A 56357-nucleotide genomic window follows, 5' to 3' on the forward strand; every position below is an offset into this window, starting at 1 on the left:
CCAGTCCCTCAGACTCCCCCCCCCCGCCTAGGGAAAAGAGGCACAACACTGTCCCCACAAAACGCGCTTTTGGGTGGGACCACCCCCCCCCCCCCCCCCGCCCCCCCCCCCCCCCCGGTCCCTCATCTGGGAGGCAAGCCTCAGGAGAGGTAGGGCCCGGCGGTGCCGACCTGGCCGGGCGCGTCGGTCAGGGCGGTGTCGAGGACCCAGACGGCCATGTCGCCCTGGCCGGAGACGTTCGCGGTCAGGGTGCCGCCGGTGACAGTAGCGGTGGCCCCGGTGATCGCGTCGGTGTAGGTGCCGTTCGGGATACCGGTGAACGTGGCGGTGCCGGTGATGGCGACGAGCGCGAAGCTGTCGGTCGTGTCGTCGGTGTACCGGCGCTTGAACGCGATGCCGCCGCTGATGCCGTCGGTGGAGTACTGGCCCATGGACAGGGCCGGGACGGCGCGGCGGATCTCGTTGAGGCGCTGGAGGTGCTGCACGAGCGGCTGGTCCAGTGTGGTCGCGACGGCGCCGGTGGCCGATTCGACCTGGCCGAAGTCGCTCACTTCGAGGGTGCCTTCGAGGTGGTCGCCGAAGTAGGCGCGGCCGGTCGTCGAGAGCGGGCAGGTCGGGCCGCAGTCGATCTTCGCTCCGGCCTGGAACTCGATCTCCGATCCGTAGTAGAGGGTCGGCACGCCGCGGAACGTCCACATGAGGTTCATGTTCTCGGCCCAGGCGGCGGTGCCGCCGGAGTAGCGGTTGCCGGACTTGTTGGGGCCGTAGTCGTGCGAGTCGACGTACACGGCGTTGAACGTGGCGTCGTTGACCCAGGCGTCGGAGTCCTTGCCGTTGTAGAACGCGTTGCTCGCTTCACCGAAGTTCATGTGCATGCGCATGTCGATGATGTTCATGCCGGAGAAGGCACTGTAGTCGGGCTCGTGGTACTCGTTGCCGTCGAGGAACGCGTTGGTGCTCGTGGGCTGGTTCTCGGTGCCCTGCGTGTTCTCCCAGTTGTACTGCTCCAGGGCGGCGGTGGCGTCGTCCGCGGAGTACTCGCGGCGCTCCTGCCAGGTGTAGAACTGGGCGGAGTGGTTGACCGAGCCGCGGTTCCAGCGGTCGTGCACGAAGGCCGCCACTTCACCGAAGATGTAGAAGTCCTGGGCCTTCTCGGCGCCGTACTTGGATTCCAGGTGCTCCTGGAGCGCGGGCAGGAAGACCCGGTTCCAGGTGACGCGCGGGATGTGGACGGCGGTGTCGATGCGGAAGCCGTCGACGCCCATGTCGATGTACTGCTTGTAGGCGCCGATCAGGTAGTCCTGGACCTCGGGGTCCTCGGTGTTGAAGTCGGCGAGGTCTTCATGGAGCCAGCAGGAGCGGGCGTCCTCGCCCTCCCAGTTGCCGATCCAGCACTGGTGGTAGTGCTCGGCGGAGAACATTCCCGAAGTGGCGCTGGGCCACTGGCAGTTGTAGACCTTCCAGCCCTCGGAGCTGTAGTTGCCGGTGAAGACGCCCCAGTTCTGGCAGGTGTTCCCGGCGGGCTCGGCGGTGGACCAGAGGTCGCCGTTGTAGTAGCTGCGGCCGGAGTTCGGTTCGACCGAGAGGCCGTCGTAGGTGAAGTCGGGGTTGTACGTGTCGTAGAAGTCGCCCCACTGGGAGTCCTGGACGCCGTAGACCGCGGGGGTCTCCAGGCCGACCGCGCCCCAGCGCGAGGAGTGGTTGAAGACCACGTCCTGGTAGATCTTCATGCCCTTGGCGTGGGCGGTGTCGATGAGGTCCTGATAGGACGCGCCCTCGGACTCGAGGCGGGCGTCGATCTCGTAGAAGTCGTACCCGTGGTAGCCGTGGTAGTCGTAGTCGGAGCGGTTGAGGACCACCGGGGTGATCCAGACGGCGGAGAAGCCGAGGCCCTTGATGTAGTCGAGCCGGTCCATGAGGCCCGAGAAGTCGCCGCGGAACATCGGGTCGTCGTACCCGGCGTTGCCGGAGGTCTCGTGCTTGCTGCCGCCGCGGTTGTTCGACTCGTCGCCGTCGTAGAAGCGGGCGGTCATGGCGAAGTAGATCGGGTCCTGGCGGGGGTCGCCGCCGAGCATCTCGCCGCCGGCGGCGGCGGGCGGGGCCTCACCGGTGGTCGCCGAGACGGAAGCGCTTGCGGCGGAGAGGTTCCCGGCCGCGTCGTAGGCCTCGACCGTGTAGGAGTAGGCGGTGTTCGGGCTCAGGTTCCCGTCGGTGAACTTCGTCGAGGCGGTCGTGCGGGTGACCGTGCCCTCGGCGGAGGTTCGGGTGAGGCGGTAGCCGGTGACGGCCGTGTCGTCGGTGGCGGCGGTCCAGGACAGGATCACCGTGACGGCGTTGACAGTGGCCGTGACCCCTTGGGGCACTGAAGGAGCCTCGGTGTCGGGCTCGACCGGCGTACACGGGTCGGCGGCGTTCGCGGTGAGCGCGCCGTTGGCGATGGTCGTCAGGCCCGTGCCGACGTAGTAGTTCGCGTAGTTGTTGTTGTCCCAGGTGCCGGAGCCGTTGTTGAAGACGACCTGCGCGCCGGTGGCGGTGCCGAGGTCGATCGTGTACGAGCTCCAGCCGTCGCAGGCGGCGGCCATGGCGACGCCGGGCACGGTCGTCCAGGACGCGCCGTCGGCAGCGTAGTGGATGTTGATCGTGGTCCAGCTGGTCGAGGCGCGGTAGTAGACGGTGGCGGTGTTGGCCGCGCCCGCCGCGGACGGCACGGCCAGCAGCGCGAAGAGCATGGCGGCCAGGGCGAGTGCGGCGGCGAGGAGGCGGCTCCGCTGGGAACGGCGTGGTTGTCCGCGGGTCATGTCGAGCTCCTGAGGGCATGATGGTCGGTCGAGATGCTTCTTGCTGTTCCCAGATGGTTTCTTGCATGTTTTGCAAGAACTGTCCGAACTTTAGCACAGGCTTTTCTATATAGCCATGTCTCGATCCGCCCGGTTCATGCCCCCCGGGATCGGTTCGTCAGGCGCCCGTGAGGATCACCAGTTTCCGGGTGGCCCTGGTCATCGCCACGTACCGGTCCACCGCGCCTTCGATGCCCTCGCCGAAGCGCTCCGGGCCGACGACCGCGACCAGGTCGAACTCGAGCCCCTTCGACAGCTCGGGGGTGAGCGAGCGGACCCGCGCGGTCGGCGTGAAACCGGGGTCGCCGATGACGCAGGCGGTGCCGTCGGCGTGCTCGGCGAGCCACTCGCCGAGGATCGCGCCGAGGTCCGCAATAGACGCGTGCTGGACGGGGATGCCGCTGCTGCGCACCGAGGTCGGGACGTTGGCGTCCGGGATCGCGGCCCGGATGACCTGCTCGGCCTCGGCCATGACCTCCTCGGGCGTGCGGTAGTTGATGCTCAAGGCGGCCAGGCGCACCTGGCGCAGCCCGATGCGTTCCAGCCGTTCGCTCCAGGACTCGGTGAACCCGTGCCGGGCCTGGGCGCGGTCGCCCACGATCGTGAAGCTCCGCGACGGGCAGCGGCGCAGCAGCATCTGCCATTCGGCGTCGGTCAGCTCCTGGGCCTCGTCGACGATGACGTGCGCGAACGGCCCGGCCAGAGGGTCGGCCTCGGCGGTCTCCAAGTCCTCGTAGTGGACCAGGGCGTCCTGCAGGTCGGCGCCTTTGAGCAGGATCATCTCCTCCACGTTGCCGTCCCCGGCCTCCAGGATCTCCTCCACGACCCGGTCGATCACCTCCCGCTCGGAGGCGATCTCGGCCTCCCTGCGGCGGGCGAGCCGCGAGGTCTCGGGGTCGCCGAGCCGGTGCCGGGCGGCGTCCAGGAGCGGCAGGTCGGCGGTGGTCCAGGCCTTCGGGTCCTCGCGGTAGAGCAGCGGCATCTGGTCATCGTCGAGCCAGGGCGCGCACCTCCGCAGGAAGTCGGGGACCGCCCACAGCGCCGCGACGAGGTCGGTCGGCTCGATGACCGGCCAGGCCTTGTCGAAGGCCTTCACGAGTTCGCGGTTGCGGGCGAGGGACCGGCGCAGCAGCTCCTCGTCGACCTCGCCCTCGTCGTGCTTCTCGGCGATGATCGCGACGAGCTCGTCCCAGATCTCCTCGCGCGCTTCGTTGTGGGGCGTGCCGAGGCCCGCCGCGTCGAACGCGTCCGCCCAGTCGTCCGGGGTGAGCACGACTTCGGCCCAGTGGGTCTCGACGAGCAGCTCCTCGGCGGGCGGGCGCTCGTACCGGCGCACGGCCGGCTCGATCGCCTTCACCATGTCCGCGTGCATCTTCAGGGCCGCCACCTCGGGGTCCGCCTCCTCGGGCGCGTGCTCCCCCTCGGGCTGGAGGTCGCGGACCGTGCAGGTCTGCACGCCCTCCTCGCCGAGGCTGGGGAGGACGTCGGCGACGTACGCCAGGTAGGGCTGGTGGGGGCCGACGAAGAGGACGCCGCCCTTGTGGTGGCCCACGCGCGGATCGGAGTAGAGCAGGTAGGCGGCGCGGTGGAGGGCGACGACGGTCTTGCCGGTGCCGGGGCCGCCGTCGACCACGAGCGTGCCGCTCGACCCGGCCCGGATGATCGCGTCCTGGTCGGCCTGGATGGTGCCGAGCACGTCGCGCATCCGCTCGGACCGGCTGGAGCTGAGGCTGGCGATGAACGCCGACTGGTCGTCAAGAGCCGCGTTGCCTTCGAGCCCTTCGAGGGTGAACACCTCCTCCCAGTAGTCGCCGATGCGGCCGCGGGTCCACCGGTACCGGCGGCGGCTGGCCAGCCCCATCGGGTCGGCGTGGGTCGCGCCGAAGAACGGCTCTGCGGCGGGCGAGCGCCAGTCGAGCAGCAGGCGGCGGCCGTCGCCGTCGGTGAGCCCGAGGCGCCCGATGTAGACCGTCTCCCCCGCCGTGGTGACGGTCCGGCCGAGGCACAGGTCCAGGCCGAAGCGGCGCAGGGCGCCCAGGCGCCCGGTCAGCCGGTGGATCTCCCGGTCGCGGTCGGCCGCGGCCTGGCCCTCGAACCGCCCGGTGCCGCCCTCCGCTTTGCGAAGGGCCTCCAGTTGTGCGGCGACCTCGGCGATCGACGCTTCCAGACTGGCCGCGACGGCGGCGAAATGGCGCTCGTCGTCGGCGATGAGCTTCGGGTCGGCCTTCGCGGCCAGCCGATCGGGCAATTGGAACGCACTGCGGGACTCAGGGGCCACTGCGACGCCTCCGAAACTGGTGGATCCGACTGGGAAGTACGATTGTGAACCACCCTGACCTGCGAAAACGCACCCCGGTATACCCGGGTTCGGCACTTCCGGGTTATATTCTGAAGTGGGAAGAGGCGCAGGCCTCTTCCTTTCTGCGTTTCCGGGACTTCGCGGCCCGGCCGCCCGGGCGTCTCCCCGCGCTGCGGCCCCCTGCGGCCCCGATGGGCGCGATCATCTCGGAAGTACCGTTTCGGGGCCATTCCATGCCATGCGACCTGGGCGGGACCGCCGATTCGCCGCCGAGAGATTTATCGAACACCCGTTTGAGGTTGCGCGCTGCCCGCAGTTCGATATGGTGATCTTGATACACATGTTCGACAGACACGGGGGAACTGGTGGCGACATCCGTCGCGGCCGCGCTGGCCGCTGAGCTCGGCCTGCGCACCGCCGCCGAGCTGCGCCCCGCGCGCGGGGCCCGCCTCACGGTTGAGACGGCGCTGGTCGAGACGGCTCTGGTCGAGGCGGCGCCGGTCGAAGCGCGCGGCGGCGCCGTCACCAAGCCGCGGCCGGTCGGCTCGCCGACCGAGACCGCCGACGAAGCGATCCGGCCCGCACGCGCCATCCTCCCCGTCACCCCCGACATTTCCGGGCTCCTCCCCCACGGCGGGCTCGCAACCGTGACCGCAATCACGGCATCCAAGCGCGGGGCGACCTCGCTGCTGTGGCGGCTGCTGGCCGGTCCTACCGGTGCGGGGGCGTGGTGTGCGCTGGTCGGGATGCCGCAGGTGTACCCGCTGGCGGCGACGGCCGCCGGGGTCGACCTCGCGCGGGTGGCGCTGGTCGATCCGGGGCCGCTCGTGGTCGAGGCGGCGGGCACGCTGGCCGAGGGCGTCGGTGCGGTGGTGGTGCCGAGCGAAGGGCTCACGCCGACGCAGACGCGGCGGCTGGCCGCTCGCGCGCGCAAGAGCGGGACCGCGATCATCTGGTGGGAGACCCGGCCCGTGGCCGGTGTCGACGCCCGGCTCGAAGTGGCCCGCGCGAGGTGGAAGGGATTGCGGCCCAACGCGGGGCGGCGCTGGGGCGCCGGGCGGCTCGACGCCTGCGAGCTGGAAGTCGCCGCCCACTGGCGCTCCGGCGGCACCCGGCAGGGTCAGGTCTGGCCCTACGGAGGAGAGTCGAAGGCGAACCGCGCCGGAGCGCAGGACTCCACCCGCGAGAACGTCATCGACCTGCGGACGAGGTCCAGGCAAAGCTGGACGGCGAACCGAGCCGGCAAGGTCGCGGACCATCAGGCCGACCTCGCGGACTCTGGGGCCCTCCCTCCCTCCCCCTCGCCCACCCACCCCGCCACCGCCATGCCGACTACCAGCTCGACCGGGCGCGCTCCGGTCGAGCGTGGTGATGCCTCCGGTGCCTCCGGAAAATTCCGGATTCGTTCCGGTGCAGCGGATGCGTCCGCCGGCCCTTTCAGTGTGGCAGGGGGGTACGACAATTCAGCACCTTCGGTGACGGCGATCTCACCCTCCGCGCGCGCGCCGTTGCCCGACCGCTCGCAGCAGCGGATCGACTCCGGTTCGGCCTCCGGTGGCGAGGTGGTTCAGCTCCGCCGCGGTAGAGGCGATGGCTCGTGAGCGTGCGGGTTCGGCGGGCCGGGGGGCGGGTGCTCGTGATGCGGCTCGTCGATTGGGAGGCCGAGGACTCGGCCGCGTTCGAGCCGGTGCTCGACGCGCTCGACCTGCTCACGCCCTACGTCGAAGTGCTCGAACCGGGCGTCGTCGCCGTGCCGCTGCGGCGCGGCGCGGGCGACGAGGCCGCCTTCTGCGAGACCCTCATCGACACCGTCTCCGGGCTCGTCGACCAGGACTGCCTGACCGGCGTCGCCGACGGCCTGTTCGCCGCCGTCCTCGCCGCCCGCGAAGGCCGGATCGTCCCGGCCGGGCGCGACGCCGCCTTCCTCGCCCAGCGCGACATCCGCGACCTCCAGGCCACCGGCCTGGTCGACGCCGAGACCTGTGAGACCCTGCGGCACTTGGGCATCGGCACGCTCGGCGCCTTCCGCGACCTGCCCGGCCAGGCCGTCGCCGAGCGGTTCGGCGCGAACGCGCGCCGGGCCCAGCTGCTCGCCGCCGGGCAGCTCTCCCGCCCGCTCGTCCCCCGCCCGGCCGCGCCCGAACTCACCGTGACCGACACCCCCGAGACCCCGTACGCCACCGTCGAGCAGGCCGTCTTCGCCGCCCGGCCCCTCGCCGAACGCCTGCTGTCCCTACTGGACAGCTGCAACCTCGCCTGCACCCGCGTCACTGTCACCGCCCGCACCGGCAGCGGCATGGAGCGCCGCCGCACCTGGCAGCTCGACCCCGCCATCGGCGCCGCCGAACTCGCCCGGCGCGTGCGCTGGCAGCTCGAAGGCTGGCTCTCCACCAGCGCCGCAAGCGAAACGGCCGACGAAAGCGCGCACGCCATCACCGTCCTCGAGCTCGCCCCCGGCGGGCTCATCGGCCTCGTCGCGGCCGGGCGCGGCCTGTGGGGCGACAAGGGCGCCCAGGACGTGAAGGCCGAGGCCGCCCTGCGGCACGCCCAGAGCCGGTTCGGCCCCGACGCCGTGCAGATCGCCGCCGCCACCGACGGCCGCGACCTCGATGAGCGGTTCGGTTCCGCCGCTTGGGAGGTCGAGCACGCCCCGCCGCCGCCCTCGGGGCCGTGGCCCGGGACGCTGCCCGATCCGCTGCCCAGCCTCATCGGCACCGACGAGCAGGTGGCGGTCCTCGACGCCGCCGGGGCCCCGGTGCAGGCCCTCGCCCGCGGCGACCTGTCCGCCGCGCCCGCACTGATCAGTTTGGGCGGCAAGCGGGTCCCGGTCGTCGCGTGGGCCGGGCCGTGGCCGGTGTCCGAGCGCTGGTGGAGTCCGGCGGTCCGCCGCTACGCGCGCCTCCAGGTCGAGCTCGCCGACGGCCGCGCCGCGCTCCTCGTCTGCGAAGGCGGGCAGTGGAAGGCGGTGGGCTGGTATGACTGACTACGCCGAGCTGCACTGCCACTCGCACTACTCGTTCGCCGACGGCGCGGACGCCCCCGCCGCGCTCGCCGCCGAAGCCCACCGGCTCGGCCTCACCGGGCTCGCGATCACCGACCACGACGGCCTGTACGCGATCCCGCAGTTCGACACGGCCGCAATCAAACTCGGCCTCCCGACGGTATTCGGGGCCGAACTGAACCTCGACCTGGTCCGGTCCCGGCGCGGCCAGGTGGACCCGGCCGGGCGCCACCTCGTCGTCCTCGCCCGCGACCCCGACGGCTACCGGGCCCTCTCGCGGGCGATCACGGCCGCGAAACTCGAAGGCGGCGAGAAGGACCTGCCCCGGTACCACCTCCCCGAGCTCGCCGCCCACGCCGACGGCGGCTGGCAGGTCCTCACCGGCTGCCGCAAGGGCTTCCTCAACGCGGCCTTGGACTCCGGTGGCCCGGACGCCGCCGGGGCCGCGCTGCGCGAGCTCGCCGACGCGTTCGGCCCCGAGCATCTCGCCGTCGAGCTCACCTGCCACGACCTGCCCGGCGACACCGAGCGGATCGAAGCGCTCGCGGGTCTGGCCCGCCGCTTCGGCGTGCCGACCGTGGCCACCAACAACGTCCACTACGCGGCCCCGCACCGCGCCCGCACCGCCGCCGCGCTCGCCGCCGTCCGGGCCCGCAGCACCCTGGAGTCGACCGACCCGCACCTGCCCGCGAACGCCGGGGCGCACCTGCGCAGCGGCGAGGAGATGGCGCAGCGCTTCGCCGACTTCCCCGAGGCCCTGGCCGAGTCCGTGCGGATCGCCGCCGAATGCGCCTTCCAGCTCAAGCTGCTGGCCCCCCGCCTGCCGCACTTCCCCGTACCTGAAGGCCTCGACGACGACACGTACCTCGCGCTGCTCACGGATGAGGGCGCGGCCGTGCGGTACGGGCCGCCGGAGGCCGATCCGAAGGCCCGGCAGCAGCTCCAGCACGAGCTGCGGGTCATCGCGCAGCTCGGGTTCAGCGGCTACTTCCTCATCGTCGCCGACATCGTCGACTTCTGCAGGGACAACGACATCTACTGCCAAGGAAGGGGATCGGCCGCGAACAGCGCCGTCTGCTACGCCCTCGGAGTCACCAATGTGGACCCGGTGGGGTTCGGGCTGCTGTTCGAGCGGTTCCTCTCGGCCGAGCGCGACGGCCCGCCCGACATCGACCTCGACATCGAGTCCGGCCGCCGCGAGGAGGTCATCCAGTACGTCTACAGCAAGTACGGCCGGGACCGGGCCGCCCTGGTGGCCAACGTGGTCACCTACCGGCCCCGCTCAGCGGTCCGCGACGCCGCCAAGGCCCTCGGGTACGGCCACGACCAGGCCCTCGCGTGGTCCAAGCGCCTCCACCGCTGGGGCGGCATCGACCCGGCCGAGGCCGAGGGCATCCCCGCCGACGTCCAGGCGCTCGCCGCCGACTTCAAGGACCTGCCGCAGCACCTGGGCATCCACCCCGGCGGCATGGTCCTCACCGAGCAGCCGGTCAGCGAGATCGTCCCCGTCGAGCCCGCCCGCATGAAGGACCGCACCGTCCTCCAATGGGACAAAGAGGACTGCGCCGACGCCGGGCTCGTCAAGTTCGACCTGCTCGGCCTGGGCATGCTGGAGGCCCTGCACCGCATGGCCGACCTCGTCTCCGGCTTCCACGGCAGGCAGGTCGACCTGTGGCGGCTGCCGCCCGACGACACCGACGTCTACGACATGCTCTGCCGGGCCGACACCGTCGGCGTCTTCCAGGTCGAGTCCCGCGCCCAGATGGCGACCCTGCCCCGCCTGCGCCCCAGGCACTTCCACGACCTCGTCGCCGAAGTGGCGCTCATCCGCCCCGGGCCGATCCAGGGCGGGGCCGTCCACCCGTACCTGCGCCGCCGCCACGGCGAACCGTGGCGCCACCTCGTCCCCGAGGTCCTCCACAAGACCCTGGAGCGCACCTACGGCGTGCCGCTGTTCCAGGAGCAGCTGATGCGCATCGCCATCGACGCCGCCGGATTCGACGCCGGGGAGGCCGACAAGCTCCGGAGGGCCATGGGCGCCAAGCGGTCCGAAGAGCGCATGGAGGAGCTGCGCGAGCGCCTCTACACCGGCATGGCCGGGAAGGGCATCACCGGCGCCGACGCCGACCGGCTCTACGAGCAGCTGCGGTCCTTCGCCGACTTCGGCTTCCCCGAGTCGCACGCCGCCAGCTTCGCGTTCCTCGTCTACTCCTCGGCCTGGCTCAAATGCCACTACCCGGCCGCGTTCTACGCCGGGCTCCTCGCCAGCCAGCCCATGGGCTTCTACTCCCCCGCCTCGCTCATCGCCGACGCCCAGCGCCACGGCCTCACCGTGCTCGCCCCCGACGTGAACGCCAGCGAGGAGGTCGCGTCCCTCATCCCCTCCGGACGCGAGGTCCGCGCGCCGGTCCTCGGCGAGGCCGACCTGCGCCTGGGCCTGGACAACGTCAAGGGCCTGGGGGCGAGCGCCGCCGAGCGCATCGTGGCCGAACGCGGCAAGGACGGCCCGTTCCCGGGCCTCGCCGACCTGGCCCGCCGGGCCGGACTCGGCAAGGAGCGCATGGAGAAGCTGGCCGTAGCCGGGGCCCTGGAAAGCCTCGAACCCGACCGTCGCAAGGCACTGTGGACGGCCGGGACCGTGGACGAGCGGCCCGGCACGATCCCCGGCACCGGGCCCGCCGCGCCGCCGCCGACGCTCCCGGGCATGAGCGGGGCCGAGCTCGCCCGCGCCGACTACACCGGCCTGGGGCTCTCGGTCCGGACCCACCCGATGGAGCTGGTCCGCGCCGGGCTCGACGCCGCCGGGGTCCTGCCCGCCGACCGGCTGCCGTCCATCGAGGACGGCGCGCGGATCGAGGTCGCCGGGATCGTCACGCACCGCCAGCGCCCTTCGACCGCGAAGGGCGTCACGTTCCTGAGCCTGGAGGACGAGACGGGCATCGCGAACATCGTGTGCTCGCAAGGGCTCTGGAAGCGCTGGCAGGGCGTCGCGTCGGTCGCGCGGGCGCTGGTGGTCCGGGGCGCGGTGGAGAAGGCGCACGACGCGGCGCCGGACGCGATGCCGATGATCGTGGCGGACAAGCTGACGCTGCTGGACCTGAACGGCCCGAGCGCGCCGTCGCGCGACTTCCGCTGACGCGTCGAGTGCGTGGAAAAGGCCCGGCTCCATCGGAGCCGGGCCTTCGTTCGTGCTGTTAGTGGGCCGGGACGGCCTCACCGGTCGGGTTGTCGGCCTTCTTCACGAGGAAGGCGGCGGCGACGGCCACAACGGCCATCGCGGTGCCGCACAGGAAGGCGAGGTGGATGCCGTCGGCCTGGGCGGCGACCTCGTTCGCCCCCGATTCGAGGGCGGCCGTGGTGCCGCTGGTCATCAGGGTGATGAACACGGCGGTGCCGACCGCGCCCGCGACCTGCTGGAGGGTGCTCATGATGGCGCTGCCGTGGGGGTAGAGCTCCATGGGCAGGGCGCCGAGCGAGGAGGTCATGAGCGGGGTCATGAGGCTGCTGAGGCCGAGGCTGAGCATCACGTGGATGACCACGACGAACCAGACCTCGCTGGCCTGGTCGAGCATCGTCATGAGGCCGAGGGCGCCCGCGAGGACCATCGTGCCCGGGATGACGAGCGGCCGCGGGCCGACCTTGTCGAAGATGCGGCCGATGAAGGGGCCGGAGAGGCCCATCGCGAGGCCGCCGGGGAGGACGACCAGGCCGGTCTCGAGGGTGTCGAGGCCGAGCACGCCCTGCAGGTACAGCGGCAGCAGGATGAGCGAGCCGAAGAGGGTCGCCATCGAGATGAGCAGCATGATGATGCCGACGGTGAACGAGCGGCTCTTGAAGACCCGCAGGTCCATCAGGGCCGCGTCGCGCTTCTGGAGCCGGAGTTGGCGGAAGACGAACAGGACCAGGGCGACGGCGCCCGCGGCGACGGCGGCGTACGGCGGGATCGGGGTGTGGTGCCCCGCTGCCGCTTCGCCGAAGCTGCTGAGCCCGTAGATGATGCCGCTGAAGGCGACCGCGGAGAGCAGTGCGGACAGCAGGTCGAGCTTGACCGGGCGCGTCTCGCCGAGGTTCTTGATGAGGACCCCGCCGAGGACGAGGGCCAGGATCGCGATGGGCAGCACGGCCAGGAACATCCAGCGCCAGGTCAGGTTGTTGAGGATGAACCCGGAGAAGGTCGGGCCGATCGCGGGGGCGACGGCGATGACGATGGTGATGAAGCCCATGGTGCGGCCGCGGCGCTCGGCCGGGACGAAGGTCATCACGGTGGTCATCAGGAGCGGCAGCATGACGGCGGTGCCGCTGGCCTGGATGACGCGGGCGGCCACGAGCATCGGGAAGACCGTGGAGACCCCGGCGAGCAGGGTCCCTGCCGCGAAGAGCCCGATGGCGGCGAGGAAGACCGTGCGGGTGGTGAAGCGCTGCAGGATGAGGCCGGTCATGGGGATGACGACGGCCATGGTGAGCATGAAGCCCGTGGTCAGCCACTGCACGGTGGCGGCGGTGATCGTGAACTCCTCCATGAGGCGCGGCAGGGCCACGCCCATGACGGTCTCGTTGAGGATCATGACGAAGGTGGCCACGAGGAGCACCCCGAGCACGATCTTGATCTGGCTCGACATGCCCGGTTCTGGCGTCGTCGGCGGGGCGTCGGCCTCTGGTGTCTCGGCCGGTCGTTGGTCAACGGTCATGGGGGATTGTTTCCTTCGGTGGTGTTCCTGCCCGGTGCCGACGCCCCCGCACCTCTGCCCTCCGGGGTGTCGGAGGGTGACGGAGCGCGCGCACCGGAAAGTGTCAGTGACTGTCAATCATTGCAGTTGCTACCATCCGCCGTATGGGCGCCGGTGGGAGTCTGCGAGAAGTGTCACGTCGGGCCGTGCAGTCGAGGATCGCACGGACCGCTGAGGAGCTGTTCGTAGCAAAGGGATTCGAGGAGACGACGGTCGATGAGATCGCCGCCGCCGTCGGCATGTCCCAGCGCAGTTTCTTCCGCTACTTCGCCTCCAAGGACGAGGTGGTGCTCGACAGCCTCGAGCGGCTGGGCCTGGACCTGGCGGTGCGGCTGGAGGCGCGCCCGCCCGACGAGTCCGAATGGGACTCGCTGCGGCACGCGTTCGAACCGGTCGTGGAGCGCCTGGCCGACCCGGTGATGCGCGGGCACGACGAGGCGCTGCAGCGGATCGTGAACGCGAGCCCGCGCCTGTTCGCGGCCTACCTGGGGCGGCTCGACCGGCTGCAGCGCGACCTGGCCGACCGGCTGCTGACGCGGGCCGCGCGCCGGCACGGGTGCGTCCCGGACTCGGTGGTGCTGCGGGCGATGGTGGGCGGGGCGTTCGCGTGCCTGCACGCGGCGATGGTGCACGCGGTGGCCCGGCCGGAGGATTTCGGGCGCCGCCTCGACCGGACCATGGAGGCGCTGCGCCCCGCCGCCGCCTGCTAGTGGTGCTAGTGGTGCTGGTGGTGCTGGTGCACGACCGCGTGGCCCTTGCCGCGTGAGATGAGCGCGCGGTTGATCGGGACCGTGACGACGAACGCGATCGCGAGCGCGGCGGCGAGCGTGAGCCAGAACCGGGGGTCGGACAGGCCCATCTCCATGCTGCCGGGGATGGCGAGGATGAACGCGTTGTCGACGATCTCCATGACCGCGATCGAGATGGTGTCGGCGGCGAGCGCCACTTTCAGCGCGTCCTTGAAGGACAGCCCGGCGCGCATGACGCCGCGCATGGTCAGGGCGTAGCCGAAGACGAAGGCGAGGACGATCGCGAGGGCGATCGTGGGGACGCCGTGCCAGCCGAGGGCGGTGCCGATGACGACGCCGAGGACTTCGCCGATGGCGCAGCCGGTGAGGCAGTGGAGGGTGGCGGAGGCGGCCATGCCCCAGCTGGCCTTGTTCGGCTGGGGCGCATGGGCGGCGTGGTCCCCGTGGCCCTCGTGGCCGGCGTGCGCCGCATGGTCGTGGGCGCTGCGGTCGGGTTCGGCGCCTCCGGCGTGGCCTGCGTGTTCGTCGTGTCCGTGGTGCTCGTGGGCGGAGTGGTCCACAGCGGTGCTCCTCAATGCTCGGCGGCCTGGGGCGGCCGCGACCGGATCATGTTATACCCCCCGAGGGTATGTTGCAAGTGGGATTCAGGGTGAGTCGTGCGCAATGCCGTGCGGCCCGCCCGCGCGCGTAGGAAAATCCACAGTGCAGCGTCCGCGCGACATTGGAGGAACGGCATGGTCGAGGCCACCGACGGGCAGGCCCCCGAGCGGCTCGGCGGCCGGTACGTGCGCGTGCTCGCCCTCGCGGGTCTCATCGGCATCCCGATCTCGGTGGCGGCCTTCGCGTTCCTGGCGCTGCTGCACTGGCTCACCCACTTCGTGTGGGAGGACCTGCCCGAGCACTGGGGGCTCGACCCGGTGCCGTGGTGGTGGCCCGTCCCGTGGCTGCTGGTCGGCGGCGCACTCGTCGCACTCGCGATCACGAAGCTCCCCGGGCGCGGCGGGCACGTCCCGATCGACGGGCTCTCGGCCGAGCCGGTGCCGCCCTCGCACCTGCCCGGGATCATGCTCGCGGCGGTCGGCGGCCTCCCGCTCGGCGTCGTGCTCGGTCCGGAGGCACCGCTCATGGCCGTCGGCGGGGCGCTCGCGACGATCCTCACGAGCAAGTGGGTCGCCAAGGGCGGCCCCGAGAACGCGCTCCTGGGCGCGTCCGGGTCGGCCGCGGCGGTAGCCGTGATCTTCGGCAGCCCGCTCGTGGCGGCCGTGTTCATCCTCGAATCCGTGGGCCGGGCCGGGCTCCGCCAGACCAAGGTCGTGCTCCCGTGCCTGCTCTCGGCGGGTATCGGCGCGCTCGTCTTCACCGGGCTCGGCGACTGGACCGGCCTGCCCATCACCACCATGGCCCTGCCGGGACTCGCCGTCCCGGCCCGGCCCGACCTCGCCGACCTGCTGTGGACGATCCCGCTCGCGCTGCTGATCGCGGTGGGCGTGCGGCAGATCCACCACCTCGGGCGGCTCCTCGTCCCGCACGCGGCGAACCGGCCCGCGCTCATGGCGATGGGGGCCGTCGTGGTCACTGCGGTCGCCGCCGCGGTCTACGCGCTCCTCACCGGCCGCTCCCCCGTCGAGGTGCTGCTGTCCGGGCAGGACGCGCTCGGCACGCTCACCAGCGAGGGCATCGCGCCCGGCAGCTGGGCGCTCGTCGCACTGCTGGCGCTCAAGGGCCTGGCGTACGCGGTGTCGCTCGCGACCCTGCGCGGCGGCCCGATCTTCCCCGCGCTGTTCCTCGGCGCGGCCTTCGGCGTGCTCCTCAGCGGGCTCCCCGGGTTCGGCCTCGGCCCGGCGATGGCCGCGGGCATGGCCGCCGCGACCGCCGCGATCCTGCCGCTGCCGGTCTCGGCGGCCGTCCTGATCACGCTCCTGCTCGGCACCGAGTCCACCGGGATGGCCCCGATCGTGCTCATCGCCGTCGTCGTCGCGTTCACCTCGGAACAGCTCATCGACCGGCCCCGCAGGGACGCCGCCCCGGCGGCCGGGGCGGCGTGACGCCATGCGGGACAAGGAACCGAACCGGGCGCACCCGTGGCGCTGGGTGCTCGCGTGCGCCGCGCTCGTGGCCGTCTACGCGGTCGTCCCCGTCTCCAGCGAGCCCGACCGCGGCGTCCTGATCGCACGGTGGTGCGCCACCGTCATCGCGCTCACCGTCCTGGTGCTCGTGATCCGCTGGCAGGCGGTGCGGCAGCTCAGCGAGTCCGACGCGCCGCTCGGCGCCCTCGTCGTCGGCATCGTCGCCGGGCTGCTCCTGTTCGCGCTCATCGACTACAGCCTGTCCGTGCACCGGCCCGGCGAGTTCACCGGCATGCACACCCGCGTCGACGCGCTCTACTACGCGCTGAGCACCCTGCTCACCGTGGGGTTCGGCGACGTCTCCGCGCAGGGCCAGATCGCCCGGGTCGTGCTGTGCTGCCAGATGGCCTTCAACATCACCGCGATCGCCGGATCGGCCTCGCTCGTGACCCGCAAGATCACGCAGCGGGCCGTCCGCAACCGCAGAGCCCGCTGACGCCGGGACCGGTCCCGGCGCGGGCTTCCTAAGCTGGAGGCGCGAGAAGTGGAGGCCCGCGATGCCCTTGCGCGAGCATTTGACCGTCCGGATCGGCCATCTGACCGGGACCAGACCTGCGTTCGGTGCCTTCTGGATCGGAGAGGAGCGCCGCTACCTGGTCACCACCCGCCTCATCCGCCGCCCCGCGAGCGGCAAGAAGCTCGTCGAACTGCGCTGCGACCTGTGCGACGAGGAACTGCTGCTGCGCGTGCGCAGCACGGCGCTTTCGCGCAAGATCCGCAACAGGTGCAGGTCGGCCGCATGCATCGGCGCTGCCGCCGCGGTCGTCCTGTTCGGCGGCGCCGTCGGCCTCGAGGAGGCCGGAGTCGTCATCCCCCTTCCCTCCACTCTCGGCACGACCCTGATCATCGCCTTCCTGCTGGGCCTCGCGGCCTTCGGCGTGGGCTTGTACGCCTGGCTCAACGAGGAGCCGCTGCATCTCTACTCCGGCACTGAGCGGACCGGCCCGACGCACCGGCTCCTGCTCCCCTAGGCTGCCAGCGGGATCGCCCGCTGCGCGGGCCCGGTGTAGGCGCTCAGCGGCCGGATGAGCGCGTTCGACTCCAGCTGCTCGATGACGTGCGCGGTCCAGCCGGTGATGCGGGACATGACGAACAGCGGCGTGAACATCGGGATGTCGAAGCCCATGAGGTAGTAGGCGGGCCCGGCCGGGAAGTCCAGGTTCGGGTGGATGCCCTTGGCCTCCAGCATGGCCGCCTCCAGCTCCTCGTACATCGCGACCCAGCGCTGGCCGCCGGTGAGCTCGGCCATCTCGAGGAACGCGGCCTTCATGGTCGGCACGCGCGAGTCGGCGTCCTTGTAGACGCGGTGCCCGAAGCCCATCACCTTCTCCTTGGCGGCCAGGCGCTCCAGCAGCCAGCTGCGCGCCAGCGAGGGGTCCTCGATCTCCAGCATCATGCGCATGACGGCCTCGTTGGCGCCGCCGTGCAGCGGGCCTTTCAACGCGCCGATGGCGGCGGTGACGGCCGAGTAGATGTCCGAGAGCGTCGAGGCGACGGTGCGGGCGGTGAACGTGGAGGCGTTGAAGCTGTGCTCGGCGTAGAGGATCATCGAGATCTCGAAGCAGCGCAGCACTTCCGGGGCCGGGACGGTGCCGAAGCACATGTGGAAGAAGTTCTCGGCGAAGCCCAGGGACGGGTCGGGGGCGATGCGGGCCTGGCCCCGGCGGCGGCGGAAGTCGTGGGCGACGATCGTGGGGAGCTTGGCGAACATCGCTTCGGCCTTGGCGCGGTTGGCGGCCGGGCTGTTGTCGTCCTCGGCGGGGTCTTCGGCGCCGAGGCAGGAGACGGCGGTGCGCAGCAGGTCCATCGGGTGGCAGTTGTCGGGGACGCGGTCGACGACGGCGATGGTGGAGCGGGTGACTTCCCGTTGGGCGCCTTCGCGTTCGGTGAATCCGGCGAGGGCGTCGGCGGCGGGCAGGTCGCCGTACCAGATGAGGTGCGCGACGGCTTCGAAGGAGCAGGAGCGGGCGAGTTCCTGCACGGGGTAGCCGCGATAGGTGAGCGAGTTCGTCTCGGGCACGACCTCGGAGATGGCGGTGGTGTCGGCGACGACTCCGGCGAGGCCCTTGCGGATGTCGGTCATGCGTCCCTCCCGGGGATTTTGAAGTCGAAGAGCTGCTGGTCGAACGCCGTGTAGGAGGCGTAGTCGACGAGTTCGTAGAGGCGGGCGCGGGTCTGCATGCTTTCCACGTGCTTCGCCTGGGTGCCTTCGGTCTCGAGGGTGTCGAAGAGGTCTTCGACGGCGCCCATGGCGGCGCGCAGGCTCGAGACGGGCCAGATGACGAGGTTGTAGCCGAGGTCTTCGAGCTGGCGGGCGGTGAGCTGCGGCGAGGTGCCGAACTCGGTCATGTTGGCCAGGAGCGGCACGTCGACGGCGTCGCGGAAGGCCGCGAACTCGGCTTCGGTGCGCAGGGCCTCGGGGAAGACCATGTCGGCCCCGGCGTCCACATAGGCTTTCGCGCGGTCGATCGCGGCGTCGAGGCCCTCGATGGCGCGGGCGTCGGTGCGGGCGCAGATGACGAAATCGGGGTCGGTGCGGGCCTGGACGGCCGCGCGGACCCGTTGGAGCATCACCTCCGCGGGGACGACCTCTTTGCCGTCGAGGTGCCCGCAGCGCTTGGGGTTGACCTGGTCTTCGAGGTGGCATCCGGCGAGTCCGGCATCCTCGAAGGCCGCGATCGTGCGGGCGACATTCGCGGCCTCGCCGAAGCCGGTGTCGGCGTCGATGAGGGTGGGCAGGTCGGTGGCGCGGGCGATCTGCCCGCCGCGCCCGGCGACCTCGGTGAGCGTGGTGAGGCCGATGTCGGGCAGGGCCAGGTCGGCGGCGAGCGCGGCGCCGGAGACGTAGACCCCTTCGAAACCGCGGTCGGCGACGGCGCGGGCCACGAGCGGCGAGAACGCGCCGGGGAGCCGCTGGAGGCGCCCGGAAGCGAGCCCCGCGCGCAGGGCCTGGCGTTTCTGGTTCGGTGAGATGCGCTGCGTCATCGGAAGAGCCCTCCAGTCGCGGGTGCGCTGAGCGTGCCGGGAGGGGCGGCGAGGTTCAACGCTTGGACCTCGGCCGCGTCGAGGGTGTCGAGGCGGCAGGCGAGGTCGAGGAACCGGTCCTGTTCGCGGTCGTCGATGACGCCTTCGGTGAGGGTGCGGAACTTCGCGATGTACTGGTCGCGGGCGAAGGGCCGCGCGCCCCGGGGGTGGGCGTCGGCGACCGCGAGCTCGTCGTCGATCGTGGTCCCGTCGTCGAACACGACCGTGACGTGCCCGCCGAAGGCCCGCTTGTCGGGGTCCGGGTCGTGGTAGCGGCGGGTCCACTCCTGGTCTTCGAGGGTGCGGACCTTGTGCCACAGGGCCACCGTGGATTCGCGGTGCGCGCGTTCGGGAGTGTAGGACCGCTCGTGGTGCCAGTCGCGGTCCTCGAGGGCCACGGCGAAGATGTACATGATGGAGTGGTCGAGGGTCTCGCGGCTCGCGCCCGGGTCGAGCTTCTGCGGGTCGTTCGCGCCCGTGCCGATCACGTTGTGGGTGTGGTGGCTCGTGCGGATCACGACCTCCGCGACCCGCGAGAGGTCCCCGATGCGCGGCGCGAGGCGCCGGGCCAGGTCGATGAGCGCCTGGCTCTGGTACTCCGCGGAGTGCTCCTTCGTGTAGGAGTCGAGGATGGCGCGCTTGGGTTCGCCGGGGGCGGGCAGCGGCACCGTGTAGCGGGCGTCGGGTCCGCTGAGGAGGCGGGCGATGACGCCGTCCTCGCCTTCCCAGATCGGGGACGGCGCGCCCTCGCCGCGCATGGCCCGGTCGACCGCCTCGACGGCGGCCTTGCCCGCGAACGCCGGGGCGTACGCCTTCCACGACGAGATCGCGCCCTTGCGCGACTGCCTTGTGGCCGTAGTGGTGTGCAGCGCCTGGCCGATCGCCTGGTAGATCACCTCGGCGTCGAGGCCCATGAGCGTGCCGATCCCGGCCGCCGCCGACGGGCCGAGGTGCGCGATGTGGTCGATCCGGTGCTCGTGCAGGCAGATCGCGCGCACCAGGTCAATCTGGACCTCGTAGCCCGTCGCGATGCCGCGCACCAGCGCCGCCCCGTCGAGCCCCCGGTGCTGGGCGACCGCGAGCACCGGCGGGATGTTGTCGCCCGGGTGCGAGTAGTCGGCAGCGAGGAACGTGTCGTGGAAGTCCAACTCGCGCACCGCGACCCCGTTCGCCCACGCGGCCCACTCCGGCGAACTGCGCACCTCCGGCGCGGCCCCGAACACGGCCGCACCGGGACGGTACGGGTGCGCGAAGGCCTGCGCGCGGGCGTTCGCGACCGGGCGGCGGGCGAGCGACGCGGCAGCGACGGCCGCGTTGTCGATGACCCGGTTGCCGATCATCTCGGCCACCTCGGGCTCCACGGGGACCGGGTCGACTGCGACCTCGGCGAGCTTCCAGGCCAGCTGCGCCTCCCGCGGCAGGTGTTCACGTGAGGCGTGGGTGCGGACGGGGTGCTCGATCATGCGGCGGCTCCTTCTCAGATATCTTCACAGTATGTACAGCCGCATTACCTAGAGAAAGCACTGAACATGTGGTTTCTTGTGGAAATATCGGCCGCATTTTGTGAATCTTGTGAAAGGACCAGTTCATGGCGTTGAAGACGGCCAAGGTCGGGCTGCGGCTGCGCCGGTTCCGCGAAGAGCAGGGGCTCACGCAGGCCTCGCTCGCCACCGCGCTCGGCATCTCCACGAGCTATGTGAACCAGATGGAGTCCAACCAGCGGCCCATCACCGGACCGGTGCTGCTGCGCCTCGCCGAGGTCTTCGACGTCGACGTGCAGCGCTTCTCCGCCGCCGAGAGCGACCGCCTCGACGCGCAGCTGCGCGACGCCCTCGCCGACACCGCCCACGCCGACCAGGTCTCCCCCGGCCAGACCCGCGAACTCGCCGAAGGCATGCCCGAACTCGCCCGCTACGTCGTCGACCTCCACCGCCGCTACCACCACGCCGTCGAACGCAACACTGCCATGAGCGCCGAACTGGACGCCGGAGCCGCGCCCACCGCATACGAGGAAGTGCGGGACCTGTTCTACGCCAAGCGGAACTACGTGTACGAACTCGACACCGCCGCAGAGAAGATCGCCGCCGAACTCGACCCCGCCGACCTCGCCGCCGAACTCACCCGGCTCCTCGCCACCCGCCACGGCACCACCGTCACCCAGCTCAGCGCCAAAGAGCAGGCCGGAGCCAAGCGCCGCTTCGACCCCGACGGCCGCGTCCTTCGCGTCTCCCCGCTCCTGACCCCCGGCCAGCGCGCCTTCCAGCTCGCCACGCACCTGGCGCTGGCCGGGCACGCCGAGCTCATCGACGGCCTCGTGGCCGCCGCCGACCTCTCGGGGCCGGAGGCGCGGGCGCTGGCGCGGATCGGCCTGGCGAACTACTTCGCGGGGGCGCTGATCCTGCCGTACAGCGTGTTCCGCAGTGCCGCAGAGGAACTGCGGTACGACATCGACCTGCTGCAGCGGCGGTTCCGGGTCGGGTTCGAGACGGTCGCGCACCGGTTGAGCACGCTGCAGAAGCCGGGCGCGCGGGGCGTGCCGTTCTTCTTCGTGCGGGTGGACCGGGCGGGGAACATCTCGAAGCGGCAGTCGGCCACGGACTTCCACTTCTCCCGCGTGGGCGGCAGCTGTCCCCTGTGGAACGTGTATGAGGCGTTCGCGCACCCGGGCGAGATCCGGACGCAGCTCGCGCAGATGCCGGACGGGCGGGCGTACCTGTGGGTGGCGCGCACGGTGACGCGACGGTACGGCGGGTACGGGACCCCGGCGAAGACGTTCGCGATCGGGCTCGGCTGCGACCTGCACCATGCGCACCGGCTCGTCTACGCCGACGGGCTCGACCTGGCGAGCCCTGCGGCGCTGACGCCGATCGGGCCGGGCTGCAAGGTGTGCGACCGCTCGGGCTGCCCGCAGCGGGCGTTCCCGGCGATCGGGCGGCCGCTCGATGTCACGGACAACCGCAGCGGCTTCACCCCGTACCCGTCGTCGGCGTGAGCCGGGCTCGCGCCTTCAGCCGATGGCCTCGGCCAGGATCGCGACGCCCTGGTCGATCTCCTCGGGGGTGATGACGAGCGGCGGGGCGATGCGGACGGTCCGCTGGTGGGTCTCCTTGGCGAGCACGCCGAGCCGCATCATCCGCTCGCACACCTCGCGCGCGCTGGGACCGCCTTCGGCGAGGTCGACGCCCGCCCAGAGGCCGCAGACCCTGATGTCGGCCACTGTGGAGCGGTCGAGTGCGGCGAGGGCGCCTTCGAGGTGCTTGCCGAGGTCGCGGGCGCGGTGCTGCCACTCGCCGGTGGCGAGCATCGCGACGACCTCGGTGCCCACTGCGGCGGCGAGCGGGTTGCCGCCGAACGTGGAGCCGTGGGTGCCGGGCGTGAACACGTCCATCACCTCGCGGTCGCAGGCGACTGCCGAGATCGGGACGATGCCGCCGCCGAGGGCCTTCCCGAGCAGGTACACGTCCGGGGTCACGTGCTCGAGGTCGCACGCGAACGTGCGGCCGGTGCGGCCCAGGCCCGACTGGATCTCGTCGGCGATCATGAGGACACCGTGCTCGTCGCACAGGCGGCGCACCTCGGCCAGCCAGCCGGGCGGCGGGACGAGGACCCCGGCCTCGCCCTGCACGGGTTCGAGGAGGACCGCGGCGGTGTCGGGGCCGATGGCGGCCGCGAGGGCGGCGGCGTCGCCGAACGGGACGCGGTCGAAGCCGCCGCTGAAGGGCCCGAAGCCGTCGCGTGAGGCCGGGTCGGACGAGAAGCCGACGATGGTGCTGGTGCGGCCGTGGAAGTTCCCGTCGAAGACGACGATCCGGGCCCGGTCGGCGGCGATCCCCTTGCGGCTGTAGCCCCATTTGCGGGCGGCCTTGATCGCGGTCTCGACCGCCTCGGCGCCGGTGTTCATCGGCAGCACGGCTTCCTTGCGGCACAGTCCGGCGAGGCCGGAGAGGAACGGGCCGAGCGTGTCGGTGTGGAACGCGCGCGAGGCGAGGGTGAGCCGGTCGAGCTGGGCGTGGGCGATGGCGGTCAGGCGCGGGTGGCGGTGGCCGAAGTTCACGGCCGAGTAGGCGGCGAGCCAGTCGAGGTAGCGGTTGCCTTCGACGTCCTGGACCCAGGCGCCGTCGCCTTCGGCGATGACGACCGGCAGCGGGTGGTAGTTGTGCGCGCCATAGCGCGCTTCGAGTGCGGTCAGGTCGCTCGAGCGGTTCACGGACTCCCTTTCGGCAGTAGGGCCAGTCCGCAGTATGCGGACACCGCGTCGAATCCGTTTGTCGAACGCCGAACCCCGCTGCAGACTGGTGCACCGGGGCCCGCTCGGAGCGGCCCCTCCCCGCCGCGCGATTGGACCGCCGTGACCCGCACCGCCCTGCACGCCCGCACCGACCCGGCACTCGTGCACTGGCGCAACGCCGTGTTCGCGGTGTTCGCCCTCTCCGGGTTCGTGTTCGCCAACTGGGCCGCGCGCGTCCCGAACATGCGTGACATCCTCGGCGCCTCGACGCAGGAGATGGGCGTGCTCATCCTGGGCCTCTCGGCCGGGGCGATGCTCGGGCTCATCGCCTCGGGCCACGTGGTCGCGCACCTGGGCGCGACCGTGGCGATCCGGTGGTTCCTGGGCCTGACGGCGGTCGGGCTGGTCGCGATCGGGCTCATCGCCGGGCTCGCGCCGTCCTACTGGGCGCTGTTCGCGGCGCTCATGGTCCTCGGCGCGGGCAACTCGGTGCTCGACGTGGCGATGAACCTCTCCGGCGCGGCCAACGAGCGGCGTATCGGCAAGACCCTGATGCCGATGTTCCACGCGGGCTTCAGCGTCGGCACGATGCTCGGCGCGGGCCTGGGCGCGCTCACCGAGCAGCTGGGCGTTGCCGCCGGGGTGCACTTGAGCGCGGTAGGCGTCGCGGTCCTGCTGGCCTCGTTCTATGTCGTGAAGTTCCTGCAGCCCGCCGAGGAGCCGCGCGAGGCCGAGCCGGGCGAGCGGGCCGGGTGGCGCACCCGCCTGGCCGCGTGGACGGACGTGCGCGTGCTGCTCATCGGGCTGATCATCCTCGGCATGGCGTTCACCGAGGGCACCGCGAACGACTGGCTCGGCCTGGCGATGGTCGACGGCTACGGCCTCTCCAACCCCGGCGGCGCGGCCGTGTTCGCCGTGTTCGTCACCGCGATGACCGTGGGCAGGGTCTTCGGCGGCTGGTTCCTCGACCGGTTCGGGCGCGTCCCGGTGCTGGCCGGGTCGGCGCTGCTGGCGCTCGTGGGCCTGCTGCTGGTGATCCTCGGCCCGACCGCGCCCGTGGCGGTCGTCGGCACGGTCCTGTGGGGCGTCGGCGCTTCGCTGGGCTTCCCGGTCGGCATGTCGGCCGCGGCGGACGACCCGGTGAAGGCCACGCAGAACGTCGCCGTCGTGGCCACGGTGGGCTACTGCGCCTTCCTGATCGGGCCGCCGCTGATCGGCCTCATGGGCGACCAGGTGGGCCTGCGGAACGCGTTCTACGTAGTGCTCGTGCTCGTCGCGGTCGCACTGCTGTGCTCCCCCGCCGCGAGGAAACCGAAGGGCTGAACCCGGCGCGGGCGGTGGGGCCCGCGCCGGGCGGCTCGGGTCAGGTGGTGATGCGGAACGTCGCGTCCGCCCGCTCCTGGGTGGTGCTCACGGGGTCGAGGCGCAGCGAGTACCCGTAGTGGCGGAGGTACCGGGTCGGGTAGTTGTACGAGGTGAACGAGCTCCACGACGAGTCCGCGAGCCCCGCGACCCGGTTGAACGTGGCGTCGGCGTTGTACGTGCCGCCCGATTCCCTCGGAGCGAGCACGAAGTCGTAGTTGACGTGGCGCAGGAAGTGCCCGGGGAAGTTCACCGACTCGAACGAGACCGCGCTCGATGCGGCCAGGCCGGGCACGACCCGGAACTGGGCGTCCTGGGCGGGGCTCACGCTCGGGTCGATGCGCACGTCGAAGTTGTAGTGGCGCACATAGCGGTCCTGGTAGTTGTAGGACTGCAGCCGGTTGAACACCGGGGCCGAGTAGCGGTCGAGGACCCGGGTCTCCTCGGCCTGCGTGAGGTTGAGGACGAACCCGTGGCGCTTCAGGTTCGAACCGAGGCTGTACCCGGTCGTGGTGCGGTAGCCGGAGACGGCGGCGGGGTTGGTCGTGAGCACGGGCATGTAGCCGCGGCCGGTCGCGTACTGGTCGAGCCACAGCGCCCATTCGGTGCGGTCGTTGAACTTCGCCCACATCGGGCCTTCGACGCCGCCGCCGGTGAGGCTCGCGAGGTCGCCCAGGCGGGTCCACGTGCCGGTGAGCGAGTTGCTGCCCTCGATGACGATCTGGGTGGTCTTGGAGGCGCGGTAGTAGCGGTAGCCGCCGGTGTTGGCCTCGATGATCTGGGTGTCGATGAGCCCTTCGGTGCCCGCGAGGTCGATGTACGTCTGCGGCGTGGTGATGGTGCGGAAGTCGGTGGTGCGCGCGCTCCAGATGCGGTGCTTCTTGACGCCGTTCAGGGTCGAGTTGGTGGCCCAGTACAGCAGGAAGTTCCCGGCCGAGGCGTCCCAGATCGCTTCGGGGGCCCACGCGTCGCCCGCGTCCCCGATGGACGCGGCGACCGGCAGCAGCCACGGGATCGACCAGTTCACCAGGTCGGTGGACTCCCACACGACGAGGTTGCGGCTGCCCGCGTTGGCCGCGTCGCCCCAGGACGTGCCCGATCCGATGTGGAGGTCGGTGGCGACGATCCAGTAGCGGTTCCCGGCCGTGTTGCGCACGATGATGGGGTCGCGCACGCCCTTGGTGCCGATGGGGGTGCGCAGGACGATCTGGCCGCGGTTGAGGTCGGTCCAGTTCAGGCCGTTGTCGGAGTGGGCGAGGTAGATCTGCTCGCCGCCCGAGCCCTCGCCGATGAAGTGGGCCATGAGGTAGCCGGTGTAGGCGGTCTGGGCGGCCGCGGGCGATGCCGGGATGAACGCGGCGGCGGGCACGGCCGCGGCGGCCGCGATCAGGCCTCTGCGGGACAGGCGTGGTGTCGACATTGACGCTCCAAGGAGGTGCCGGAATGATGATGTGAAGGGTAACAATCAACATCGACATAGTCAATATCTTCGATATTCAACGAAAGGAGGGACCTCCCGCCCCGGCACCGGGCGGGAGGTCCTCCGGTCAGCTCGCGGGAATGAGCGCGTACACGCCCGCGGTGATCGCGAAACCGAGCAGGCCGAGGATCGTGGTCATCGGCGTCCAGACCCTGAGGCCGTCCTTCACCGAGAGGCCCAGGTAGCGGGTCACGATCCAGAAGCCCGAGTCGTTCACGTGGCTCAGGCCCAGCGAACCGTAGCCGATCGCGAGCGCGACGAGCGCCAGGTGGACCGGGTCGAGCCCGAGCGCCTGCACGGCCGGGAGCATGAGCCCGGCGGCGGTCGTGATCGCCACCGTCGCCGAGCCCTGCGCGGCGCGCAGGATCAGCGAGATGAGGAAGACCGCGAGCAGGACCGGGATACCTGCCGACGAGAGCGAGTCGGCCACGGCCGCACCGATACCGGACTCGGTGAGCACCTTGCCGAAGCCGCCGCCCGCACCGGTCACCAGGATGATGACCGCCGCCGCGGGCAGCGCCGACTCCATGACCTCGCCGAGCTTCGCGGCCGACCACTTGCGGCGCACGCCGAGCACGTACATCGCGACGCCGATGGCGACGGCCAGCGCGAAGATCGGCTGGCCGATCATCGCCAGGAAGCCGTTCCAGAAGGAGCCCGCCGCGAACTGCGGGGCGATGGTGGTGCCGACCATGATGAGCGCCAACGGGAGCACGATGATGCTGAGGATGGTCCCGGCGCCCGGAGCGGTCTCGCCGTCAGCGAGGGTGCCGTTCTTGGGGCCGTCCTCTTTGCCGAAGCTGTCGAAGATGGCCTTGGTGGCGGCGATCATCGAGTACTCGCGGCGGTTGAAGAGCTTGCCGAGGAAGTACGCGGCGACGGCGAGCGGGATCGAGACGAGCAGCGACAGGATGGTGATCCAGCCGACGTCGGCGCCGAGGATGGCGGCGCCGCCGACGATGCCCGGGTGCGGCGGGACGGCGACGTGCACGGCGAGCATGATGCCGGCGACGGGGAGCCCGAACTTGATCGGGTTGAGCCCGGCGGCCTTGGAGAAGGCGTAGATGATCGGGATCAGGATGATGAACCCGGCGTCGAAGAAGACGGGGATCGCGAGGATCGCGGCGGCGGCGGTGAGCGCGACGCCGACCCGCTTGGGGCCCAGCCAGCTCGTGAACTTCCCGGCGAGCGCGTCGGCGCCGCCGGAGATCTCGATGATCTTGCCGAGCATGGAGCCGAGGGCGACGAGGACGGCGACGGAGCCGAGGGTGCCGCCGACGCCCGCGATGATCGCCTGGATGACGCCGAGCTGCTCGGGTTCGTCGCCTTGGGCGGGGATCGTGGTGAGCGGCAGGCCCGCGCCGATGCCCACGGCGATCGAGGTGATGATGAGGGCGTAGAACGCCTGCATCTTGAATTTGATGACGAGCAGGAGCAGGAGGGCGACGCCCGCGAGTCCGACGAGGATCAGGGCGGGGAGCGGCAGGGTGAATCCCATGGCTAGGCCTCCAGCTTCGGCGAAGCTTGCGAGCCGTCAATTTGCGGAGTCCGCAGCGACGGGGCGACGACGCGGATGACCGCGGAGTCGTCGAGCGCGCCGAGGCCCTGGGCCTCGCCGAGGAGGAACAGCTGTTCGGCCGCGGCCGCAACTGGGGCGGCGAGGTGCGCGTTGCGCGCGGCCTTGCCGACGATGCCCATGTCCTTCACGAAGATGTCGAGGCGGCTGAGCACTTCGGCGCCGTCCTCGTCGTAGGCCTGGAGCGCGCGAGGGCCGCGGTTGCCGAGCATGAACGAGTTCGCGGCCCCGGCGGTGAGCGCTTCGAGGGTGCGCTCCCGGTCGAGCCCGAGGGCGTCGGCCAGCGCGAGCGCCTCTGCCGCGGCGACGATGTGGACGCCGCACAGGAGCTGGTTGACGGTCTTGAGCGCCTGGCCGTCACCGGGGCGGTCGCCCACGATGGACAGTGTGGAGGACAGCTGTGTGAGGACCGGCCGGACTTTGGCGGCGGCGGCGGGTTCGGCGCCGACGACGATGAGGAGGTCGCCTTCGCGGGCGCGCACGGGCCCGCCGGAGAGCGGGGCGTCGACGAGGTGGACGTCCTGTGCGGCGAGGCGTTCGGCGGTCTCGGCGATACCGTCGGTGCCGACGGTGCTGGTGAGGACGACGACGGCGCCGGGTGCGAGGTGGACGGCGATGCCGTTGTCCCCGTGGAGGAGGGCTTCGAGCTGTTCGCCGGTGCGGACGGCGACGAGCACGGTCCCGGCCCCGGCGACGGCTTCGGCGGCCGTCGCGGCGGGCGTGACGCCTTGGGCGGCGGCGAGTTCGAGCCGTTCGGCGGCGATGTCGAAGCCTCGGACTTCGAAGCGTTCGGCGAGGCGCGCGGCCATGGGCAGGCCCATCGCGCCGAGGCCGATGACAGCGACGTTGCTGTTCACTGCTGTTTCCAATCTCTTACGGGGACGGTTAGTCGGCGACAGTTCTAATGGCTTGGCTCGCAAGCTTCGCCAAGCGTGCTGACCACTTGCGCGAGGGAGTCGGTCGAGCCGACGTTCCCCGCGAAGACGATGTACGGAATCCCGGCGGCGGGTCCGCCTTCGGGCTGCCAAAGGGACACGATGCCCGGGAGCATGGGGCCGACGACGCGGGCGCGCCGGATGCGGAGCGCTTCGGAGGCGGTGTCGCTGGAGGTGATGCCGCCCTTGGCGATGACGAAGCGGGGCGGGGCGAGTTCGAGGACGCGGGCGACGAGTTCGACGACGCCGCTGGAGACCTGGCGGGCGATGGCGAGGCTTTCGTCGCCGTCGCGGCCGGTCAGGAGTTCGCGGGTGGTGTGGACGATGACGGTGCCGTCCTCGAGCGCTTTGGCGACTGCGGCGGCCTGGGCTTCGAGGTGCTCATCTCGCCTGCTGTCAACCAACTGGTGGACATCGAGTTCGACCGTGACCGTGTCGGGGCGGGCCTCGCGGAGGGCGGCGAGCTGGGCGGTGGTGAGCGGGACGTGGCTGCCGACGACGACGAGGCCGCCGCGGTCGTTGGCGGAGTCGATGCGGTCGCGGGTGACGGGTGCGGCGATGTCCTGCCCGATGTGGGCCCGCACGTAGGGCGGGCCGACGCGCAGGAGCGCTTGGCGCCCTTCGCGTTCGAGGCGGTGGAGGGCGAGCGCGACGACGCGCATGTCGGTCTCGTCGACCACATCGACCGCGACGACCGTGCCGTTCGCAAGGCCCCGAAGGAACTCGGCGACAGCGTCGGTCCCGCTGCGGATGATGCCGATGGTGAGAGCGGCGACCTCGGTGGCGCGGATCGCGCCGCCGGTCTTCTCCTCGACCCAGGTGCGCAGGTCGGAGGAGGAGAACCCGAAGGTGGCGTCCTGCGCGAAGGCGGTCTCGCCGACGGGGGTGGCCTCGCCGTCGACGACCCAGTAGTGGACGGAGTCGACGGTGATGCGCCCGGCGTCGGGGAAGGCGGGGACGAGGAGGGTGAGCGCGGGGCGGGTGCCGCCGTGGGCCTCGATGGTCTCGGCGAGGACGTCGGTCTCGAGCGGGAAGTGCCCGCGCAGGGTGGAGTCGGAGCGGGAGACGAAGGTGAGGCGCTTGCCGGCGCGGGCGGCGGCGGCCAGCGCGGCGGCGGCGACCTCGCGGTTGCGCTGTTCGGCGGTCGCGGGGTCGAGGGAGCGGGTGTTGGTGAGGACGTAGACCGCACTGGCCCCGGTCGCGAGGGCCCAGTCGAGGTCGGCGGGTTCCCAGCGTGTGAGGACGGGGAGTCCGGCGACGGACTGGGTGCCGGTGGGGTCGTCGTCGAGGACCACGAGGACGGAGGCCGGGTCGGTCTCGGCGCGCACGTCGGCGGCGGTGACCGCGGCGGGTGCCGGTACGGAGGCGAGCAGCGTCGCGACGTCCACGTGAACTCCTTCGTTCGCCCTCGGGTTCGATCCCGAGGTATCAGATATCAGATATCCTGCCTCGGAAATCGGGGATCGTCAAATCCGGGTGAACGAAGAACGCCGTCTAGCGGCGCGAGTGCACGTATTCCAGCAGGTCGCCGCGGGTCTGGTCCATGTGGCTGGCCATGGCGTCCCGGGCAGCGAAGCGGTCGCCGGAGGCCAGCGCGTCGACGATCGCGGTGTGCTCGGCGATGGCGTGCTCGCGGATCTCGGCGACGGCGCTGGTCTCGCTGCGGGTCTCGGCGAGCAGGGTGGTGAGCGGCAGGAGGGCCGCCACGAGGATGCGGTTGTCGGCCGAGCGGAGGATGACGTCGTGGAACTCGAGGTCGGCGGCGACGAACGCGGCCACGTCGGTCCGGGCGTGGGCGGCCCGCATGCGGTCGATGAGGTCGCGCATCGCGTCGAGGTCGGTTTCGGTGCGGCGTTCGGCGGCGAGCTGGGCGGCGCCGGTCTCGATCATCATGCGCACTTCGAGCAGTTCGAGCGAGGACCGCTCCCGCTCCCCCGCGCTGCGGGCGTGGCGCACGACGGCCTCGAGCCCGGTCCACTGCGCGACGGGCGCGACGCGGTGGCGGCGGCCCGGCACCTGGACGATCACGCCCTGGGCCTGGAGCAAGCGCACGGCCTCGCGCAGCGTGAGCCGCGAGACGTGCAGCTCTTCCGCGAGCACCCCTTCGGGCGGCAGCGGTTCGCCGGGTCGCAGCTTGCCGTCGATGATGGCGTCGAGGACCTGTTCGACCGCCTCTTGCGTCCGTGACGCTCGCGCCATCGGCCCTCCTCCCGGTAAGTGGTTCGAGCGTAAGGCAGTTCGCGATCCAGCGTGGAACGAGGTCGCATCCAGTGTGCTCCAGCCCGTGGCGGGTCGATACGGCTCGGGCGGCCCGGCGTTACCCCGTCGCTCCCAGCGCGGCGATCGTCAGAGGCCGGCGAGTTCCGTAAGACGGCGGTGGGAGTCGTAGAGGGCCTTGCGGTCGTGGGACGAGGTGCCGATGAGGAGTTCGTCTGCTCCCGTGGCTTCGACCAGGTCGGTCAGGCGGGGGGCCACCTCGTCGGCGGTGCCGTAGATCGCGCCTGCCAGCGACTGTTCGAGGTATTTGGATTCGCGGCTGGTCTTCGCGGCCGCCCTGATCTCGGTCGGGGGCAGCAGCGGTCGGAACTCGCCTCTGGTGCGCGACAACGCGACCGACCAGTACTCGGGGAGGAGCACGTCCTCGGCGGCTTCGCGGGTTTCGGCGACCGCGACGGTCTGCGCTACGACGACGTACGGCTCGGAGCGCCACGCGGAGGGCCGGAACTCGCGCCGGTAGTCGTCGATCTTGGCGCGGGTCGCCTTGAGTCCCTTGGACGGGGCGATGACCAGGCCCACGCCGTGTTTGGCGGCGTACTCGCCTCCGGAGCCCACCGCCAGGACGAACGGTTCGGGGCGCAGCCCTTCGCCCGGTCGGGCGCGCACGCCGGGGTGGGTCGACTGCTCGCCGGTGAAGTAGCCGAGGAGTTCGGTGAGGAGCGCGTCGAAATCGTCGGCCTCGTCGAGGTCGTGGCCGAGCGCCGCGCGGACGGCCGGGACGAACCCGAGGGTGCGCCCCAGGCCCATGTCGATACGGCCTTCGAACAGCGACTCCAGGACCCCGAACTGCTCGGCGACCACCAGCGGTCGGTGGTTGGGCAGCATCACGCCGCCCGTGCCGACCCTGATCCGCGAAGTAGCGGCCGCCACCGCGGCAGCCAGGACGGTGGGCGCCGAACCGGCGATGCCGGGCACGCTGTGGTGCTCGGCCACCCAGTAGCGGTGGAAGCCCAGGTCCTCGGCCTGCTTGGCGTTGCCGACGACGTCGCGGAGTCGCTCTGCGGGCGTCTCGCCCTCGGCGATGACGGCGCGGTCGAGCAGCGAGAGCCGGAGGGGCTGCGGAGTCCTCATATGGCGCGCAACGCCCGCGCGGCCGCGAATGTTTCACGGTCCGCCCCGATCGTGCCCGGCCTCACCGGCCCGGCTCGAGGCCGAGGTCCCTTCGCGGGTTGCCGACCATGGTTGCGGGGTCGACGATGCGGTCGAAGTCGGCGGCGCTGACGCCGAGGGCGAGGGCGGCTTCGCGGAGGGTGGAGCCCTCTTCGTCGGCCTTGTGGGCGATGGCGGTTGCCTTGTCGTAGCCGATGTGGGGGCTCAGGGCGGTGACGAGCATGAGCGAGCGGTCGACGTGCTCAGCGATCTTCGCGCGGTCGAGCTGCGTCCCTTCGACACTGAAGTCCTTGAGCTTCTCGGCGGCGTCGCCGAGGATGCGGGCCGAGTGGAGGACGTTGGCGATCACGACCGGGCGCATCGTGTTCAGCTCGAAGTGCCCCTGCGCCCCGGCGGCAGCCACAATGGAGTCCTCGCCGATCACCTGCAGGCACACCATGAGCGTGGCCTCCTGCTGGGTCGGGTTCACCTTCCCCGGCATGATCGAGGAACCCGGCTCGTTCGCGGGCAGGCGCAGTTCCGCCAGGCCCGCGCGCGGGCCCGAGGCGAGCCAGCGCATGTCGTTGGCCACCTTCATGAGTGCGACCGCGACGCCGCGCAGGCCCGCGCTCACCGCGACCATGCCGTCCAGCGAGGCCTGCGCCGCGAACTTGTTCGGGGCGGTCACCAGGGGCAGCCCGGTGAGGTCGGCGAGCTTCGCGGCGATCGCCTCGCCGAAGCCCTCGGGGGCGTTGATGCCCGTGCCGACGGCCGTGCCCCCGGCCGCGAGGCCGTGGATGCTCGACAGGGAGTCCGCAAGGCGCGCACGGGCGTCGTGCAACTGCGCGGCCCAACCGGACCATTCCTGACCCACCGTGAGCGGTGTCGCGTCCTGCAGGTGGGTGCGGCCGATCTTGACGACGTCGACCCACTGCTCGGCCCTGAACCGGATCGCGGCCGTCAGCGCGTCGAGCTGCGGCAGCGTCCGGTCCCGCAGGGCCAGCAGCGTCGCCAGGTGCATCGCCGTGGGGAAGCTGTCGTTCGAGGACTGGCTCAGGTTGACGTGGTCGTTGGGGTGGACCGGGGTCTTCGTGCCGATCTCCCCGCCGAGGAGCTGGTTGGCGCGGTTGGCGACGACCTCGTTGACGTTCATGTTCGTCTGCGTGCCCGACCCGGTCTGCCACACCGAAAGCGGGAACTCCGCGTCGAGGTCCCCCGAGACGACCTCGCCCGCCGCGATCACGATGGCCTCGGCCAGCAGCGGGTCGAGCAGCCCGTTCGCGGCGTTCACGAGTGCCGCTGCTTCCTTGACCCGCCCGAACGCCCGGTAGACGGCCGTGGGCATCCGGTCCTCGCCGATCGCGAAGTGGTGCAGGGAGCGCTGGGTCTGCGCGCCCCAGTAGTGCTCGGCGGGGACCTCGACCGGGCCCATCGAGTCGGTCTCCCACCTCGTTCCGGTCGCGCCGGTGCCCACCGGCAGGGTGCGAATCCGGTACTGCTCGTTCGCCATCGTGGAGGCCTCCCGCTCTCGTCTCGCCCCAGGATTCCACGATTCCTGCCCGGCCGCCCGGACTCCAGGTTCGGCAACAGTGATAGATGATGTGTCAAGAACCAGGTAGGATGAAGGCATCATGAACGACGACACCCAGTGGCTCAGCCCGCGCGAACAGCAGTCCTGGCGCAACTTCGTGCGGTTGAACCAGAAGCTCACCGCCCGCCTCGGCAGCCGGCTCCAGACGGAATCCAAGCTGTCCGGCCCCGACTTCGCGATCCTCGTGGCCCTCACCGACGACGCCTCCGGCCGCCTGCGCTTCCAGGAGCTCGCCAAGGCCGTCGACTTCGAGCAGAGCCGCCTGTCGCACCAGATCGCCCGCATGACCAAGCGCGGCCTCGTCGCCCGCGAGGAGTGCGCGGAGGACGGGCGCGGCGCGTTCGTCCTCATCACCGACCAGGGCCGCGAGGCGATCGCCGCCGCCGCACCCAAGCACGTGGCCGCCGTCCGCCGCCTCGTCCTCGACGCGATCTCACCCGAGGACCTCGAGGCCCTCGGCGACATCACCGGCCGCATCCTCAAGCACCTCGACGAGACCGCGCCTTAAACCGTTACGCGGCCGCGAGCTGGAACTTCACCCCGGTGAGCTCTTCTGAGAGGGTCCAGAGGCGGGTCGCCGTGTCCTGGTCCTTCGCTTCGGGAATGGTGTCGACGACGACCGGGGCGCCCTTGCGCTCGCCCTTGCCGCTGGGGCCGTAGTACTGGCCGCTCCGGGCGTTGGGGTCGGTCGCCGCGCGCAGCTGCGGCAGCGCTCCGGCCGCCTGCGACTGGGTCACGAACGGCATGATCACGCTCGTGATCATCCGCACCGGCAGGTTCATCCCGTTCGCGACGAGGCGGGTCGCGGAGAAACCGGGGTGCGCCAGCAGGCTGCGGACCGGGCTCCCGGCCGCGCGCAGCCGCCGGTCGAGCTCGAGGCCGAACACGGCGTTGGCGAACTTCGACTGCCCGTAGAAGCCGACCGAGCTGTACTTCTCGGCCCCGGTCAGGTCCTCGAAGTGGATGCGGCCGTGCCCGTGTGCGAGCGAGGAGACGGTGACGACGCGCGGGTCCCGGCCCGCTTCGAGCAGGCCCAGGAGCCGCCCGGTGAGCGCGAAGTGCCCGAGGTGGTTGGTGGCGAACTGGCGCTCGTGGCCCTGCGGGCTCAGCGAGCGCGGCGGGGCCATCACGCCCGCGTTGTTGACCAGGAGGTCGAGGCGGGCCTTGTCAGCCGTCAGGCGGTCGGCGAACGCGGTCACCGAGTCGAGGTCTTCGAGGTCGAGCGTGCGCACTTCGAGGTTCGCGCGCGGGTGGTCGGCGCGGATGTCCTCGACGGCCTTGCGGCCCTTGGCCTCCGAACGCGAGGTCATGATCACGTGCGCGCCGCGCCCGGCCAGCGCGCGGGCGGTCTCGATGCCGAGGCCGCTGTTGGCGCCGGTGACGACGACGGTGCGGCCGGTCTGGTCGGGCATGTCGGCGACGGTCCACTGCCTGCTGCTCATCGGGTGTCTCCTTCGGTTTCGCGCGGGCCTGGCGTCCCGTCCGCGAGGTAAGCTGAACATCGGTTCATCTTCATCATGAACCATGATTCAGGTTATTGCAAGCTTCGCGGCGAGTGCCTTGCGACGCGATGCCATACGATGCGGTCCGAACGAGAGGAGACGGTATGAGCGCGGAACGCCCCCTGCGCGCCGACGCCGCGCGCAACCGCTCCAAGATCCTGGAGGCCGCCGACCGGCAGATCGTCGTCCACGGCCCCGAGGTCCGCATGGAGGCCATCGCCGAGGAGGCCGGGGTCGCGGTCGGCACGCTCTACCGGCACTTCCCGACCAAGGACGCGCTGGTCGCGGCCGTGGTGGAGGCGCACCTCGAGTGGATCATGACCGAGGTCGAGGCCACGGCCGACCGCATGGAGGCCGGCGCGGACGCCTTCGAGGAGTTCCGGCACTTCCTCCTCGCCACCGTCGAACTCGCCGCGAGCGACAAGGCCGCCAAAGCCGCCGCGCGGGCGCTCGGCGCCCAGCTCGACATCGCCCGCCCGATCGCGCGCGGCACCGCCGCAATCGAGCGGATCATCAAGGTCGGCAAGGAGAACGGGTGCTTCCGGTCCGACCTGTCCGTCGAAGACTTCCACCTGCTGTTCGCCACCATCCCGGTCGACCAGCCGCCCAAGGCCCGCGAACGCTTCCTCGAGCTCATCCTCAACGGCGTCGTCGCCGCGCCCGCCGCGAAGCGGAGCGCCGCCGATTGACCGAGGCGAACTGCCTCGGTGTCTATATATATTCTTTCACCGACTTCTATGGCGCAGTTCAGGACCGGTGCGCCTGCTGCGCGCTACAGTGACCGCGTGAGCAACCTTGAGGTCCGTCCCGAAGTGGAGCCCTGCCGGACCTCGGGCCCGGCCGGGCCCGAGGCGACCCTGCTCCAGGCCCGCGAAGTGCCGCTCGGCGGCGTCCGCCACATGCACGTGAGCCGCACCCTGCCGCAGCGCGAGATCCCCACCATCGGCGCGTGGTGCTTCATCGACCAGTTCGGGCCCGAGCGCGCCGACATGCGCGTCCTCCCCCACCCGCACGCCGGGCTCCAGACCGTGACCTGGCCGGTCCGGGGCGACATCCGCCACCGCGACAGCCTCGGCTCCGACGTGATCCTGCGCCCCGGCCAGCTCAACCTCATGACCAGCGGCCCCGGCATCGCCCACTCCGAGTTCTCCGTCGGCGAGCGGCCGCTCATCGAGGGCCTGCAGCTGTGGGTCGCACTCCCCGACGGCGGCAACGGCATCACACCGGGCTTCGAGCAGCACGCCGCCCTGCCGCACTTCGACCTCCAAGGCGCGCACGGCATCGTGGCCCTCGGTGAACTCGCCGGAGCGGCCTCGCCCGCGACCGCGTACACGCCGATCCTCGGCGCGCAGATCACGATCGAGCCCGGCGCGGCGCCCGTGCTCCCCCTCCGGCCGGACTTCGAGCACGCGGTCCTCGTCATCTCCGGCGCGCTCCGGGTCGACGGCATGGCCCTCGGCCTCGGCCCGCTCCTCTACCTCGGCACCGGCCGCGAGACCCTGCCGCTCGCCTCGGACGAGGGCGCGACGGTGTTCCTCCTCGGCGGCGAGCCGTTCACCGAGGAACTGGTCATGTGGTGGAACTTCGTCGGACGCTCCCATGAGGACATCGTCGCCGCCCGGACCGCCTGGGAGGAGCCGGATCAGACCCGCTTCGGCCGCGTCGACGGCCACGACGGCGCCCGCATCCCCGCTCCCCCGCTGCCGGGCGGCAGGCTCCGCCCGCGCGGCCACCGTTGAAGGGCCGCTGAACGGCGCTGAAGCCTCCGGTGAACCTTGCCGCGGTGCGGCAGGTTCGACCGGAGGCTTGCTTCATGCTCGGATACGGCTCAGATCCGGGTGACGTGGTTGGTGCCGGCCCACCACTGGTCGTCGTCGTACCACTCGACGTACCAGGCGATGCGGTGGCCGTCGGTCCAGTCCTTGTTGCAGTAGACCCAGACCTTGGACGTGCCGAGGTTGTCGTAGCAGATGCCGTAGCGGGAGCCGTCGAGGTCCCACCAGGTAACCGAGATCGGGTAGCCGTCGTTGACCTTGTCCCTGATCCAGATGTCGTCGCCGTTCGCCTGGACGCAGGCGCCCCAGTTGTCGGTGCTGTAGCAGTCCCGTGAGCTGTCGGCGTACCAGTCGATGTCCTGCGCCCAGTTGAACTCCTGCTCCGCGGCGGCGGCCGCGGTGCCGAGGCCGAGGACGGCGAACAGGGGAATGGCGAACGCGGCGAGGAGTGCCGCAATGCGGTTGCGCATCAGTGAATGCCCTCTCGTAGTCGTGCGGGTGCCGGTCAGATCACGGTCTTGAAGGTCTCGTCCTCGTACTGCCAGCCGTTGGCCGTGTCGTACATGAAGGACCAGTAGATGGTGTGCCCGTCGGTCCAGTCCTTGTTGCAGCGCACCCAGGCCTTCGCGGTACCGAGCGCGTCGATGCACATGCCCTCGCGGCCCGAGGCCGGATCGGACCACCACACGGCCACGCCGTAGCCGTCGGTGTCGAGGTCGACCACCCAGATGTCGTCGCCGCTGGGCTGGATGCAGGCGTCGCCGTTGATGTACCAGTAGCCGCGGTCCCAGGCGCAGTCCTTCGCCGGGCTGTCGCTCCAGTCCGCGTCGACCGCGTAGTTCGTCTCGAACGCGGCCGCCGAGACGTCGGCCGCGGCGGGCGACGCGACCGCCGCGGCGAGCCCGAAGGCCATCGCGAGCGTCCCGAGAACGGCTGCAATGCGTTTGATCATCTGTGCTCCTTGAGGTGGGGGCACTCCCCCGGGGAAGCTGGGGTGGAGTGTCCGCTCAGTTTCGAGCCGGGCCCTTAACGCCGGTTTGACTCCCGATTAATCGGCAGGCGGCGGGTCGGATGCGGGGCCGAGGGGCGTCAGTCGACGAGCGCGGCGATGCGGGCGCGGACGGCGGCGGCGTTGGGGCGGCCGAGTTCGTCGAGGATCACCGCCGCGCGCTGCCAGGCGTCCCGGGCCTCGGCCGTGCGACCGGCTGCGGCGTACGTCTCGCCCAGGCTGATCAACGCTGCGGCCGTGACGTTCCGCTCCCCGGCCTCCGCTCCGAGCGCGACGGCGCGTCGCAGGTGCTGCACCGAGCGGGCGTGCTCACCGAGTTGCGCCTCGATGGCGCCGAGGCTGGTCAGGACGTTCGCCTCGCCGATCGTGTCGCCGATGCCGGCCGCGAGTTCCAGCGCGGTGAGGCAGTCCTCGCGCGCACGGAGGGGGTCGCCGAGCCGGGCACGGGTGTACCCGATGTTGTTCAGCGCCCGCACCCGGCCTGCGGTGTTCCCCGCGCGCGCATACAGTTCCAGGGCGCGGACGGCGTGCGCCAAGGTCGCGGCGAGGTCGCCGGCGGACCCGTCCAGAATGCAGAGGACCATGCAGGTGTCGGCCTGGCCGTTGCGGTCTCCGGCCGCTCTGAAGTGCTCCAGCGCCAGCCGCAGGTGTTCGCGGGCCTCGGCCGTGTCGCCGTGCTTGGACTGGACGGTCCCGAGCCGCAGGTGCGCGGAGGCCAGGCCTTCAGCGCTCTGCGCGCGCTCGGCCGCGCGCACTGCGATGCGGTGCATGGACTCCCGCTCGGCGGCGGCGTTCTGGCGGCGGAGATAGGCTTCCAGGCTGCGCGCCAGTTGCCATGTGTACGTGTCGAACCGCTGCCTGAACGCCTCCTCGACGGCGCCGAGCAGCACGGCGCGCTCGGTCTCGAACCACGCCAAGGCCCGCTCGCGCTGTTCGGGCGTGGCGAATCCGGCATCAGAGCTGTGGTCGTCCGTCACGACCGAGAACGGCGTGATCGCAGCCGCCGCCGCGTCGGCGGTGCGCAGCAGCCACGCGAACAGCCGCGCCACGGCGTCGCGGCGGTCGTCCGCCTCGTCTTCGGCCGCGGACAGTTCGGCGGTGTACGCGGCCAGCAGGTCGTGGAGGCGGTACCGGCCGGTCCGGAACTCGCCCACGAGTCCGAGGCGGACCAGTTCGCCGAGGGCCCGGCGGGCCGCGGCGAGCGGTTCGCCCAGGAGGGCCGCGACGGCATCGGCGGCGAAGTCCGGTCCCCAGTGGAGTCCGAGCAGCCGGAACGTGCGCGCCGCGGCCGGGCTCAGGGCGCGGTACGAGCAGGCGAACGCCGCGCGCAGGTCCATGTCGGCGAAGGCGAAGCCGTCGAGCGGCGCGCACCCGGCCTCCAGCTCGTCCGCGAGCGCGCACAGCGGCGCACCGGGAATGCCTGCGGCCCTGGCGGCCACGACGGCCAGCGCCAGCGGCAGCCGCGCGCACCGGTCGATGATGCGGGACACCGCTTCGGGTTCCGCGTCGGCCCGGTGCGCGCCGATCCGCTCGGCGAGCAGGTCGCGGGCTTCGCGTTGGTCGAGCGCGTCGAGAGCGACGAGCGCGACGCCGTGCCGGGCGACGAGACCGGTGAGCACGGTGCGCGCGGTGATGAGGACGCGGCAGGCGTCCGTGCCCGGCAGCAGCGGGCGGACCTGTTCCTCGTCGCGGGCGTTGTCGAGCACGATGAGCATGCGCCGCTTGGCGAGCAGGCTCCGGAACAGCGCCGAGCGGGCTTCGATGCGGGCCGGGATCTGCACGGGCGGGACGCCGAGCGCGTCGAGGAAGACGCCGAGCACTACGCCCGGGTCGAGTGCGCGCCCGGCCGGGTCGAAGCCGCGCAGGTCGACCCAGAGCTGACCGTCGGGGTAGGCGTCGGCGGCGCGGTGGGCCCAGTGGACGGCGAGGGTCGTCTTGCCCGATCCGGGGATGCCGGTGACGACCGCGACGGGACTGCCCGCGGTGTGCTCGTCGAGCCGCGCCAGCGCCTCCGTGCGGCCGGTGAAGCCGGTGATGTCGCCGGGGAGCTGCTGCGGCACGGGACGGTCGAAGGGCGTGTGCTCCTCCCGCTGGTCGAGGAGTCGGCGGTGCTCCTGCTGGAGTCCGGGGCCGGGTTCGACGCCGAGCTCGTCGACGAGGTACTGCCTGGTCTTCCGGTAGAGCGCCAGGGCTTCGCTGGTGCGCCCGGACGCGCCGAGTGCCGCCATCAGGAGTTGCGCGGGGCGTTCGCGCACGGGATGGTCGGTCACGAGGGCGGCGAGCTCCGGGATCACGTCGCGGGCCGCGCCCGCGCTGATGTCCTGTTCGATGCGGTCTTCGAGGGCCGCCAGCCGTTCTTCGTCGAGTCCCGTCCGCAGGTTCTCGCGCCATTCGTCTCCGGCGATGTCGGCCAGGGCCGGGCCGCGCCACAGCCGCAGTGCCGCTTGCAGGAGCGGGGACTTCTCCGGTCCGGGGTGGCGGCGGGCGCGGGTGACGAGGTCGCGGAAGCGGTACAGGTCGACTTGGTCGGGGTCGCAGTCGAGCCGCCAGCCGCGGCCGACGGTCGCGAGGCCGACCGTGGGGTCGTCGGCGAGGAGGCGCCGCAGGCGCGTCACGTAGACGCGCACGGTGTTCAGCGCGGAGGCGGGCGGCCCTACGGGCCAGAGCGCGGTGATGAGGCGTTCGGCCGTGACGGTGCGGCCCAGGTCGAGGAGCAGCAGGGCGAGGACGCTGCGGGACTGGGCGGTGGTGGGGCCCTGCGGGATGCCGTCGCGCAGGATCTCGACCGGACCGAGGACCCGGAAGCTCGTCCGATCGGGAGCGTTCGCGGCTCCACGGGATCGTCCGTCCATATGCGCACCGCCTACACGAAAAGTACTGGGTACGTTAGCAAGCCCTGGCGTCGGCATCGAACCGCTCGGCCCGCATCGATGGTGGTCTCTCCCGTTGTGCGGCAAGCGCAATGAGGCTCAGACACACCCGACGCGACGCCTAGACGAGGGTCTGGACGAACTCGACCGCGAGCCAGGCGGCGAAGACCAGGAGGATGAGGCCCGAGATGCGGTCGAACCAGACGCGGCGTTCCTTGGTCATGAATCGGCGCAAAGCGTGTGCGGCAGTGGCGAGTACTAGGAACCAAGCCCATGAGGCGGTCACCGCGCCGACTGCGAAGGGCAGGCGGGTGCCGACCGCCTGGGCGGTGATGGCGGCGCCGAGGACGCCCACGGTGTCGAGGATGGCGTGCGGGTTGAGCAGTGAGACGGCCATGGTCCGGCGCAGCACCTGGCCGCGCGACCAGGTGCCGGTCTCGTCGTCGAGTTCGGTGGGCTTGGTGCGCAAGGACTTCACGCCCAGGTAGGTGAGGAACAGCGCGCCCGCGAAGAGCATTGCGGGCCGCAGCCCGGGCACCGAGTCGAGCAGCGCGGAGGTCCCGGCCGCGCCGAGCACGATCAGGATGGTGTCGCACACGGCCGCGCCTACGACCGCCCACAGTGCCCTCGGCATCCCGAGCGAGACGCCCTGGCCGAACACGAACACATTCTGCGCCCCGATCGGCACGATGAGAGCGAGTCCGAGCGCGAGCCCGGTGAGGAATGCGGCGGTCACCGCGCCATGCTAGCCGCCCACCCGGTCGAGCCCCCGACCCGTTTTGCCGGGCGCTCAGGTTCGGCGCTGCTCGGTCCTGCCGCGGCCCATCTCGTTGAGGCCCCGGACGGTGACCCAGCCGCCAGCGCCCATGACCGCCAGCGCGATCGCCACCCCCAGCGCGGCACCCGCGTTCTGCTTCTCGCGCTGCTCTTCGGCCGAATCGGGCAATTCGGTCGCGCCGCGCTCGGTCACGACCATGCACACGGTGTTCGCGGTCGGTTCGCACACGGTCGCGTTCGAGCGGATCACGAGCACCATGACCATAATCCCGATGCCGAACAATATGATCGCGAGGCCGACCAGTGTCATCCCTGCGAACGCGCGGCGCGCCTCCCGTTCGACCGGGGTCACTTCCGGTGTCTCGCTGAGTGTCACGAGCAGGTCGCCGCGCCGCTCCGGGTCGTCCTTCGACGGGTAGCCGTGCCCGCGCAGCCGCAGGACCGTGCCTTCGCCGCTTCCAGCGGGGACCTCGAGTTCCCAGTCGTCGTCGAGGGTTTCGACGTTGACCCGCCCGCCGCCTGCGAGCACGCTGGCGGGGACGTCGAGGGAGGTCCGCAGGTGTTCGCCGACGCGCTCGAAGACCTCGTGCGGCAGCGCCCGGACCGTGACGGTGAGGACCCCGGGGACGCCTTTCGCCTTGAGCTGCAGCACTTCCCCGTCGTCGAGGGCGCCGGGGAACGTGAGCGAGGAGCGCCGGGTCTCGGTGATGCCGCCGCTGCCGTCGCAGAACGCGCAGGTCGACCCTTCGTCGCGGCCCGAGCCTTCGCAGTTGACGCAGTCGATCGGGGCGTCGTACGAGAGAGAGCGCCTGCAGCCGAACGCCATCTCCTCAAGGCTCAGGATCACTTCGAAAGCGCGGGAGGTGAGGTGGATATCGGCCATGTCCGTCCTTCGTGCCCAGGGGGCGGGGGTCAGGGGTCGGGGTGCCCTCGATCGTAGCGAGGACGGGCCGGTCGATCCACCACCTTGGATCGACCGGCCCTTCTGGTGCTCCGCGGCCTCCTGGGGCAGGATGACTGAGCCGCGGAGCGGGATTGGGGTTAGTCGGAGTTGGTTTCGGTGTCGCCGGGATCGGAGTCGGGGTCGGCGATCAGAGCGCGGGCGCGCTTGAGAATCCACCCGCACCATTCGTCGTTGTTCCACGCGCCGTTCCAGATCGGCTTGTCGTCTGGGTCGTCGGTGAAGCGGCAGCACTCGCGGGCACCCGCGCCGTCGTTCACGTCGATCAAATAAGTGGTCGGGCCGTTCGGGTAGCGGCCCTGGTCAGGCGGGATCTCGTAGACGCTGAAGACGGCTGGGCCCCTTCGGAAGCCGCCGAGGTGGCCGTGGATGCCGGGTTCGCCGTCGGACCGGAGGTTGTAGGGGCCTTCGTCGGGGGCTGACATGGTTTTAGCCACGGCAGAACCGGATCGTGGCCGGGTTGGCGGCGATGGGCGACTGGCCGCGGTAGAAGACGCGGAATGCGGACTCCTCGACCCAGATCTTCCAGTTGGGTTTGAACGAGCGCCAGAACGGCCCCCAAGTGGCTTTCAGGTCGCCGGAGTTCAGTCCGGACACGATCAGCACGATGTCGTCGCCGTTGCCGGTGAGGACTTGGAATGAGTCCGGCGCATCGGCACCGGATGCGCGGACTCGGTAGGTCCGGCAGTCGTCGCTGAACGACCCGCGATCGAGCGCGAGCTGTTCGGTTGCGCCGGTCCGGATTTCATGGTCGCCCACCACTAGCCTCCTTCGGTTCGTCGGATCTTCTGCATCGAATCTAGGGGATGAAACCACAGGTCACAAGATGAGAATCGCTGCGGCGCAAGCAGACCGTGAGGAACTAACAGTGAGCCGCTGACCGTGAGCCACGCACTCTCCCTGCCTCACACCGCGTTTCTCACAGCGGCCAAATCGCTGTGGACTGTGCGATAGTGAGTAATCACATGCAGCAACGAGAAGCCTGGGGGCAGGTATGGCTACAACGGAACTCGCAGCGTGGTTCAACCGAATGATGCTCATCAAGGGTCGCCGTGCCCTCGGCAGAACCCAGCGCGAGGTCGCCGATGAAGTCCTGCTCTCAGTCGACTCGTACCGTGCTTACGAAGCGGGCCGCACCACCCCGCCTGCCAAGCACATCAAAGCCCTCGCTGCCGCCTGTGGCATCAGCGCGGAGATCGCGAAGTACATGGTGCAGGTGGCAAGCAAGAAAGAGGAAGCGCTGGAAGCCGATCAGCGATTCAACGCCCTGCTGATCTCGCTCGCCGAGGAGCACTACGGATCGGTCTTCAAGTTCGACGCCCTCATGATCCCGGGCATCCTCCAACTCCAGAAGTACCACTACATCGTCGCCCGGCTCGCCGAACCGGCCTCCGATCAGTGGGTCGACAACGGCTGGGATTTCAAGGAAGGGCGGCAGCAGGTCATCGAGGGCCGCACCGACCGACCCGAGATGCATTTCCTCATCGGCGAAGCCGCTCTGCTCCAGCTGCGGCAGGTCTCCGAAGAGCTCTACCGGGACCAGATGGCCCACCTGCGCCGCTGGGCCCGCCGACCGGGAGTGAAGATCCGAATCCTGCCCGGTCCCGTGCTCGCCCAGCGGAGCAACTTCGATATCTACGCGAAGAATGGCGGCAAGCTCGCGGGTCCCGCGTTCGCCTATACCGAAGTCCTCGACTCGAGCTGGCTCATCGATGACCTCACCCGTATCGCGAGTTACGATGAGGTCCGCAAGATGCTTTGGAACAAGGCGATCCGGATCGAGGTCTACCACGATGACGACAGGCGTTTCCGTTTGGCGTAAGAGCACGCGCAGCGGCTCTGGAAACAACTCCAACTGCGTGGAGATTCGTCGGGCCTGGCGCAAGAGCACTCGCAGCGGTAGCGGCAACAACTCCAGCTGTGTCGAGGTCGCCATCTGTTCAGGCGACGACGGCTTCCACCTGCGGGACTCGAAGCTCGACACCGACTCCCCGGTGTTCGACCTGTCCCCCAAGGACTTCAGTGCCCTGATGAACGCCGCAGGCTGACAACTCAGACATACAGGCTCAGGCCGGGAACCGCACAGCGGTTCCCGGCCTTTTCACGTCAGTCAGTGCGGCGCGGGCTCTCGCGGATACCCGCCTGGCGGAAGAGGCGTTCAAGGAACTTGCGGGCGGTGGCCGGGTCGAAGTCGTCTTCGCTGAGGAGGAGGTAGTGCATGATCGCGCCGTTCATCATGTCGATGAGCATGTCGAGGTCGGCGTCCGGATCGAGGGCCCCGGCGTCACGCGCTCGACGCAGGGTGGCCAGGGCGCGTTCGCGACGCGGCTTGAGGTGGTGTTCGCGGTAGGCCGCAAGCAGTTTGGGGTGGTCGGGGCCAGCGCTGAGCAGCCGCGCGGTGAGAAGGCGGAGCCGGGGTTCGGACAGGGCCTCGCTCCACTGAGGCAACAGCTCCTCGATGATGCCGGGCAGGTCCTCGGCAGGCGTCTCGGTGCGGTCGGCGGCGGGGATGGCGTCGCGGGCGGCTTCGATCGCGTCAGCGAGCAAGTCCTCTTTGGAGGACCAGCGGCGGTAGACGGTCACCTTGGCCACGTTGGCGTGCTTGGCAATACGCTCGATGCTGGCTCCGGCGATGCCGTGTTCGACGAGGACTTCCAGGGCGGCGTGCAGGATCGCGGTGTCAGCCTCGGGGTCGCGGGGTCTGCCGGGCCCGGGGGGCTGTTCGCGCTTGCTGCTCATGCCGTCTCCTTGGTGCGCAGTGTGCCGGTGAGCCAGGTCCGCAGGGCGGCGGGGTCCTCGCCGCGCCAGGCGAGGTGGCCGTCGGGGCGGACCAGGATCGGCGGGACCGCGTCGGCGGTCCGCAGGATCGCGACTGTACCGAGGTGGCTGCGGGCGAGGTCGGCGAGTTCGGGGGTTTCCTTGCGGACGATGAGCGCCCAGGCCGCGCCGAGTTCCGCGTACAGGCGCGTGGGGATGCCGTCGGGGGTGGTGCAGTCCCGGTCGGGGATGCGGTCGCCGGGGCGCGGGGCGGGGCCGCGGCCGCCGAGCGGGCCGTTGCGGTAGGTGACCCAGAGTTGGGAGGCGGTCCTCGTCCCCTGGCGTTGGACTGCTGGCAGGTTGAGGAGCGGGAGCATGAGGCGGTCGCGGACGAACCGGGTGAGAGGCGTTGCGCCCGCGAGGAGTTTCGTGTTGGCGGTGGTGGCGCGCAGGACGTCTCGGGCGAGCGGCCGCCGTTCGGCGCCGTAGGTGTCGAGGAGGGCTTCGTGGGCAAGGCCTTTGACCGTGAGGGCGAGTTTCCAGGCGAGGTTCTCGGCGTCGCCGATGCCGGTGTTCATGCCCTGGCCGCCGATCGGCGAGTGGATGTGGGCGGCGTCCCCGGCGACGAGGATGCGCCCTGCGTGGTAGGTGTCGGCGAGTCGGCGCTGGATGCGGAAGACCGAGGTCCAGACGGTCTCCTTGATCTGGAGGTCGTCGACGCCGGCGCGGTCGCGCAGGGCCGAGCGGACGAGGTCGATGACCTGGTCGGGTTCGAGGTGGTCGCCGGTGTCGGGGACGTCGGCCATGACCCGCCAGAGGTCGCCGCGTCCGGTGCGGTCGCGCATGGGGATGGCGAGGACCATCCCGGTGGGGTCGAACCATCCGGCGGAGGTCTCGCGGGTGCGGTCCCAGTCGGCGAGGAAGTCGGCGAGGACGAACCGTTCGATGACCGGCACGCCGGGGAAGGCGATTTCGGCGAGTTCCCTTACGCGGCTGCGGGCTCCGTCGCAACCGGCGAGCCAGCCGGTGCGGAGGGTCTCGCCGTCGGCGAAGGTGGCTTCGACGCCGCCTGAGTCCTGGACGGCTCCGGTGAGTTCGCGTCCGAACTCGACCTCGACGCCGAGGTCGGCGAGGCGCTGGCGCAGGTGCGCTTCGATCTGGGCCTGCGACACGAAGAGCGCTTGCGCGGATTCGCGCGCGTCGGGTGAGAAGCGGATGGTGACGAGGGCGCGGTCGCGGGCGTACATGCGCATGCCCATGGGCCGCAGGGCTTGTTGCGGGAGGTCGCCGAGGGCGCCGAGTCGGGTGAGGACTTCGGTGCCTCGGGCGTGGAGGATGTTCGCCCGGGAGGTCTGGGCCGGTTGAGCGGCGCGGTCGACGATGCGGACCGTAACGCCTTGGGCGGCAAGGCCGCAGGCGAGTGCGAGGCCGGTGGGGCCTGCTCCGACGATGAGTACTTCCGGGGTCATGGCAACTCCCTAATAGCAAACGCAGTCGTTTGCGTATAGTAATAGCACGGGCGAGCCGGGGCCGGATGTCGGTGGGCTCCCCTACCATCAGGCCATGACGGTTCCCATCACTCCGAAGCAGTTCCACGAGGCCGACGGCGTCGACGACTGGCGGGTGCTGTGGTCGGTCGCGTTCGCGCTGTACCGGACCGGCGACTTCGCGAGCGGCATCGAGTTCGTCGCGGCCATCGGCCGCCTCGCCGAGGCGGCCGGGCACCACCCCGACCTGAACCTCCGCTCCACAGTGCTCGAAGTCCGCCTCGTCACGAAGGAGCAATGGTCGCTGACCGACGCCGACCTCGAACTGGCCCGGCAGATCTCGGCGGCGGCCGCCGAACTGGGCATCGCGGCCGACCCGGGCCGCGTCCGCACTTGGGAGTTCGCGCTCGACGCCCTCGACGTCGACAGGGTCCGGGCGTTCTGGTGCGCCGTGCTGGGCTACGAGATGGCGGGCGACAGCGACATCGCCGATCCTGACGGCCTGTACCCGCCGGTGTACGTGCAGCAGATGGACGTGATGCGCGAGGGCCGGGGCCGCATCCACATCGACGTGGGCGTCCCCCATGAGCAGGCCGAGGCGCGCGTCGCCGCCGCCCTCGCCGCCGGAGGCACGCTCGTCAGCGACCGCCACGCGCCGACGTGGTGGACGCTGGCCGACCCTGAGGGCAACGAAGTGGACCTCGCCACCTGGGTCGGCCGCGATTAGGCCGTGGGTGCTCGCCGGATCTCAGCGAGTCGGCCAGGAGCGGGTGCCGGTCCATGCCTCGAAGGTGTGCCAGCCGATTTCGGGGTAGCGGCCGTGGAGTTCGGCGATCGGGATGTCGAGCCCTGTCGTCGCGAAGTACTCGAACATGGCGGCCAGGTCAGACGACCACTTCCGCGCCTGTTCAAGGGGGAACTCCACGTATTCGACAGCGCCGCCGCAGCGTTCGCCCAGTACCGCGGCGACCTCCTTGCCGCTGAGCACGTCTGAGGCGATGTCGATGCGGCGGCCGCTGAACTCGGCCCGGCGCCCGATCGCCAGCGCGGCGAAGGCGCCGATGTCGGCGGCCGGGATGTGCGGGAGCAGGGCTTCCGGCGGCATGGGGAGCCCGACCTGTCCGCCGCGGAGCATGTCGAGCGTCCAGCCCAGCTGGTAGTCGTCCATGAACTTGGCAGGTCCGATCACGGTCCAGTCCAGGCCGGAGGCGGCGAGGAGGAGTTCCACTCGGTGCTTGCTCTCGAAGTGGGGGATGCCGGTGCCGCGGTCGGCGTTTGCCGCGGAGGTGTAGACGACGTGTTCGATACGTGCGGCCTGGGCGGCGTCGATGAGGTTGCGGCCCTGGGTGATCTCGGTATCGGTGTCGGTCTCGAACGGGGTGGTGACGGCGAACAGGCTGTGCGCGCCGGCGAGTGCGGTTGCAAGCGTGTCGGGTTCGGTGAGGTCGGCGCGGCGGACGTCGACGCCGCGGGTGGCGAGAGCGAGCGCGCGCGGGGAGGCCGGATCGCGGGTGAGGCCGATGACCTGGTGTCCGGCGAGGAGGAGGGCGTCGATCGCGGCACCGCCTTGGGTGCCGGTCGCGCCGGTCACGGCGACGGTCGGAGTGCTGGTGGACATGGTGCTCCTTGCAGAGGAATGAATAACTGCGCGACGCAGTTAATGCGCCGCGCAGTTAATGTACCACGGGTTCGCTGCGTCATGCAGCTATATTGGGGGAATGGCGAAACGGCGCGAGGGGCTCCTGGGGGCTCTGGCAGACGAGTCCAGGCGGTACATGGCCGCATATGTGCTGTTCAATCAGGCTGTGGCGGACCGTCTGGGGATGCATCCGACGGATGTGCAGTGCTTCAGCCTGATCTGCTCGGAGCCGGGGCCGGTGACCGCCAAACGCATCGCGGAGTTGACCGGATTGACCACGGGTTCGGCCAGCAGGCTTCTGGACCGGCTCGAACGGGGCGGTCTGGTCACCCGCACGCAGGACGAGGCCGACCGCCGCAGGGTGGTGATCGCCCCGACCGCGGAAGGCGAGGCGAGGGTCGAGAAGGTCTGGGACGAGTTGTCGCCCGCGTGGCAGGAGCTGTTCCAGGAGCTGTCAGACCAGGACCTCGAAGTCCTGGTGGACCACATGAAGCGGGTGACGGAGTTCAGCCGCCGACAGGTGCAGCGCCTGCGAGGTTGAACTGGTAAACGCCCTATAGCCGCACGTTGCGACGCAGGAGGTTTCCGGCCAGGACCGTGATCCAGGTCCACCCGGCGAAGACGGCGACGCGCTGGACCAGGCCGAAGTGCGAGCCGGGCACGTCCTCGAGAATCCCCGCGCCGATCATCGCCAGCGGAGTCACCACCGCGACCGCCAGCGAATACCAGGCCCAGCCCCGCGACCAGCCGCGCGCTCCGGCCTCCCGGGCGTACCACCACACGCCGACCGCTGCGAGCGCGCCCATCGCGAGGAACGTCGGGAGGGCGTTGAAGTTGTGGATCGTCGCGTGGAGGGTCGGCTCACCGGTGAAATTCGCGTCGGCGGGGTAGCCGCCGTCGGGGTCCATGACGAAGGCCCCGGCGATCACCAGCTCGATACCGAAGAGGCCCACCAGGATCGGAAGCACCGCGCCACCTCGCCCGCCGCGGAGGGTGCGGCGCAGCCCGATCGCGAAGGCGACGAGCAGGACGCCGGTGGCGATGAAGTTGGCGATCTGGACCCACCCGAGCGGGCCGAGGCTGAGTTCGGAGCCCCAGTGGTGGACCGGGTCGTAGTCGGTGCGGCCGATGTCCTGGGCGACGACCGCCGCGACGAACAGCGCCGGGGCGACGCCGCACGCGAGCAGGAACCGGGTGAGTCGGGAAGGGGCGCTTGCGGATGCGCGGGCAGTGGTCGGCTTCGTGTCGTTGCCGAAGTCCGCGGCGGGTTCGGTCGAGGAGGTGGTCATGGTCGGTGCTCCAGTTCTATAACGTCGTTATATTGCAGCGTACATGTAACGGCGTTATAGAATCCTGCGGTATGGCCCTTGATTCGCAGACGATCGTCACCGCCGCCCTCGACCTGCTCAAAGAGGAAGGTCTCGCGGGCGTCACCTTCCGCAAGCTCACCACCCGGCTCGGCGTGAAGGCCCCGGCGATCTACTGGCGCTTCAGCGACAAGCGCGAACTGCTCGACGCCGTGGCCGAAGCGGTGCTCCAAACGGCGTTCGCCGGGCTCGAACCCTGGAGCGGATCACCGGGCTGGCGCGACTGGTACGCGGACCTCCTCCGGCGCCTTCGCACCGCGATGCTGTCCTATCCGGACGGCGCGCGCCTCGTGGTCGCGGCCCGGCCCACCCACGCCCCGACGCTCGGCCGGCTCACCGAACTCGCCCTGCAGGCCGCGAAGGACGACGGCGACGACCTCCTGGAGGCGGCCGGCGCGGTGTTCGCCGCGAGCCGCTACACGTTCGGCCACGTCATCGAGGAGCAGGACTCCCCCGCCGTGCTCGACCCCGGGACGGCCGAGCGGATCGCGGCGGCCGCCCCGGTGACCGCCGAGGTCATGGCCCTGGGGCGGGAACTCGGCCTGACGCCGGACCGGCTCTTCGACAACGGACTCGCCCTGATCCTCGGGCCGCGGGACCGTCCCTGACCGCGTTGCCGCCGGGGTTGGCGATTGACAAATACATTCAGAGCGATCAATATATAGGGATACGCCTTGGGAGCGATCCCATGTTTTCCTATCGGTCAGGAGCTCGACATGTCGCCAGTGCCAAGACCTCAAGGGGCCCTGAGATCCCGGCGGGCCGCGATCGGTGCGGTAGCCGCCGCGGTCGCCCTCGTCGTCGCAAGCAGCCTCTTCTCCATCGTGCTCTCGGCGGGCCCGGCAAACGCCGAGACGCAGGGCACCGGCAGCGGCTTCCTCAGCACCGACGGCAGCCGCATCGTCGACGCCAGCGGCGCCGAGATCCGACTCACCGGCATCAACTGGTTCGGGATGGAGACCGATAACCACACCTTCCACGGGCTGTGGGCGAACGCGCCCGCGACCTGGAAGGGCCAGATCGACCGGATGGCCGACCTCGGCTTCAACACCCTCCGGATTCCGTACACAGGGGACTCGCTGCGCCCGGACGCCGAGGCCAGCAGCGTCAACGCCTATACGAACCCGGACCTGGCGGGCCTGTCCCCCCTGGAGATCCTCGACAAGGTCATCGACTACGCCGGGGACAACGGGATGCGGGTCATCCTCGACCGGCACCGGCCGAGCGCGGCCGGGCAGACCGCGCTCTGGTACACCCCGCAGGTGTCCGAGCAGAGCATCATCGACGACTGGGTGATGCTCGCCGAGCGCTACGCGGGCGACAGCACCGTCGTCGGTGCGGACCTGTTCAACGAGCCGCACGCCGAGGGGACCCTGCCGAACGCGACCGGTTCCTGCTGGGGCTGCGGCGTACTGGCCCGGGACTGGCGGCTCGCGGCCGAGCGGATCGGCAACGCGGTGCTGGCGGCCAACCCGGACTGGCTGATCCTCGTCGAAGGCGTGAGCACCATTCCGGGCGGGCTGTCGAACGGGTGGGACAACGACCCGGCCACCGACACCGAAGGCACCTGGTGGGGCGGCAACCTCAGCGCCGCCGCGCAGTTCCCCGTGCGGTTGAACGTGCCGCACAAGCTGGTCTACTCCGCCCACGACTACGCGCTCTCCGTGTACGACCGGCAGGACTGGTTCGAGGACCCGGACTTCCCGGCGAACCTGCCCGAGGTCTGGGACCACTTCTGGGGCTACCTGGACAAGCAGGACATCGCGCCGGTGCTGGTGGGCGAGTTCGGCTCGACCCTGGCGGACCCCATGGACAAGCAGTGGCTGCAGGCGCTGATGGAGTACATGACCGACAACGGGATGTCGTTCACCTTCTGGGCGTGGAACCCGAACTCCGGCGACACCGGCGGCCTCGTGCAGAACGACTGGTGGACGGTCGAACAGGAGAAGTACGACATCCTGGAACCGCATCTGAACCCGCCGACCGGCGGCGGCTCCAACGGGACCCCGACCTCCACGCCATCGGGCACACCGACCTCAACGCCGACCTCCACGCCTACCACCGGCCCGCCGGGGGCGTGCACGGCGACGTACACGATCACCGGCGGCTGGCCCGGGAACTTCCAGGCCGACGTGAAGGTGACCAACACCGGCACCACGGCCATGAGCAGCTGGAAGACCGCCTGGACCTACGCGGGCGACCAGCAGCTCTTCAACTTCTGGAGCGCCGCGGTCACCCAGTCCGGCCAGGCGGTGACCGCCGTGAACACGAGTTCGAACGGGAGCCTCCAACCTGGACAGAGCGTGACCTTCGGCATCCAGGGCACGGTCTCCGGCACGAACGCCGTGCCGGCACCGATCACCTGCTCCGCCTGATGTCAGCGAGGCGTGCTTCCCGGTTCGGGAGGCACGCCTCGCCGCTATCCGGCTAGCGGCGAGGTGGGGCCGTGCTTTCCCGGAAGGCGATCTTCGGGCGTTCGGAGGAGTACTGGCGCGGGGCCTCGTCGGTCATCGAGGCGAGGAGGAGCTGGAAACCGCGGGTGCCGAGGCCCGCGAAGTCCTGTTCCACTGTGGTGAGCGGCGGGGACCAGAGTTCGGCGAGGGGGTGGTCGTCGAAACCGGCGACGGAGATGTCCTCGGGGACGCGGCGGCCCGCCTCGGTGATGCCGCGCATGACGCCCATGGCGATCTCATCGTTGCCGCAGAACACGGCCGTCACCTCGGGGTCGGCCGCCAGCGCGCGGCCGATTGGAACGCCGCTCAGCGGGTCCCAGGTGGCGTCGTGGATCGCCGGGACCGGGGCGTCGGCCTTCTTGAGCGCCCGCTTCCAGCCGCTGGTGCGGCCGTCGATGCGGCGCGAAGGCGGGACGCGTACATGGTGGACGGTGCGGTGGCCGAGGCCGAGAAGGTACTCGGTGAGTTCCTCTGCCGCCGCCGCTTCGTCCAGGACCGCTTGCGGCACACCGGCTTCCCGAGTGCCGGAGAGGGCCACGACCGGCAGTTCCGTACCGAGCTTGTGGAGTGCGGCGACTCCGGGCGGGTCGAATTTGAGGACCACGACCCCGGCGAGGGTCTGCATCTGGACCGCCGCGACCGCGCGGTCCACTTCGTCCTCGTCGGCGCTCTCGACCACGGTGATCATGACCGTGTAGCCCTCGGCGCGCGCCGCGATCTCGATGCCGCGAATGGTCTCCGCGTACCCGTACCGGGACGTGTTGCCCGCGATGACCGCGATCGTCTGGGACTTGCGGGAGACGAGAACCCGGGCGGCCGCGCTCGGCCGGTAATTGAGTTCCGCGATCGCGGCCTCGACCTGCTCGCGCTTGGCCGGGCTGACTTTCGCGGCGCCGGTGAGCACGCGGGAGACCGTCGGGACCGAGACGCCCGCCAGTTCGGCGACGTCTGAGATCGTCGGGTTGCGCCCCGCCCTGCCCACGGCACTCCTCACTTCACGGCACCGCTCGTGATGCCCGAGATGATCCTGCGCTGCGCGACCACGAACGTGATCAGGAGCGGCAGGCTCATCAGGATGATATAGGCGAAGATGAGGTGCCAGTTCTGGAGATACAGACCCGCGCTCGCCACTTGGTAGAGGTTGAGCGGCAGCGTGTCGAGGCGGCCGCCGATCACGAACAGCGCGTAGAACACGTCGTTCCAGATGTACAGGCAGATCAGGATGGTCGCGGTCGCGAGCACGGGCCGCAGGAGCGGCAGGATCACGCGGATGAACGTGCGCACCGGCCCGGCCCCGTCGACGCGGGCGGCCTCTTCGAGTTCGTGCGGGATGGTGCGCACGAAACCGGTGACGAAGAAGATCACTGTGGACAGGTACATGCCCATGTAGACGCCGATCATGCCGAGCGCGGTCCCGGCGAGGCCGAGCTGGCGCAGCAGGAGCACGATCGTCACGACCGCGGGCGGCAGGACGATCCCGGAGATGCCGAGCGCGTAGATCGCGGCGGTGAGCCTGCCGCCGCGGCGGCCGAGGACCCAGGCGGCCATGGAGCCGAGGATGAGGACGCCGACCACGGCGGGGACCATGACGAGGAGGCTCCCGAAGAAGCCCGCGACCATGCGGCCGTCCTCGAATACCGTGGCGAAGTTCTCGAAGAGCTGCCAGTCGCTCGGCGGGGACAGGTTCGGGTTGAGCGCTTCCGCCTGGTCTTTCGCGGCGGTGGCGATGACGAGCCAGAACGGGACGCCGAGCACGAGGACGGCGGTGAGGATCGCGGCGACCGGCTGGACGGGGAAGCGGCGGCGCGGCTTGCGGCGCCCGGCGACGGCGGGCGCGACCGTGCGGGGTCGTTCGGCGGTGATGGTCACAAGACGTCCTCTCGCTTGCGCAGGTACCGGATCACGGGGAACGCCAGGACGGCGACCAGCAGGAACAGGATCAGGCTCATGGTCGTGGCCTGCGCGAACAGGCCCTGTCCGAAGGTCCGGAAGATGTAGATGTTGAGCAGTTCGGTGGTGCCGCCGGGGCCGCCCTCGGTGGTGGCCTGCACGATGTCGAAGCCGTTCATGGAGCCGAGGAGCGCGGTCGCGACGTTGAACGTCACCGCGGGGGCGAGCAGCGGGAACCTGATGGAGCGGAACATGGTCCAGCGCCCGGCCCCGTCGAGGCGGGCCGCTTCGAGCACGTCTTCGCTGATGGTCTTGAGCCCGGCGAGGTAGATGAGCATCGACAGGCCCATCCACTTCCAGGCGTGGACGATCGCGACGACCACGATGGTCCAGGTGGTGTCGCCGAGCCACGGGATCGAGACGTCGGCGCCGGTGAGCGCCCCGATGATGCCGTTCAGGGCGCCGTCGGGCTTGAGGAGCGCCTGGAAGATGTAGCCGACCGCCAAGGCGGACATGATGACCGGCACGAAGAATGCGACGCGTACGGCGCGGTTGACGCGGGTGTCCTTCTCCAGCAGGAGCGCGAGGCCGAGGCCGAAGGCGTTCTGGAAGACGGCGACGAGCACGGCGTAGACGAGGGTGACCTTGAGGGCGTTGAGGAGCGAGCCGTTGGAGAACAGGGACGTGAAGTTGTCGACCCCGGTGAAGTTGATGGCGCTCTTGAAGCTCGACCAGTCGGTGAAGGCGTAGACGAAGTTGAAGACGGTGGGGACGAGGAAGAACACGACCAGGACCGCGAGCGCCGGGATGAGGAACCACAGTGGATGGTCTTGGCGGCGGGGTCCTGCCTTGCCCCTGGCGAGCATGGTGGTCACGGAGTTCGGCCTTCCTGGTAGCGGCGGTGCTGCGAGTGAGGGGTGAGGGGCGCCGGGGTTTCTTGACCCTGTCCCGGCGCCCCTCGGATTGGGGAACTAGAAGCCTTCGGCGCCTTGGGCTTTGGCGAGTTCGGCGAACTGGGCCTGGGTCGCTTCGGCGACCTCGGCGGGCGTCTTCGTGCCCTGGATCATGTCGGCCAGGTAGATGTACAGGTCCGGGTTGGCGATGGCGAGGGCCTGCATGGAGCCGACCGAGGTGCCGACCGAGTCGCTGACCGCGAGGAGGGCCTCGGGCACGTCCGCCGGGGTCTCGACGCCGGTCTGGAGCGAGACGGTGGACTGGGCGGTCACGAAGTCCGCGTAGCCGTCGCCCATCCAGTAGGACAGGAGCTGGCGGGCGGCCGCCTCGCGCTTCTCGTCACCGGTCTTGAAGGCCACCAGGGCGTTCGACTGGTCCGGGATGAACGTGCCGGTGTTGCCGGACGGCGAGATCGGGAAGAACCCGATCTTCTGGTTCAGCTCCTCGGTGTCGGCGAGCGACTGGAGCTGGCCGAAGAACGAGTTGACCTGCATGACCATCGCGGCGTCGCCCGCGAGGAGCGCGGCACCCTGGTCTTCGAACGTGGCGGTCTTGATGTCCTCGTTGAAGAGTCCTTCTTCGATGAGGCCGTTGTAGGTGTCGATGGCGCCCTGGATCGCCGGGTCGGTGAACTTCTCTTCACCGGAGTTGACGCGGTCCCAGAGGCCGTCGGCGGCGGCGTCGGCGAGCTGGACCTGCACCCACCACTGGGTGCCCCACATGTCGCCGGCCATCTCGTGGAAGGGGGTCACGCCTGCGGTCTTGAGGTCGCGGGCGGTCTGCAGGAAGGAGTCCCAGTCGGTGGGGGTCGCGGTGATGCCGTTGGCCGCGAACACCTCCTTGTTGTAGTAGACGCCTTCGACGGCCGGGGTCGTGATGAGCGCGGCGTAGCGGGTGTCGTCGAGGATGCCGGTGATGTCGCGCAGCTCGGGCTTGTACGCGTCGAGCCACGGGGCGTCGTCGAGCGGCTGGAGGTTCTGGGTGGCGTTGAGCGCCGTCAGCTGGGAGGCCGTGGGCTGCCAGAACGCGAGGTCGGGCTTGTCGCCGGTGGCGACCTTGGTCTGGACGCCCTGCTCGTACGGGTCGGGGATCGTGACGACCTCGACCTCGGCGCCGGTGAGCGCCTCGAAGCCCGCGATGACGCTGTCGGGCACGGTGTTCGAGTTCTGGGCGGCCCAGATGGTGAGGGTGGTGCCGGAGAGGTCGGCGTCCTGGGCGGGCCAGGTGACGGGGCCGTCCGAGCCGGTGTCGGCGCCGGGGTCGGAGCACCCGGCGAGGGTGATGGCGCCTGCGGCGGCGAGCGCCAGCGCGTTGCGGAACCTGTTCTTCATTGCAATCGCTCCTTTGCGAGTGAGGGATCTAGTAGGCGAGTCGCAGGGTTCGGGCGGCGATGTCGGCATCGCCTCCCTGCACGGTGAGGGTGCCGGTGGTCTTGTCCCAGTCGGTCTTCCATTCGGGGAGGTCCACGGGGAACACGGTGGTGACGGTGAGGTCGCGTCCGGCGAGGTGCGGGAAGCGGAGTTCGGTGGCGGCGGTGTCGCCCCGGCGCCAGACGGAGACGAGGTCTTCGCCGTCGCCGCGCAGGCCGAGGGCGACCCACGGTTCGGTCCAGTCG

Annotated in this window: 50 protein-coding genes (1 of these 50 running past the window's edge); 18 read left to right on the top strand and 32 right to left on the bottom strand. The window is 70.7% G+C overall.

Translation table 11 applies throughout. From position 1 onward, the window contains the following. Positions 1–140: 140 nt before the first annotated feature. Positions 141–2798: an alpha-amylase family glycosyl hydrolase gene (locus ACZ60M_RS18680; protein ID WP_465419682.1), complete on the bottom strand. Its 2658-nt coding sequence runs from the start codon at positions 2796–2798 to the stop codon at positions 141–143. Between the two features lie 157 nt (positions 2799–2955). Beyond that, positions 2956–5115: an RNA polymerase recycling motor ATPase HelR gene (gene helR, locus ACZ60M_RS18685; RefSeq protein ID WP_465419683.1), complete on the bottom strand. Its 2160-nt coding sequence runs from the start codon at positions 5113–5115 to the stop codon at positions 2956–2958. A 386-nt stretch (positions 5116–5501) separates the two neighbouring features. On the opposite strand from helR, the gene ACZ60M_RS18690 reads away from it, so the two are divergent. From ACZ60M_RS18690 to ACZ60M_RS18700, 3 genes are read left to right on the top strand one after another with little or no spacing between them, the layout of a single operon-like run. Next, positions 5502–6737 (top strand): hypothetical protein, encoded by a 1236-nt coding sequence (locus ACZ60M_RS18690; RefSeq protein WP_465419685.1) that lies wholly within the window; start codon positions 5502–5504, stop codon positions 6735–6737. A gap of 38 nt (positions 6738–6775) precedes the next feature. Then, positions 6776–8119 (top strand): DNA polymerase Y family protein, encoded by a 1344-nt coding sequence (locus ACZ60M_RS18695; RefSeq protein ID WP_465419687.1) that lies wholly within the window; start codon positions 6776–6778, stop codon positions 8117–8119. Beyond that, on the top strand, positions 8112–11273 hold the full coding sequence (locus ACZ60M_RS18700) for an error-prone DNA polymerase (RefSeq protein ID WP_465419689.1): 3162 nt from the start codon (positions 8112–8114) through the stop codon (positions 11271–11273). The genes ACZ60M_RS18695 and ACZ60M_RS18700 overlap by 8 nt, the downstream gene beginning before the upstream one ends. A gap of 58 nt (positions 11274–11331) precedes the next feature. Here ACZ60M_RS18700 and ACZ60M_RS18705 read toward each other — a convergent pair whose 3' ends face one another. Further along, entirely contained in the window at positions 11332–12825 is a 1494-nt protein-coding gene (locus tag ACZ60M_RS18705; protein WP_465419691.1) for an MDR family MFS transporter, read from the bottom strand. A 185-nt stretch (positions 12826–13010) separates the two neighbouring features. Here ACZ60M_RS18705 and ACZ60M_RS18710 point away from each other — a divergent pair, with 185 nt between their 5' ends. Next, positions 13011–13574, top strand: coding sequence for a TetR/AcrR family transcriptional regulator (locus ACZ60M_RS18710; protein WP_465419693.1), 564 nt, complete (start codon positions 13011–13013; stop codon positions 13572–13574). Between the two features lie 5 nt (positions 13575–13579). Here ACZ60M_RS18710 and ACZ60M_RS18715 read toward each other — a convergent pair whose 3' ends face one another. Then, positions 13580–14173 (bottom strand): DUF4396 domain-containing protein, encoded by a 594-nt coding sequence (locus ACZ60M_RS18715; RefSeq protein ID WP_465419695.1) that lies wholly within the window; start codon positions 14171–14173, stop codon positions 13580–13582. A gap of 174 nt (positions 14174–14347) precedes the next feature. Here ACZ60M_RS18715 and ACZ60M_RS18720 point away from each other — a divergent pair, with 174 nt between their 5' ends. From ACZ60M_RS18720 to ACZ60M_RS18730, 3 genes are all read left to right on the top strand, one after another. Continuing rightward, entirely contained in the window at positions 14348–15658 is a 1311-nt protein-coding gene (locus tag ACZ60M_RS18720) for a chloride channel protein (protein WP_465419697.1), read from the top strand. Positions 15659–15662: 4 nt separating this feature from the next. Then, entirely contained in the window at positions 15663–16175 is a 513-nt protein-coding gene (locus ACZ60M_RS18725) for a potassium channel family protein (RefSeq protein ID WP_465419699.1), read from the top strand. Positions 16176–16236: 61 nt separating this feature from the next. Further along, positions 16237–16710 carry a hypothetical protein gene (locus tag ACZ60M_RS18730; protein WP_465419701.1) on the top strand — a complete coding sequence of 158 codons (474 nt, stop codon included), beginning with the start codon at positions 16237–16239 and terminating at the stop codon, positions 16708–16710. On the opposite strand, the gene ACZ60M_RS18735 is transcribed toward ACZ60M_RS18730, so the two are convergent. The 3 genes from ACZ60M_RS18735 to ACZ60M_RS18745 are packed head-to-tail and all read right to left on the bottom strand — an operon-like array spanning position 16707 to position 20226. Further along, complete coding sequence (locus tag ACZ60M_RS18735) at positions 16707–17822, bottom strand: bifunctional 2-methylcitrate synthase/citrate synthase (RefSeq protein ID WP_465419703.1); 1116 nt, start codon at positions 17820–17822, stop codon at positions 16707–16709. The two genes, ACZ60M_RS18730 and ACZ60M_RS18735, sit on opposite strands and share 4 nt — an antisense overlap. Next, complete coding sequence (prpB, locus tag ACZ60M_RS18740) at positions 17819–18724, bottom strand: methylisocitrate lyase (RefSeq protein ID WP_465419705.1); 906 nt, start codon at positions 18722–18724, stop codon at positions 17819–17821. Before prpB ends, ACZ60M_RS18735 begins: the two co-directional genes overlap by 4 nt. Beyond that, positions 18721–20226, bottom strand: coding sequence for an MmgE/PrpD family protein (locus tag ACZ60M_RS18745; RefSeq protein WP_465419707.1), 1506 nt, complete (start codon positions 20224–20226; stop codon positions 18721–18723). Before ACZ60M_RS18745 ends, prpB begins: the two co-directional genes overlap by 4 nt. A gap of 131 nt (positions 20227–20357) precedes the next feature. Between ACZ60M_RS18745 and ACZ60M_RS18750 the strand changes: the two genes are divergently transcribed. Further along, positions 20358–21755 carry a short-chain fatty acyl-CoA regulator family protein gene (locus ACZ60M_RS18750; RefSeq protein ID WP_465419779.1) on the top strand — a complete coding sequence of 466 codons (1398 nt, stop codon included), beginning with the start codon at positions 20358–20360 and terminating at the stop codon, positions 21753–21755. Between the two features lie 15 nt (positions 21756–21770). Here the strand turns inward: ACZ60M_RS18750 and rocD are convergent, their stop codons facing one another. Next, positions 21771–22970 (bottom strand): ornithine--oxo-acid transaminase, encoded by a 1200-nt coding sequence (gene rocD, locus ACZ60M_RS18755; RefSeq protein WP_465419709.1) that lies wholly within the window; start codon positions 22968–22970, stop codon positions 21771–21773. Between the two features lie 141 nt (positions 22971–23111). Between rocD and ACZ60M_RS18760 the strand changes: the two genes are divergently transcribed. After that, entirely contained in the window at positions 23112–24314 is a 1203-nt protein-coding gene (locus ACZ60M_RS18760; RefSeq protein WP_465419711.1) for an MFS transporter, read from the top strand. A gap of 40 nt (positions 24315–24354) precedes the next feature. Here the strand turns inward: ACZ60M_RS18760 and ACZ60M_RS18765 are convergent, their stop codons facing one another. The 7 genes from ACZ60M_RS18765 to ACZ60M_RS18795 form a co-directional block, all read right to left on the bottom strand. Then, positions 24355–25773 carry a glycoside hydrolase family 43 protein gene (locus tag ACZ60M_RS18765; RefSeq protein ID WP_465419713.1) on the bottom strand — a complete coding sequence of 473 codons (1419 nt, stop codon included), beginning with the start codon at positions 25771–25773 and terminating at the stop codon, positions 24355–24357. Positions 25774–25900: 127 nt separating this feature from the next. After that, complete coding sequence (locus tag ACZ60M_RS18770) at positions 25901–27331, bottom strand: GntP family transporter (protein ID WP_465419715.1); 1431 nt, start codon at positions 27329–27331, stop codon at positions 25901–25903. Between the two features lie 2 nt (positions 27332–27333). Further along, positions 27334–28266 carry an NAD(P)-dependent oxidoreductase gene (locus ACZ60M_RS18775; RefSeq protein WP_465419717.1) on the bottom strand — a complete coding sequence of 311 codons (933 nt, stop codon included), beginning with the start codon at positions 28264–28266 and terminating at the stop codon, positions 27334–27336. Positions 28267–28310: 44 nt separating this feature from the next. Next, entirely contained in the window at positions 28311–29732 is a 1422-nt protein-coding gene (locus ACZ60M_RS18780; protein WP_465419719.1) for a four-carbon acid sugar kinase family protein, read from the bottom strand. Between the two features lie 106 nt (positions 29733–29838). Beyond that, a complete protein-coding gene (locus ACZ60M_RS18785) occupies positions 29839–30543 on the bottom strand; it encodes a FadR/GntR family transcriptional regulator (RefSeq protein ID WP_465419721.1) in 705 nt (234 codons plus the stop codon). 147 nt (positions 30544–30690) lie between these two features. Further along, complete coding sequence (locus tag ACZ60M_RS18790; RefSeq protein ID WP_465419723.1) at positions 30691–31692, bottom strand: MsnO8 family LLM class oxidoreductase; 1002 nt, start codon at positions 31690–31692, stop codon at positions 30691–30693. Positions 31693–31753: 61 nt separating this feature from the next. Beyond that, positions 31754–33220, bottom strand: a complete 1467-nt coding sequence (locus ACZ60M_RS18795) for a class II fumarate hydratase (RefSeq protein ID WP_465419725.1) — start codon at positions 33218–33220, stop codon at positions 31754–31756. Positions 33221–33341: 121 nt separating this feature from the next. On the opposite strand from ACZ60M_RS18795, the gene ACZ60M_RS18800 reads away from it, so the two are divergent. Further along, positions 33342–33809, top strand: a complete 468-nt coding sequence (locus tag ACZ60M_RS18800) for a MarR family winged helix-turn-helix transcriptional regulator (protein ID WP_465419727.1) — start codon at positions 33342–33344, stop codon at positions 33807–33809. A 4-nt stretch (positions 33810–33813) separates the two neighbouring features. Here the strand turns inward: ACZ60M_RS18800 and ACZ60M_RS18805 are convergent, their stop codons facing one another. Then, entirely contained in the window at positions 33814–34743 is a 930-nt protein-coding gene (locus ACZ60M_RS18805; protein ID WP_465419728.1) for an oxidoreductase, read from the bottom strand. A 164-nt stretch (positions 34744–34907) separates the two neighbouring features. Here ACZ60M_RS18805 and ACZ60M_RS18810 point away from each other — a divergent pair, with 164 nt between their 5' ends. Both ACZ60M_RS18810 and ACZ60M_RS18815 read left to right on the top strand, forming a co-directional pair. Further along, a complete protein-coding gene (locus tag ACZ60M_RS18810) occupies positions 34908–35492 on the top strand; it encodes a TetR/AcrR family transcriptional regulator (protein ID WP_465419730.1) in 585 nt (194 codons plus the stop codon). A gap of 96 nt (positions 35493–35588) precedes the next feature. After that, the gene (locus ACZ60M_RS18815) at positions 35589–36542 is read left to right on the top strand and encodes a pirin family protein (RefSeq protein WP_465419732.1); all 954 of its coding nucleotides are present in this window, start codon (positions 35589–35591) and stop codon (positions 36540–36542) included. 89 nt (positions 36543–36631) lie between these two features. Here ACZ60M_RS18815 and ACZ60M_RS18820 read toward each other — a convergent pair whose 3' ends face one another. The 7 genes from ACZ60M_RS18820 to ACZ60M_RS18850 form a co-directional block, all read right to left on the bottom strand. Continuing rightward, positions 36632–37048, bottom strand: a complete 417-nt coding sequence (locus ACZ60M_RS18820) for a hypothetical protein (protein WP_465419734.1) — start codon at positions 37046–37048, stop codon at positions 36632–36634. Positions 37049–37083: 35 nt separating this feature from the next. After that, positions 37084–37530 (bottom strand): hypothetical protein, encoded by a 447-nt coding sequence (locus ACZ60M_RS18825; RefSeq protein WP_465419736.1) that lies wholly within the window; start codon positions 37528–37530, stop codon positions 37084–37086. Positions 37531–37667: 137 nt separating this feature from the next. Then, positions 37668–40439 carry an AfsR/SARP family transcriptional regulator gene (locus tag ACZ60M_RS18830; protein ID WP_465419737.1) on the bottom strand — a complete coding sequence of 924 codons (2772 nt, stop codon included), beginning with the start codon at positions 40437–40439 and terminating at the stop codon, positions 37668–37670. 139 nt (positions 40440–40578) lie between these two features. Further along, a complete protein-coding gene (locus ACZ60M_RS18835) occupies positions 40579–41193 on the bottom strand; it encodes a LysE/ArgO family amino acid transporter (protein ID WP_465419739.1) in 615 nt (204 codons plus the stop codon). A 54-nt stretch (positions 41194–41247) separates the two neighbouring features. Further along, positions 41248–42117, bottom strand: coding sequence for a DnaJ C-terminal domain-containing protein (locus ACZ60M_RS18840; RefSeq protein WP_465419741.1), 870 nt, complete (start codon positions 42115–42117; stop codon positions 41248–41250). Between the two features lie 158 nt (positions 42118–42275). After that, complete coding sequence (locus ACZ60M_RS18845; RefSeq protein WP_465419743.1) at positions 42276–42620, bottom strand: hypothetical protein; 345 nt, start codon at positions 42618–42620, stop codon at positions 42276–42278. 4 nt (positions 42621–42624) lie between these two features. Next, positions 42625–42954, bottom strand: coding sequence for a hypothetical protein (locus tag ACZ60M_RS18850; protein ID WP_465419745.1), 330 nt, complete (start codon positions 42952–42954; stop codon positions 42625–42627). A 235-nt stretch (positions 42955–43189) separates the two neighbouring features. Between ACZ60M_RS18850 and ACZ60M_RS18855 the strand changes: the two genes are divergently transcribed. Together ACZ60M_RS18855 and ACZ60M_RS18860 are read left to right on the top strand one after the other, a co-directional pair. Next, positions 43190–44017: a Scr1 family TA system antitoxin-like transcriptional regulator gene (locus ACZ60M_RS18855; protein WP_465419747.1), complete on the top strand. Its 828-nt coding sequence runs from the start codon at positions 43190–43192 to the stop codon at positions 44015–44017. Between the two features lie 37 nt (positions 44018–44054). Next, a complete protein-coding gene (locus tag ACZ60M_RS18860; RefSeq protein ID WP_465419781.1) occupies positions 44055–44243 on the top strand; it encodes a DUF397 domain-containing protein in 189 nt (62 codons plus the stop codon). 58 nt (positions 44244–44301) lie between these two features. Here ACZ60M_RS18860 and ACZ60M_RS18865 read toward each other — a convergent pair whose 3' ends face one another. Together ACZ60M_RS18865 and ACZ60M_RS18870 are read right to left on the bottom strand one after the other, a co-directional pair. Beyond that, the gene (locus tag ACZ60M_RS18865; protein WP_465419749.1) at positions 44302–44934 is read right to left on the bottom strand and encodes a TetR/AcrR family transcriptional regulator; all 633 of its coding nucleotides are present in this window, start codon (positions 44932–44934) and stop codon (positions 44302–44304) included. Then, a complete protein-coding gene (locus tag ACZ60M_RS18870; protein WP_465419751.1) occupies positions 44931–46421 on the bottom strand; it encodes an FAD-dependent monooxygenase in 1491 nt (496 codons plus the stop codon). The genes ACZ60M_RS18865 and ACZ60M_RS18870 overlap by 4 nt, the downstream gene beginning before the upstream one ends. Before the next feature lie 94 nt (positions 46422–46515). Between ACZ60M_RS18870 and ACZ60M_RS18875 the strand changes: the two genes are divergently transcribed. Beyond that, complete coding sequence (locus ACZ60M_RS18875; RefSeq protein WP_465419753.1) at positions 46516–47166, top strand: VOC family protein; 651 nt, start codon at positions 46516–46518, stop codon at positions 47164–47166. Between the two features lie 21 nt (positions 47167–47187). On the opposite strand, the gene ACZ60M_RS18880 is transcribed toward ACZ60M_RS18875, so the two are convergent. Then, a complete protein-coding gene (locus ACZ60M_RS18880; protein ID WP_465419755.1) occupies positions 47188–48057 on the bottom strand; it encodes an NmrA/HSCARG family protein in 870 nt (289 codons plus the stop codon). Positions 48058–48157: 100 nt separating this feature from the next. On the opposite strand from ACZ60M_RS18880, the gene ACZ60M_RS18885 reads away from it, so the two are divergent. Continuing rightward, positions 48158–48619 (top strand): MarR family winged helix-turn-helix transcriptional regulator, encoded by a 462-nt coding sequence (locus tag ACZ60M_RS18885; RefSeq protein WP_465419757.1) that lies wholly within the window; start codon positions 48158–48160, stop codon positions 48617–48619. 13 nt (positions 48620–48632) lie between these two features. Here ACZ60M_RS18885 and ACZ60M_RS18890 read toward each other — a convergent pair whose 3' ends face one another. Next, complete coding sequence (locus tag ACZ60M_RS18890; RefSeq protein ID WP_465419759.1) at positions 48633–49367, bottom strand: DUF998 domain-containing protein; 735 nt, start codon at positions 49365–49367, stop codon at positions 48633–48635. A gap of 71 nt (positions 49368–49438) precedes the next feature. Here ACZ60M_RS18890 and ACZ60M_RS18895 point away from each other — a divergent pair, with 71 nt between their 5' ends. Both ACZ60M_RS18895 and ACZ60M_RS18900 read left to right on the top strand, forming a co-directional pair. Then, a complete protein-coding gene (locus tag ACZ60M_RS18895) occupies positions 49439–50053 on the top strand; it encodes a TetR family transcriptional regulator (protein ID WP_465419760.1) in 615 nt (204 codons plus the stop codon). Positions 50054–50161: 108 nt separating this feature from the next. Further along, positions 50162–51820, top strand: a complete 1659-nt coding sequence (locus ACZ60M_RS18900; protein WP_465419762.1) for a cellulase family glycosylhydrolase — start codon at positions 50162–50164, stop codon at positions 51818–51820. A 52-nt stretch (positions 51821–51872) separates the two neighbouring features. Here the strand turns inward: ACZ60M_RS18900 and ACZ60M_RS18905 are convergent, their stop codons facing one another. The 5 genes from ACZ60M_RS18905 to ACZ60M_RS18925 all read right to left on the bottom strand — a co-directional run. Further along, positions 51873–52880: a LacI family DNA-binding transcriptional regulator gene (locus ACZ60M_RS18905; protein ID WP_465419764.1), complete on the bottom strand. Its 1008-nt coding sequence runs from the start codon at positions 52878–52880 to the stop codon at positions 51873–51875. Between the two features lie 8 nt (positions 52881–52888). Then, positions 52889–53671, bottom strand: a complete 783-nt coding sequence (locus tag ACZ60M_RS18910; protein ID WP_465419783.1) for a carbohydrate ABC transporter permease — start codon at positions 53669–53671, stop codon at positions 52889–52891. Positions 53672–53763: 92 nt separating this feature from the next. Next, complete coding sequence (locus ACZ60M_RS18915; protein ID WP_465419785.1) at positions 53764–54654, bottom strand: carbohydrate ABC transporter permease; 891 nt, start codon at positions 54652–54654, stop codon at positions 53764–53766. Between the two features lie 105 nt (positions 54655–54759). Then, complete coding sequence (locus tag ACZ60M_RS18920) at positions 54760–56073, bottom strand: ABC transporter substrate-binding protein (RefSeq protein ID WP_465419766.1); 1314 nt, start codon at positions 56071–56073, stop codon at positions 54760–54762. A 28-nt stretch (positions 56074–56101) separates the two neighbouring features. Then, positions 56102–56357 carry the 3' end of a glycoside hydrolase family 36 protein gene (locus ACZ60M_RS18925; protein WP_465419768.1) on the bottom strand. Its footprint extends 1820 nt past the window's final position, so only the last 256 of its 2076 coding nucleotides appear in the window; its start codon lies off the right edge, out of view; the stop codon is at positions 56102–56104.

The sequence above is a fragment of the Glycomyces sp. NPDC050141 genome, assembly GCF_055586545.1.

Excerpts from the sequence above, each read along its gene's own strand:
- ACZ60M_RS18840 (WP_465419741.1), bottom strand. The coding sequence starts at position 42,117 with ATGGCCGATATCCACCTCACCTCCCGCGCTTTCGAAGTGATCCTGAGC.
- ACZ60M_RS18865 (WP_465419749.1), bottom strand. The coding sequence starts at position 44,934 with ATGAGCAGCAAGCGCGAACAGCCCCCCGGGCCCGGCAGACCCCGCGAC.
- ACZ60M_RS18855 (WP_465419747.1), top strand. The coding sequence starts at position 43,190 with ATGGCTACAACGGAACTCGCAGCGTGGTTCAACCGAATGATGCTCATC.
- ACZ60M_RS18890 (WP_465419759.1), bottom strand. The coding sequence starts at position 49,367 with ATGACCACCTCCTCGACCGAACCCGCCGCGGACTTCGGCAACGACACG.
- ACZ60M_RS18725 (WP_465419699.1), top strand. The coding sequence starts at position 15,663 with ATGCGGGACAAGGAACCGAACCGGGCGCACCCGTGGCGCTGGGTGCTC.
- ACZ60M_RS18820 (WP_465419734.1), bottom strand. The coding sequence starts at position 37,048 with ATGCGCAACCGCATTGCGGCACTCCTCGCCGCGTTCGCCATTCCCCTG.
- ACZ60M_RS18785 (WP_465419721.1), bottom strand. The coding sequence starts at position 30,543 with ATGGCGCGAGCGTCACGGACGCAAGAGGCGGTCGAACAGGTCCTCGAC.
- ACZ60M_RS18880 (WP_465419755.1), bottom strand. The coding sequence starts at position 48,057 with ATGTCCACCAGCACTCCGACCGTCGCCGTGACCGGCGCGACCGGCACC.
- ACZ60M_RS18730 (WP_465419701.1), top strand. The coding sequence starts at position 16,237 with ATGCCCTTGCGCGAGCATTTGACCGTCCGGATCGGCCATCTGACCGGG.
- prpB (WP_465419705.1), bottom strand. The coding sequence starts at position 18,724 with ATGACGCAGCGCATCTCACCGAACCAGAAACGCCAGGCCCTGCGCGCG.
- ACZ60M_RS18845 (WP_465419743.1), bottom strand. The coding sequence starts at position 42,620 with ATGTCAGCCCCCGACGAAGGCCCCTACAACCTCCGGTCCGACGGCGAA.
- ACZ60M_RS18870 (WP_465419751.1), bottom strand. The coding sequence starts at position 46,421 with ATGACCCCGGAAGTACTCATCGTCGGAGCAGGCCCCACCGGCCTCGCA.
- ACZ60M_RS18705 (WP_465419691.1), bottom strand. The coding sequence starts at position 12,825 with ATGACCGTTGACCAACGACCGGCCGAGACACCAGAGGCCGACGCCCCG.
- ACZ60M_RS18795 (WP_465419725.1), bottom strand. The coding sequence starts at position 33,220 with ATGGCGAACGAGCAGTACCGGATTCGCACCCTGCCGGTGGGCACCGGC.
- ACZ60M_RS18885 (WP_465419757.1), top strand. The coding sequence starts at position 48,158 with ATGGCGAAACGGCGCGAGGGGCTCCTGGGGGCTCTGGCAGACGAGTCC.
- ACZ60M_RS18920 (WP_465419766.1), bottom strand. The coding sequence starts at position 56,073 with ATGAAGAACAGGTTCCGCAACGCGCTGGCGCTCGCCGCCGCAGGCGCC.
- ACZ60M_RS18915 (WP_465419785.1), bottom strand. The coding sequence starts at position 54,654 with ATGCTCGCCAGGGGCAAGGCAGGACCCCGCCGCCAAGACCATCCACTG.
- ACZ60M_RS18700 (WP_465419689.1), top strand. The coding sequence starts at position 8,112 with ATGACTGACTACGCCGAGCTGCACTGCCACTCGCACTACTCGTTCGCC.
- ACZ60M_RS18895 (WP_465419760.1), top strand. The coding sequence starts at position 49,439 with ATGGCCCTTGATTCGCAGACGATCGTCACCGCCGCCCTCGACCTGCTC.
- ACZ60M_RS18720 (WP_465419697.1), top strand. The coding sequence starts at position 14,348 with ATGGTCGAGGCCACCGACGGGCAGGCCCCCGAGCGGCTCGGCGGCCGG.
- ACZ60M_RS18745 (WP_465419707.1), bottom strand. The coding sequence starts at position 20,226 with ATGATCGAGCACCCCGTCCGCACCCACGCCTCACGTGAACACCTGCCG.
- ACZ60M_RS18830 (WP_465419737.1), bottom strand. The coding sequence starts at position 40,439 with ATGGACGGACGATCCCGTGGAGCCGCGAACGCTCCCGATCGGACGAGC.
- ACZ60M_RS18735 (WP_465419703.1), bottom strand. The coding sequence starts at position 17,822 with ATGACCGACATCCGCAAGGGCCTCGCCGGAGTCGTCGCCGACACCACC.
- ACZ60M_RS18790 (WP_465419723.1), bottom strand. The coding sequence starts at position 31,692 with ATGAGGACTCCGCAGCCCCTCCGGCTCTCGCTGCTCGACCGCGCCGTC.
- ACZ60M_RS18695 (WP_465419687.1), top strand. The coding sequence starts at position 6,776 with ATGCGGCTCGTCGATTGGGAGGCCGAGGACTCGGCCGCGTTCGAGCCG.
- ACZ60M_RS18810 (WP_465419730.1), top strand. The coding sequence starts at position 34,908 with ATGAGCGCGGAACGCCCCCTGCGCGCCGACGCCGCGCGCAACCGCTCC.
- ACZ60M_RS18825 (WP_465419736.1), bottom strand. The coding sequence starts at position 37,530 with ATGATCAAACGCATTGCAGCCGTTCTCGGGACGCTCGCGATGGCCTTC.
- ACZ60M_RS18805 (WP_465419728.1), bottom strand. The coding sequence starts at position 34,743 with ATGAGCAGCAGGCAGTGGACCGTCGCCGACATGCCCGACCAGACCGGC.
- ACZ60M_RS18770 (WP_465419715.1), bottom strand. The coding sequence starts at position 27,331 with ATGGGATTCACCCTGCCGCTCCCCGCCCTGATCCTCGTCGGACTCGCG.
- ACZ60M_RS18875 (WP_465419753.1), top strand. The coding sequence starts at position 46,516 with ATGACGGTTCCCATCACTCCGAAGCAGTTCCACGAGGCCGACGGCGTC.
- ACZ60M_RS18900 (WP_465419762.1), top strand. The coding sequence starts at position 50,162 with ATGTCGCCAGTGCCAAGACCTCAAGGGGCCCTGAGATCCCGGCGGGCC.
- ACZ60M_RS18765 (WP_465419713.1), bottom strand. The coding sequence starts at position 25,773 with ATGTCGACACCACGCCTGTCCCGCAGAGGCCTGATCGCGGCCGCCGCG.
- ACZ60M_RS18800 (WP_465419727.1), top strand. The coding sequence starts at position 33,342 with ATGAACGACGACACCCAGTGGCTCAGCCCGCGCGAACAGCAGTCCTGG.
- ACZ60M_RS18680 (WP_465419682.1), bottom strand. The coding sequence starts at position 2,798 with ATGACCCGCGGACAACCACGCCGTTCCCAGCGGAGCCGCCTCCTCGCC.